51 protein-coding genes and 1 pseudogene (1 of these 52 running past the window's edge) are annotated in these 57,671 nt (G+C 43.5%); 33 read left to right on the top strand and 19 right to left on the bottom strand.

Annotated features, from left to right (window positions below; translation table 11 throughout):
- From KUG37_RS04920 to KUG37_RS04890, 7 genes are all read left to right on the top strand, one after another.
- Positions 1-63, top strand: the 3' end of a protein-coding gene (locus KUG37_RS04920) for an SRPBCC family protein (RefSeq protein ID WP_216934934.1). It extends 369 nt beyond the left edge of the window; 63 of the gene's 432 nt are visible here — the last part of the coding sequence; its start codon lies beyond the left edge, outside the window; its stop codon occupies positions 61-63.
- A 17-nt stretch (positions 64-80) separates the two neighbouring features.
- Positions 81-764, top strand: coding sequence for a (d)CMP kinase (cmk, locus tag KUG37_RS04915; RefSeq protein WP_216934933.1), 684 nt, complete (start codon positions 81-83; stop codon positions 762-764).
- A gap of 110 nt (positions 765-874) precedes the next feature.
- Positions 875-2,554, top strand: a complete 1,680-nt coding sequence (gene rpsA / locus KUG37_RS04910; protein WP_216934932.1) for a 30S ribosomal protein S1 — start codon at positions 875-877, stop codon at positions 2,552-2,554.
- A gap of 163 nt (positions 2,555-2,717) precedes the next feature.
- Positions 2,718-3,023, top strand: coding sequence for an integration host factor subunit beta (locus KUG37_RS04905; RefSeq protein ID WP_064096560.1), 306 nt, complete (start codon positions 2,718-2,720; stop codon positions 3,021-3,023).
- Between the two features lie 24 nt (positions 3,024-3,047).
- A complete protein-coding gene (locus KUG37_RS04900; RefSeq protein ID WP_004278852.1) occupies positions 3,048-3,407 on the top strand; it encodes a lipopolysaccharide assembly protein LapA domain-containing protein in 360 nt (119 codons plus the stop codon).
- Between the two features lie 36 nt (positions 3,408-3,443).
- A complete protein-coding gene (gene pyrF, locus KUG37_RS04895; protein WP_216934931.1) occupies positions 3,444-4,124 on the top strand; it encodes an orotidine-5'-phosphate decarboxylase in 681 nt (226 codons plus the stop codon).
- An 89-nt stretch (positions 4,125-4,213) separates the two neighbouring features.
- On the top strand, positions 4,214-4,432 hold the full coding sequence (locus tag KUG37_RS04890) for a hypothetical protein (RefSeq protein ID WP_216934930.1): 219 nt from the start codon (positions 4,214-4,216) through the stop codon (positions 4,430-4,432).
- Positions 4,433-4,551: 119 nt separating this feature from the next.
- Here KUG37_RS04890 and KUG37_RS04885 read toward each other — a convergent pair whose 3' ends face one another.
- Both KUG37_RS04885 and KUG37_RS04880 read right to left on the bottom strand, forming a co-directional pair.
- Positions 4,552-5,460, bottom strand: coding sequence for a lysine exporter LysO family protein (locus KUG37_RS04885; RefSeq protein ID WP_216934928.1), 909 nt, complete (start codon positions 5,458-5,460; stop codon positions 4,552-4,554).
- A gap of 67 nt (positions 5,461-5,527) precedes the next feature.
- A complete protein-coding gene (locus KUG37_RS04880; RefSeq protein ID WP_216934926.1) occupies positions 5,528-7,024 on the bottom strand; it encodes an NAD(P)/FAD-dependent oxidoreductase in 1,497 nt (498 codons plus the stop codon).
- A gap of 144 nt (positions 7,025-7,168) precedes the next feature.
- On the opposite strand from KUG37_RS04880, the gene KUG37_RS04875 reads away from it, so the two are divergent.
- The 5 genes from KUG37_RS04875 to KUG37_RS04855 all read left to right on the top strand — a co-directional run bounded on the left by KUG37_RS04875 (position 7,169) and on the right by KUG37_RS04855 (position 14,280).
- The gene (locus KUG37_RS04875; RefSeq protein ID WP_216934924.1) at positions 7,169-8,176 is read left to right on the top strand and encodes an AraC family transcriptional regulator; all 1,008 of its coding nucleotides are present in this window, start codon (positions 7,169-7,171) and stop codon (positions 8,174-8,176) included.
- A gap of 84 nt (positions 8,177-8,260) precedes the next feature.
- Positions 8,261-9,412: a cell division protein ZapE gene (gene zapE, locus KUG37_RS04870; RefSeq protein ID WP_216934923.1), complete on the top strand. Its 1,152-nt coding sequence runs from the start codon at positions 8,261-8,263 to the stop codon at positions 9,410-9,412.
- A gap of 366 nt (positions 9,413-9,778) precedes the next feature.
- Entirely contained in the window at positions 9,779-11,944 is a 2,166-nt protein-coding gene (locus tag KUG37_RS04865) for a malate synthase G (RefSeq protein WP_216934921.1), read from the top strand.
- A 133-nt stretch (positions 11,945-12,077) separates the two neighbouring features.
- Positions 12,078-13,526: an aldehyde dehydrogenase family protein gene (locus KUG37_RS04860; protein ID WP_216934919.1), complete on the top strand. Its 1,449-nt coding sequence runs from the start codon at positions 12,078-12,080 to the stop codon at positions 13,524-13,526.
- A 91-nt stretch (positions 13,527-13,617) separates the two neighbouring features.
- On the top strand, positions 13,618-14,280 hold the full coding sequence (locus tag KUG37_RS04855) for an SOS response-associated peptidase family protein (protein ID WP_216934917.1): 663 nt from the start codon (positions 13,618-13,620) through the stop codon (positions 14,278-14,280).
- Between the two features lie 76 nt (positions 14,281-14,356).
- On the opposite strand, the gene KUG37_RS04850 is transcribed toward KUG37_RS04855, so the two are convergent.
- A complete protein-coding gene (locus tag KUG37_RS04850; protein WP_216934915.1) occupies positions 14,357-14,821 on the bottom strand; it encodes a MarR family winged helix-turn-helix transcriptional regulator in 465 nt (154 codons plus the stop codon).
- 744 nt (positions 14,822-15,565) lie between these two features.
- Between KUG37_RS04850 and KUG37_RS04845 the strand changes: the two genes are divergently transcribed.
- Entirely contained in the window at positions 15,566-17,089 is a 1,524-nt protein-coding gene (locus KUG37_RS04845) for a transporter associated domain-containing protein (RefSeq protein WP_216934911.1), read from the top strand.
- Positions 17,090-17,672: 583 nt separating this feature from the next.
- On the opposite strand, the gene thiM is transcribed toward KUG37_RS04845, so the two are convergent.
- The 3 genes from thiM to KUG37_RS04830 form a co-directional block, all read right to left on the bottom strand.
- A complete protein-coding gene (gene thiM, locus KUG37_RS04840; protein ID WP_216935006.1) occupies positions 17,673-18,521 on the bottom strand; it encodes a hydroxyethylthiazole kinase in 849 nt (282 codons plus the stop codon).
- 31 nt (positions 18,522-18,552) lie between these two features.
- Positions 18,553-19,713: a hypothetical protein gene (locus KUG37_RS04835; protein ID WP_216934909.1), complete on the bottom strand. Its 1,161-nt coding sequence runs from the start codon at positions 19,711-19,713 to the stop codon at positions 18,553-18,555.
- Between the two features lie 160 nt (positions 19,714-19,873).
- Positions 19,874-20,131: a hypothetical protein gene (locus KUG37_RS04830; RefSeq protein ID WP_216940244.1), complete on the bottom strand. Its 258-nt coding sequence runs from the start codon at positions 20,129-20,131 to the stop codon at positions 19,874-19,876.
- A 358-nt stretch (positions 20,132-20,489) separates the two neighbouring features.
- Between KUG37_RS04830 and pepN the strand changes: the two genes are divergently transcribed.
- Both pepN and KUG37_RS04820 read left to right on the top strand, forming a co-directional pair.
- Complete coding sequence (gene pepN / locus KUG37_RS04825) at positions 20,490-23,096, top strand: aminopeptidase N (protein ID WP_216935005.1); 2,607 nt, start codon at positions 20,490-20,492, stop codon at positions 23,094-23,096.
- A gap of 220 nt (positions 23,097-23,316) precedes the next feature.
- Entirely contained in the window at positions 23,317-23,526 is a 210-nt protein-coding gene (locus tag KUG37_RS04820) for a hypothetical protein (RefSeq protein ID WP_216934905.1), read from the top strand.
- 39 nt (positions 23,527-23,565) lie between these two features.
- Here KUG37_RS04820 and KUG37_RS04815 read toward each other — a convergent pair whose 3' ends face one another.
- Positions 23,566-24,012, bottom strand: coding sequence for a universal stress protein (locus KUG37_RS04815; RefSeq protein WP_216934903.1), 447 nt, complete (start codon positions 24,010-24,012; stop codon positions 23,566-23,568).
- A gap of 134 nt (positions 24,013-24,146) precedes the next feature.
- The gene (locus tag KUG37_RS04810) at positions 24,147-24,590 is read right to left on the bottom strand and encodes a universal stress protein (protein ID WP_216934902.1); all 444 of its coding nucleotides are present in this window, start codon (positions 24,588-24,590) and stop codon (positions 24,147-24,149) included.
- Between the two features lie 265 nt (positions 24,591-24,855).
- Here KUG37_RS04810 and KUG37_RS04805 point away from each other — a divergent pair, with 265 nt between their 5' ends.
- Both KUG37_RS04805 and KUG37_RS04800 read left to right on the top strand, forming a co-directional pair.
- The gene (locus KUG37_RS04805) at positions 24,856-25,842 is read left to right on the top strand and encodes an alpha/beta hydrolase (RefSeq protein WP_216934901.1); all 987 of its coding nucleotides are present in this window, start codon (positions 24,856-24,858) and stop codon (positions 25,840-25,842) included.
- Between the two features lie 114 nt (positions 25,843-25,956).
- Entirely contained in the window at positions 25,957-26,277 is a 321-nt protein-coding gene (locus KUG37_RS04800) for an SMR family transporter (RefSeq protein WP_216934900.1), read from the top strand.
- Positions 26,278-26,342: 65 nt separating this feature from the next.
- Here KUG37_RS04800 and KUG37_RS04795 read toward each other — a convergent pair.
- From KUG37_RS04795 to KUG37_RS04780, 4 genes and pseudogenes are all read right to left on the bottom strand, one after another.
- Positions 26,343-27,504 (bottom strand): annotated as a pseudogene (locus KUG37_RS04795) (benzoate/H(+) symporter BenE family transporter).
- Between the two features lie 111 nt (positions 27,505-27,615).
- Entirely contained in the window at positions 27,616-28,275 is a 660-nt protein-coding gene (gene leuE / locus KUG37_RS04790) for a leucine efflux protein LeuE (RefSeq protein ID WP_216934899.1), read from the bottom strand.
- Positions 28,276-28,352: 77 nt separating this feature from the next.
- Positions 28,353-29,330, bottom strand: a complete 978-nt coding sequence (gene tal, locus KUG37_RS04785; protein WP_216934898.1) for a transaldolase — start codon at positions 29,328-29,330, stop codon at positions 28,353-28,355.
- Positions 29,331-29,419: 89 nt separating this feature from the next.
- Positions 29,420-30,310, bottom strand: coding sequence for a LysR family transcriptional regulator (locus KUG37_RS04780; protein WP_216934897.1), 891 nt, complete (start codon positions 30,308-30,310; stop codon positions 29,420-29,422).
- 98 nt (positions 30,311-30,408) lie between these two features.
- Between KUG37_RS04780 and aceI the strand changes: the two genes are divergently transcribed.
- Positions 30,409-30,846, top strand: a complete 438-nt coding sequence (aceI, locus tag KUG37_RS04775; RefSeq protein ID WP_216940241.1) for a chlorhexidine efflux PACE transporter AceI — start codon at positions 30,409-30,411, stop codon at positions 30,844-30,846.
- A 176-nt stretch (positions 30,847-31,022) separates the two neighbouring features.
- A complete protein-coding gene (locus tag KUG37_RS04770) occupies positions 31,023-33,206 on the top strand; it encodes a beta-propeller fold lactonase family protein (RefSeq protein ID WP_216940239.1) in 2,184 nt (727 codons plus the stop codon).
- Between the two features lie 59 nt (positions 33,207-33,265).
- On the opposite strand, the gene KUG37_RS04765 is transcribed toward KUG37_RS04770, so the two are convergent.
- Positions 33,266-34,783 (bottom strand): acetyl-CoA C-acetyltransferase, encoded by a 1,518-nt coding sequence (locus KUG37_RS04765; protein WP_216940237.1) that lies wholly within the window; start codon positions 34,781-34,783, stop codon positions 33,266-33,268.
- A gap of 240 nt (positions 34,784-35,023) precedes the next feature.
- On the opposite strand from KUG37_RS04765, the gene KUG37_RS04760 reads away from it, so the two are divergent.
- From KUG37_RS04760 to dnaX, 5 genes are all read left to right on the top strand, one after another.
- Positions 35,024-36,415, top strand: a complete 1,392-nt coding sequence (locus KUG37_RS04760) for a 3-oxoacyl-ACP reductase (RefSeq protein ID WP_216936409.1) — start codon at positions 35,024-35,026, stop codon at positions 36,413-36,415.
- Between the two features lie 157 nt (positions 36,416-36,572).
- Positions 36,573-37,427, top strand: coding sequence for a MaoC/PaaZ C-terminal domain-containing protein (locus KUG37_RS04755; protein ID WP_216936406.1), 855 nt, complete (start codon positions 36,573-36,575; stop codon positions 37,425-37,427).
- 71 nt (positions 37,428-37,498) lie between these two features.
- On the top strand, positions 37,499-38,752 hold the full coding sequence (locus tag KUG37_RS04750; protein ID WP_254202611.1) for a serine hydrolase: 1,254 nt from the start codon (positions 37,499-37,501) through the stop codon (positions 38,750-38,752).
- A gap of 79 nt (positions 38,753-38,831) precedes the next feature.
- Positions 38,832-39,275 (top strand): copper resistance protein NlpE N-terminal domain-containing protein, encoded by a 444-nt coding sequence (locus KUG37_RS04745; RefSeq protein ID WP_216936396.1) that lies wholly within the window; start codon positions 38,832-38,834, stop codon positions 39,273-39,275.
- Positions 39,276-39,408: 133 nt separating this feature from the next.
- Positions 39,409-41,547 (top strand): DNA polymerase III subunit gamma/tau, encoded by a 2,139-nt coding sequence (dnaX, locus tag KUG37_RS04740; protein WP_216940235.1) that lies wholly within the window; start codon positions 39,409-39,411, stop codon positions 41,545-41,547.
- An 8-nt stretch (positions 41,548-41,555) separates the two neighbouring features.
- On the opposite strand, the gene KUG37_RS04735 is transcribed toward dnaX, so the two are convergent.
- Both KUG37_RS04735 and KUG37_RS04730 read right to left on the bottom strand, forming a co-directional pair.
- Positions 41,556-41,990, bottom strand: a complete 435-nt coding sequence (locus KUG37_RS04735) for a thioesterase family protein (protein ID WP_216936392.1) — start codon at positions 41,988-41,990, stop codon at positions 41,556-41,558.
- Positions 41,991-42,034: 44 nt separating this feature from the next.
- A complete protein-coding gene (locus KUG37_RS04730; protein ID WP_216936390.1) occupies positions 42,035-43,195 on the bottom strand; it encodes an iron-containing alcohol dehydrogenase in 1,161 nt (386 codons plus the stop codon).
- A gap of 121 nt (positions 43,196-43,316) precedes the next feature.
- Between KUG37_RS04730 and KUG37_RS04725 the strand changes: the two genes are divergently transcribed.
- The 4 genes from KUG37_RS04725 to KUG37_RS04710 are packed head-to-tail and all read left to right on the top strand — an operon-like array spanning position 43,317 to position 47,051.
- Entirely contained in the window at positions 43,317-43,823 is a 507-nt protein-coding gene (locus tag KUG37_RS04725; protein ID WP_216936388.1) for a low molecular weight protein-tyrosine-phosphatase, read from the top strand.
- Positions 43,824-43,826: 3 nt separating this feature from the next.
- On the top strand, positions 43,827-44,867 hold the full coding sequence (murB, locus tag KUG37_RS04720) for a UDP-N-acetylmuramate dehydrogenase (RefSeq protein ID WP_216936379.1): 1,041 nt from the start codon (positions 43,827-43,829) through the stop codon (positions 44,865-44,867).
- Position 44,868: 1 nt separating this feature from the next.
- Positions 44,869-46,008 (top strand): YdcF family protein, encoded by a 1,140-nt coding sequence (locus KUG37_RS04715; protein ID WP_216936377.1) that lies wholly within the window; start codon positions 44,869-44,871, stop codon positions 46,006-46,008.
- A complete protein-coding gene (locus tag KUG37_RS04710) occupies positions 46,008-47,051 on the top strand; it encodes an alpha/beta hydrolase (protein WP_216936375.1) in 1,044 nt (347 codons plus the stop codon). The genes KUG37_RS04715 and KUG37_RS04710 overlap by 1 nt, the downstream gene beginning before the upstream one ends.
- A 68-nt stretch (positions 47,052-47,119) precedes the next feature.
- Here KUG37_RS04710 and KUG37_RS04705 read toward each other — a convergent pair whose 3' ends face one another.
- Both KUG37_RS04705 and KUG37_RS04700 read right to left on the bottom strand, forming a co-directional pair.
- Complete coding sequence (locus KUG37_RS04705; protein ID WP_216936373.1) at positions 47,120-48,790, bottom strand: FMN-binding glutamate synthase family protein; 1,671 nt, start codon at positions 48,788-48,790, stop codon at positions 47,120-47,122.
- A 501-nt stretch (positions 48,791-49,291) separates the two neighbouring features.
- Positions 49,292-50,299, bottom strand: coding sequence for a YafY family protein (locus tag KUG37_RS04700; protein WP_216936371.1), 1,008 nt, complete (start codon positions 50,297-50,299; stop codon positions 49,292-49,294).
- A gap of 240 nt (positions 50,300-50,539) precedes the next feature.
- Between KUG37_RS04700 and KUG37_RS04695 the strand changes: the two genes are divergently transcribed.
- From KUG37_RS04695 to KUG37_RS04675, 5 genes are all read left to right on the top strand, one after another.
- A complete protein-coding gene (locus KUG37_RS04695) occupies positions 50,540-52,099 on the top strand; it encodes a circularly permuted type 2 ATP-grasp protein (protein ID WP_216936361.1) in 1,560 nt (519 codons plus the stop codon).
- Between the two features lie 22 nt (positions 52,100-52,121).
- Positions 52,122-52,724, top strand: coding sequence for an alpha-E domain-containing protein (locus KUG37_RS04690; protein WP_216936352.1), 603 nt, complete (start codon positions 52,122-52,124; stop codon positions 52,722-52,724).
- Entirely contained in the window at positions 52,721-53,500 is a 780-nt protein-coding gene (locus KUG37_RS04685) for a transglutaminase family protein (protein ID WP_216936350.1), read from the top strand. The genes KUG37_RS04690 and KUG37_RS04685 overlap by 4 nt, the downstream gene beginning before the upstream one ends.
- Positions 53,501-53,514: 14 nt before the next feature.
- Positions 53,515-54,249 (top strand): peptidase, encoded by a 735-nt coding sequence (locus KUG37_RS04680; RefSeq protein WP_216936347.1) that lies wholly within the window; start codon positions 53,515-53,517, stop codon positions 54,247-54,249.
- A gap of 80 nt (positions 54,250-54,329) precedes the next feature.
- Positions 54,330-54,761, top strand: a complete 432-nt coding sequence (locus KUG37_RS04675) for a BLUF domain-containing protein (RefSeq protein ID WP_216936345.1) — start codon at positions 54,330-54,332, stop codon at positions 54,759-54,761.
- A gap of 48 nt (positions 54,762-54,809) precedes the next feature.
- Here KUG37_RS04675 and alr read toward each other — a convergent pair whose 3' ends face one another.
- A complete protein-coding gene (gene alr / locus KUG37_RS04670; protein WP_216936343.1) occupies positions 54,810-55,880 on the bottom strand; it encodes an alanine racemase in 1,071 nt (356 codons plus the stop codon).
- Positions 55,881-55,930: 50 nt separating this feature from the next.
- Positions 55,931-57,373 carry a replicative DNA helicase gene (dnaB, locus tag KUG37_RS04665; protein WP_216936341.1) on the bottom strand — a complete coding sequence of 481 codons (1,443 nt, stop codon included), beginning with the start codon at positions 57,371-57,373 and terminating at the stop codon, positions 55,931-55,933.
- Positions 57,374-57,671: the final 298 nt, after the last annotated feature.

Here is a 57,671-nt window from a genome sequence, read left to right as displayed (position 1 = left end):
ATCCTTGCACAGTTACAGGTAGCGATTAAACTAGGCCTGACAAAACTCGCAAAATCTGTTTAAACAACAACGGGAAAGCAATGACAGTTCAAATTATTACCATTGATGGTCCAAGTGGGTCTGGCAAAGGCACGTTGGCAGCGAAACTGGCTGCCCATTATCAGTTTCACTTATTAGATTCTGGTGCTTTATACCGCCTTTTGGGTTTGTCATTGCATCAACATGATTTGCTGGATTCATTGGACACAAAATTGCCGGAATGCGTACAAATTGCAACAAATTTGGATATCCAGTTTGTCAGTACCGAAACCGGGGTGCAGGTGTGGCTGGATGGCGAAGATGTGTCCCAAACCATTCGCACTGAGCGGGTGGGGGAATTTGCTTCAAAAGTCGCAGCAATTCCTGAGCTTAGAATGGCGATGGTTTCACGTCAGCATGCTTTTGCACAGGCGCCGGGTCTGGTGGCAGACGGGCGCGATATGGCCACAAGTATCTTTCCAAACGCCCAGGCAAAAATATATTTGACCGCCTCGGCTGAATCGCGCGCGCAAAGACGTGTAAAGCAGTTGCAGGGTATGGGGCTGGATGTTAAAATAAACGACATTTTAGCTAATATCATCGCACGCGATAAACGAGATATGGAACGCACTGTCGCTCCACTCAAGCCTGCCGATGATGCTTACGTTATCGATAGTTCAACTTTGAACATCGATGAAGTATTCCAACTGATGACCGCTTATGTGGATCAGCAGTTAGCAAATTAACCTAATTTTATCAGCAAACGCATAGCTTGATCAGTTTTATATGGACTATGTAGATGCTTAATTAAACCGGCCTTGTCTGATCCAAGACCGCTGACTTTATCGGAAATATCATGACCGAATCTTTTGCAGCCCTCTTTGAAGCAAGCGAATTAAACCTCAACGTTGAAAAGGGTGCAGTAATCCAGGGCGTTGTAGTAAGCATTGACTCTGATTGGGTAACTGTTGACACTGGCCTTAAATCTGAAGGCATTGTTGACCGTGCTGAGTTCTTAAATGAACAGCGCGAACTTGAAGTTCAAGTTGGCGACACTGTAGACGTAGTTGTTGAAGCACTTGACAATGGTATGGGTCAAACAGTTCTTTCTCGCGAAAAAGCTAAACGCGCAGAAACTTGGACTAAACTTGAAAAAATCTTTGAAGACGGCGAAATCGTTACTGGTGTTATCTCTGGTAAAGTTAAAGGTGGTTTCACTGTTGACATCGGTCCAGTACGTGCGTTCCTTCCAGGTTCTTTAGTTGATACTCGTCCTATTCGTGATACTACTCACCTAGAAGGTAAAGAGTTAGAATTTAAAGTAATCAAACTTGACGCTAAACGTAACAACGTTGTTGTTTCACGTCGTGCTGTTATGGAAGCTGAATCTTCAGCTGACCGTGAAGCTCTTCTTGCTCAGCTTGAAGAAGGTCAAACAGTTACTGGTACTATCAAAAATCTTACTGACTACGGCGCATTCGTTGACCTTGGCGGTATTGATGGTCTTCTTCACATCACTGATATGGCTTGGAAACGCATCAAGCACCCTTCAGAAGTTGTTGAAGTGGGTCAAGAAGTTACTGTTAAAGTCCTTAAGTTCGACCGCGAACGTAACCGTGTTTCTCTAGGTCTTAAACAACTTGGCGAAGATCCATGGTTAGCGATCATGAACCGTTACCCTAAAGGTTCAATCGTTAAAGCGCGCGTAACTAACCTGACTGACTATGGTTGTTTCGCTGAAATCGCTGAAGGCGTTGAAGGTTTAGTACACGTTTCAGAAATGGATCACACTAACAAAAACATCCACCCATCTAAAGTTGTTCAGATTGGTGACGAAGTTGATGTTATGGTTCTTGAAGTTGATGAAGAGCGTCGTCGTATTTCTCTTGGTATCAAACAAACTCGTGCTAACCCATGGGAAGAGTTTGCTAAAGACCACGACAAAGGCGAGAAAGTTTCTGGTACGATCAAATCTATCACTGACTTCGGTATCTTCATCGGTTTACCAGGCGGTATCGACGGTCTAGTTCACCTGTCTGATATTTCTTGGAACGAACAAGGCGAAGAAGCGATTCGTCGTTACAAGAAAGGCGACACTGTTGAAGCGGTTATCCTTTCTGTAGACGCTGAAGGCAACCGTATCAGCCTTGGCATCAAGCAAATGAACAACGATCCGTTCAATGATTTCCTTGCTGCTAACGAACGCGGTGCGTTGGTTAAAGGTACTGTAACTGCAGTTGATGCTAAAGGCGCAACTGTTAAGTTAGCTGACGAAGTTGAAGCGACTCTGAAAGCATCTGAAATCAACCGCGATCGCGTTGAAGATGCAACTAAGTTCCTTGAAGTTGGTCAAGAAGTTGAAGCGAAGATCATCAACGTTGATCGTAAATCTCGCGCAATCAACTTGTCTATCAAAGCGAAAGACGAAGCTGAAGAGAAAGAAGCAGTTGCTAACTTGAAAACAGCTCCAGCAGCTGGTCAAGAAAATGGTCCTAAGACTATTGGTGATCTGATCAAAGCGCAAATGAGCAACTAAGTAAGCGTTTGAATTGTATTGTTAATGTAAGTTAACTAATACTTTTTATACAAATACTGTAAACGGTAGCGTAGTATTTAATTATTGCGCTACCGTTTTGTATTTAAACAGGTTATTATCTGGGAATAGATCCCAAGTAGCTTGATAATTAAAGAGGTCGCAGATGACTACTGAAGCACTTAATAAGTCTGACTTAATAGAGCGTATTGCGTTAAAAAATCCACATTTGGCTGAGCCTCTGGTAGAAGAGGCAGTTAAAATTATGATTGATCAAATGATAGAAGCTTTATCATCTGATAATCGTATCGAGATTCGTGGATTTGGTAGTTTTGCATTGCATCACCGTGAACCGCGCGTAGGTCGTAACCCGAAAACTGGTAAATCTGTAGAGGTGGCTGCAAAGGCAGTGCCGCACTTTAAACCAGGCAAGGCATTACGTGACGCTGTAAACGAGTCTGCGCAAAAATAATTGTAAATATTTTACGGGGTGTTCATGCGCTACGTTCTGGTCATTTTATTATTAGTACTGTTTGGTTATTCATTAGCATTAGTTTTGCAAAATGGTACCGAATTGTCAGTGGACTTGTTATTTACTCAAGTTCCCGCAATGCGCCTGGGATTATTGCTTCTCCTCACTTTATCTTTAGGTGTAGTTTTGGGCCTGTTATTGGGCGTTCAGATCTTCCGGGTTTTTCAGACAAATTGGGAAATTAAAAGACTGCGTAAAGACATTGAACATCTACGTAAGGAACAGTTGAATACAGCCAAGTTAATGGCCGCTGAAGCAGCAGCCCATACCCGGCATGAAAAAACTGTATTAGATATTACCAATGAAAATCAAAGCCCATTATAATGGGCTTATTTTTTGCCTATATGAAGGGGTAATCTCTTGAGTATCATTGTTGCACTAGATGCTAAAAGCCAATTTGATGCCTTATCCATTGCAGAACAGCTAGATCCTGCTTTGTGTCGACTAAAAGTTGGTAAAGAGTTATTTACCCATGAAGGTCCAATCATTGTCAAAGTACTTCAAGATAAAGGTTTTGATGTGTTTCTGGATCTGAAATTCCATGATATTCCAAATACAACGGCACAGGCAGTCTGCGCGGCAGCTGATTTGGGCGTGTGGATGGTAAATGTGCATGCCTCTGGTGGTCGTAAGATGATGGAAACCTGTGCAGAGCGTTTAAAAGCGGGTAATTATCAGACTCAGTTGATTGCGGTAACTGTTCTTACTTCAATGGGCGGTGAAGACCTGAAAGATATTGGCCTGGACATTGAACCCAATGAGCATGTGAAACGTCTGGCACAGCTGACAAAAGATAGTGGCCTGGATGGAGTGGTATGTTCAGCTCAGGAAGCCAAAATGTTGCGCGAAACATTAGGTCAATACTTTGCCTTGGTGACACCAGGTATTCGTCCTGAAGGTTCAAATGCTGATGATCAGAAGCGTATTGTCACACCAAAACAGGCAATGCTGGATGGCTCTACTCATCTGGTGATTGGTCGTCCGATTACCCAGTCTAAAAATATGCGTCAGACCTTAAAAGATATTTTGGCAACGCTTTAATCTTATATAAATGATAAAAAGCCTTTCAGTTGAAAGGCTTTTTTAGATATTCAGAAAATATAAATAATAATTAAAGTAAATGAATTTCTATGAATGCATCTGAACTACCTTCAGAAAAAGAACAGGACGATCTGATTCAAAATGTTCAACAGGCGGAACAACTCAAACGACAAGAACAGCAGGCAAGCTCAGTAGATTGGACAGCGGGGATCGATGTTGTCAGTTTGACATCTGATGCCATTAGCCTTGCTTCGGATGTTATTGAAACAGTAGGCGATGCCTTAGGTAATATTGACTTAAGTTTTTAGTCAACCCTCCCGGCCCCTTTCTTGTGCTTCGTTTTAAAATCCTGCTTTAAAACTTGGTCAGGGAGGAGAGTCCTTCTTTATAAAAGATATTTAGGAAGATTGAGACAGCGATAAAGCTATTAAATCGCTGCCAATATACTCACCATAATTGGCGCAAGCACAGAAAGTATAAATCCACTCACCATAGCATGCGGGATAAAATCATGCCCGCAGGCCTGTTTAACCATTGGCAAAGTTACATCCATTGCGGTTGCACCTGCTGCTGAAATGGCCGATCTTGGATATCTCCAGCCCATACAATACATCAGTAATATGGCGAAAATTTCTCTAAACAGGTCATTCATCAGCGCGATACTGCCGAGTTCAGCATTGCGAAGTTCCGTGACGACAACGCCTGACATCGAATAAAATCCATAACCTTGTGACAGCATGATCAAATCTTTCATACCAATTTCGGTGTTCCAGAATGAATAGGCTATGACCGCAAATAGGGAACCAAAAATACAACCAATGGGAACCAGTAGAATTTTAAAATTTAACCAGGAACGGTCTAAGGGTGAATAAGCCAGATCCAGGCCAATCATGAGCATAAATACCAATAACAAATGCCAGGTGCTAATTTGCAAGGACACATCAAACAGACTCAAGCCTGCATGTAAAAAGTATCCGCCTGCGAGAGCCAAAAATGCATAACTCATATTTAGCAAGGATTTGAGCACCAGATCGACGGAGACCCGGCCTGAACTGGGAAGAAAACCTGCCCATTTAAATAGCAGATAGCAAAATGCAAAAGCACCGAGTGAGGTCAGAAAGGCAATACTGATCGATGTACTCAAAATCTGTAGGGGATGCTGTAACTCATCTACGAGCTGTGAAAACTCAAAGGCAATTGCAATCAATAAAACATAGCTAAAATAGGGTAATAGCTTGAAACAGATTTTAATAATCGAAAGCGGAATTCGTTTTGCCATAGCAAAACCGAGTGCTAAACAGAATAGAAGCTGGAAGATGAGCCAGAGCGATTGCATAAGTTTAATGGATTGAAAAAATTACCTTTAAATTATGCCACCGCTTAATGCTATATGGTAAAAGCTTTTAGGTGACTTTATTGAATAATCGATAATCTGCGGCATTGGTTTTTTTTGTCTTAAGCCAGTATTTCCAAGTATAAGTCGGCCATAAGGCAAAGTTCTTACCCCCTTCCTGCTGATACCAGCTGACACAGCCAGACTGCCAAACAGTCTTTTCAAACATATGTTGCACCTGCTGATTAAATGCATCCTGTGCCTGATCTTTGACCATAATAGCGTTGCTGTGGGATTGATCGACCAGTTGCATCAATTGCAAGATAAATTCAACTTGTGCCTCAATCATGAAAATCACAGAGTTGTGCGCCAATAAAGTATTTGGCCCCAGTAACTGAAACAGGTTTGGAAAGTCTTTCACACAAATTCCATAATAGTTTTCAGCACCTTGTTTCCAGACTTCATTCAGCTCTACGCCATTGAGCCCGGTACATTGAAAATTCTTCATATAAATGCGCGGATCAGTAATGAATCCGGTGCCATAAATCAGACAGTCAATCGGCCGTTCTTTGCCATCCTGGGTGATGATGCTATGTTCAGTCAGTTCCTGAATCTTCTCAGTCACAAGTTCTACATTGGTACGGTTAAAAGTCGGGAAGTAGCGATTAGAGACCAGAATACGTTTACAGCCCATGATGTAATCTGGGGTCAGTTTTTTAGCCAATTCAGGATTTTTGACCTCATATTTAATGAATAGTTCTGCCAGTTTCTGGGTGTATTTCATAATGCCCGGTTTGACAATCGGTACGACACGCGATTCATTTGACCAATATAAGCGGGTACGATGTAATTTTCGAAACCAGTCATATTTTTTAAATAGTTTCTTTTCAAGATTCGGATAAGTGCGTTCATCACGGGGAATGACCCAAGCCGCAGTACGTTGCATGACATACAGGTGTTTGCATTGCGGAGCAATTTCCGGAATATATTGAATGGCGCTGCCACCAGTTCCAATCGATGCGACATTTTTGCCAGTCAGATTATAAGAGTGATCCCATTGCGCGGAATGAAATACTTTGCCCTGGAATTTCTCAATACCGGGAATATGCGGGATTTGGGGAATATGCAACGGCCCAGAAGCAAATATAACAAACTGTGCTTCGAGTATGGTTTGATCCTGTAGCTGCAATTGCCACACACAGCGGTCTGCCTGATAATGTGCTGCCAGTACTTCGGTATTTAAACGGCAGAAAGCACGCAGATTATAATCAGTCACCAGATCCTGAATATAAGAAAATATCTCGGGTGCTTCCGCATAACGCTTGGACCAATCACTTTTCGGGGCAAATGACAGGGAATATAAATGTGATTGCACATCACAGGCTGCTCCCGGGTACTGGTTATCCCGCCAGGTTCCACCAAAATCATTACCTTTTTCCAAAATAATAAAGTCATTAATACCCTGTTGTTGTAGACGTATTGCCATGGCAATACCGCCGAAACCGGCTCCAATAATGGCAACTTTGGTATGAGGGTGGGAGCGTGTGGCAGTGGCATGATCTAGCATTAGTACATTCCTTGTTTATTTTAATGTTGGATATTTATCGTAATTTGCTCCTAAACGATTAGACATAAAATTGATCTAAACGGCAATAGCCGGCACATTAATTTTATAGTACAACTAGTTCAAGCACATTGTATTTGTATGGTTATGAAACGTTCTGTTCTCAGTCTGATGTATTTGATTCAAGGGATGCGCAAGGCTGGCATGGAAGTCGATCAGAAACTACAAAACATTGGGCTGCGTGTAGATGCCTTTGATCCAAGCTCGGTTATTCACCCAAGTCTGGAACATGATGTGCTTAAGGTGGTGGGACAGGAAATCCAGCCTGAACAGGGATTATTGATTGGCCAGCATTATGCCTTGGCAGGTTATGGTCCCTTGTTAATGTTGCTGGTGACCAGTCCTACGGTACGTGATGCACTGAATCAGGTAATCCGTTTTCAGCAGTTGACGCATCTGACAGGCCAATTGTCTTTGCAGCAAAGCGAACATCATAGTGCGCTATGTTATCGAGCGAAGCAGCAAGATGATCCTTTGGGAATGTTGCTGGCACAGGCTGAAATTTCCGGAACTTTTAAGTTTATTCGGGAAATCTACAAAATGATGGGCTTATCCAAACCTGATCTGCGGATCGAGTTACCATTTGCCTATCCGGAAGATCTGAATACCTTAAAGGTCTACCATGATTATTATGGAACACAGGTACAGTTCGGTGCACCTCGGGCTGCATTCTGGTTTGATAAAGCAGTTCTGGATATTAAAATCCCCTCTGCGGATGCGGTGACTTTTGCCATCTATGAAGCCAAATGCCTGGCTGAACTAGAACGTTTGCAGGAGGATGAACAGACACCGACTGTGGTGCAGCGAGTACAGGATTATCTGGAAATCCAAAGCGGCCTGATGCCGAGTATGGCTGAAACTGCGCAGGCGTTGAATATTCCGGAGAGAACCTTGCGGCATCAGTTACAGCAGTGTAATACCAGTTATAAGCAGATTCGCGAAGAGATTATTAAAGATAAAGCTTTGCGACTGATTGAATATAAACAGTATTCGATTGAAATGATTGCAGAATTATTGGGTTATTCCGAGCCGGCCGCTTTTAACCATGCCTTTAAACGCTGGTTTGGGCAAAGTCCTCGGCAATATATAAAATAGCCTAAGTTTGTTTATGCCAAAGTGTTATAGCGTGTTGATTAAACTTCGCTATAATTAAATTGATCCCAAATAGTACGAAATTCTATGTCCGATTTTAATTCACAGCACAGCACCGCTTTTAGTCCGATTTCTCCTGCAGAACGTTATGCACAAGCGATATCTTCAGGACAGTTTATGCCTGATGAAGCACAGGCAATGGCAGTACATGAACTGAATCGTGTCTGGCTGGAATTGATTCAGCGTTTTAAAGCCTCGAAAAAAGCATTTCGCCGCTTTCGCCGTCAGACGTCCCCCAAAGGTGTATATATGTGGGGCGGTGTAGGACGTGGCAAAACCTGGTTGATGGATCAGTTTTATGATTCGATTCCATTTCGCCGTAAAACCCGGATGCATTTTCACCATTTCATGCAGCATGTGCATCGTGAATTAAACAAATTATCCGGACAGCGTAATCCGCTAGATATCGTAGCGGATCGGATTTATAAAGAAGCTGTCGTCATCTGTTTTGATGAATTCTTTGTATCCAACGTGACGGATGCGATGATCCTGAGCGATCTGTTCCAGAAGCTTTTTGAACGCGGCATTACCTTGGTCGCTACTTCAAATATCGCCCCGGACGGTTTATATAAAAACGGCATTCACCGTGACCGTTTCTTGCCAACGATTGAACTGGTCAAGAAAAACTGTGTGGTATTAAATGTCGATGCCGGGGTTGATTACCGTTTACGGGTTTTGAAACAGGCACAACTGTTTAAATTCCCGTTAACGCATGATAATAAAAACTGGATTGCGCAACGTTTTAGTGCGTTGACCCAGACGCAGACCTGCTCTGACGAACCGATTATTATCAATAACCGTATTGTCGAAACCGTATCACATACCGAAGATGTATTGTGGTGCGAGTTTTCTGAGCTGTGTCTAAAACCACGTAGTCCGGCTGATTTTATTGAAATCGCCAATATTTATAATACGGTTTTAGTCAGTAATGTGCCGCATCTGACTGACTTCCTGAGTGATGGTACGCGCCGTTTTATTTATCTGGTGGATGAGTTTTATGACCGCGGCGTCAAGTTGCTCTTAACCTCGGAAGATAATATCGTGGATATTTACCAGGGTGAGAAACTGGCCTTTGAAATTGAACGAACCCGTTCCCGTTTACTGGAAATGCAGTCAGATGAATATCTGAATTCTGAACATCGCCAGATTGAGAAAATCGCCTCCGTGAATGGAGAATAACCATAAAAGCGCTGGTCATTCACCAGTGCTTTTTTTATCAAAATGAGCACTGAAATGATCGACAAGCCGGATCAAACATGGCTTAATCTTGGTCTAAATATGATCGTGTATAACTAGAATGCATAATTTTTACTCGAAAATCTGAACTTAAGTCTAATTTCTACATTTCGAAAACTTTATACACTGTCATTAAGGCATTTAGCAGAATGATATCTAGTTGCAGCTGAGCTATATCAAATATGGTTATGAGGGTATTCATATTGGAAGAAATGCTCGGTATTTAGCAATGTGATAATACTATTCAGCTAGATTTTAATCGGTATACTAGAATCTCTTGTATAAAAAGTAGCAATATCAGGAAAGACAATGACTGCACGTATTCAAAAAGGCAAGTTAGCGATTGCTAAAGAACTTTACGATTTCATCGAAAATGAAGCACTACCAGGTTCTGGCTTAGACAGCGAAACATACTGGAAAAACTTTGAACAAGTCGTTGTTGATCTTAGCCCTAAAAATAAAGCACTTTTGGCTAAGCGTGATGACATTCAGGCGAAAATTGATGAATGGCACCGCAATAACACATTTGAATTACAAGCTTACAAAGCTTTCTTGACTGAAATTGGCTACTTGTTACCAGAAGTAGAAGATTTTCAAATCAGTACTGAAAATGTAGACGAAGAAATTGCCGTATTGGCAGGTCCACAGCTTGTGGTGCCAGTACGTAATGCACGTTACTGCCTGAATGCTGCAAACGCACGCTGGGGTTCTTTATACGATGCGCTTTACGGCTTTGACGTAATCTCTGAAGAAGATGGCGCAGAGAAAGGCAAAGGCTATAACCCGAAACGTGGTGCGAAAGTTATCGCATTTGCGAAAAACTTCCTGGACGAAACCTTTCCATTGGTTGCAGGTTCTCATGCAGATGCAACTCAATATGCCATTGAAGAAAATGCCTTAGTTGTAACGCTAAAAGATGGTTCAACCACAACTGTTGCAGATAGCTCTAAATTTGTAGGTTATAACGGTGAGGCATCTGCGCCGACTGAAGTTGTTCTTAAAAATAATGGTCTGCACGCGATTATCCAGATTGATGCATCAAGCGCAATTGGTCAAACCGATGCTGCGGGCGTAAAAGATGTTGTTCTTGAAGCTGCAGTAACCACCATTCAAGACTTGGAAGACTCTATTGCAGCTGTTGATGCTGAAGAGAAAGTTGAAGGCTACCGTAACTGGTTAGGCCTGATGAAAGGTACTTTAGAAGAGTCTATTGAGAAAAACGGTAAAACTGTTAGCCGTAAACTGAATGAAGACCGTAGCTTTAAAAATCTTGAAGGCGGTAAGACGAAAGTTCATGGTCGTTCCTTGATGCTTCTTCGTAACGTGGGTCATTTAATGACAAACCCTGCCATCCTTGTAGATGGCGAAGAAATCTATGAAGGCATCATGGATGCATTGGTAACACCACTCCTTACGATTGCAGATATCCGTGGTGAAAACACCATCAAGAACTCGCGTCAAGGTTCAATGTATATCGTTAAACCGAAAATGCATGGTCCTGAAGAAGTTGCATTTGCAGTTGAATTGTTCGAGCGTGCTGAACAGGCGCTTGGCTTACCTGCAAAAACTTTAAAAATCGGGATTATGGATGAAGAACGCCGTACATCTGTAAACTTGAAGAACTGTATTGCTCAAGCCAAAGATCGTACCATCTTCATTAACACAGGCTTCATGGACCGTACGGGTGATGAAATCCATACCTTAATGGAAGCAGGTCCATTCGTTCGTAAGGGCGAGATCAAAGGCCAGGTATGGTTCCCAGCATACGAAAACCGTAACGTGATGATTGGTCTGCAAGCAGGTCTACGTGGTAAAGCGCAAATTGGTAAAGGTATGTGGCCAAAACCAGACATGTTGCTTGACATGTACAAGACCAAGACTGAGCATCCTGAAGCGGGCGCAAGCTGTGCATGGGTACCATCTCCAACAGGTGCGGTGATTCACGCGATTCACTATCATCAAATTAATGTTGCAAAACGTCAGCAAGAACTTCTTGAGACTGAAGCGTTGCCACTTGATGACCTGTTAACGCCACCACTTGCAAAAGATACAAACTGGACAGAAGAAGAGAAGCTCAAAGAGCTTGAAAACAACTGTCAAGGTATCCTGGGTTATGTCGTTCGTTGGGTAGATTTAGGTGTGGGTTGTTCTAAAGTGCCAGATATCAATGATGTCGGTTTAATGGAAGACCGCGCGACTCTACGTATTTCTTCACAACACGTTGCCAACTGGTTGCGTCATGGGATTGTAAGCCGTGAGCAAGTAGAAGAAGTCATGCAACGTATGGCGAAAATTGTAGATCAGCAAAATGCCAATGATCCACTTTACACGCCAATGTCTGCTGACTTTGCCAACAATATTGCGTTCCAGGCAGCATCTGACTTGATCTTTAAAGGTGGCGAGCAGCCATCAGGTTATACCGAGCCGCTTTTACACGCAGCACGTTTAAAGTTGAAAGGTTATACAGGTGACTAATCCAATCCTATCTAGCTGAAAAAAGCCTCTTCGGAGGCTTTTTTATTGTCTAATGGTAAGTCGTTGTCGTTCTGACTGGAAATTTTCTAGCTGAACTCTTAAAGTGAGGCAAAGCATGTGAGGAAATAATAAAATGATGACGGTATATCAGAATTTAGACCAGCAGTTTATTCATGGTCAGTGGCAAGCCGGTACTTCAACCAGAATAATAAAAAATATCAATCCTTATACCCAGAGCGAAATTTTTAGTATGGCAGCTGCCAGTTCTGTCGAGGTGGACAGTGCTTATAGCGCAGCAGAGCAGGCTTTCCAGCAGGGTGTCTTGAATCCCATTGAAGTACGTAAAACAGTGCTGCAAAATTTAATCACCATCATTCAGCAACGTCAGGCCGAAATCATTGACTGGCTCATTATTGAATCAGGCAGTACGCGTTTTAAAGCCGGTCTTGAGCTAAAGGCTGCTTTGGGCATTATTCAGGAAAGTCTGGCATTTCCAGATCAGCTCAAAACTGACCAGCTCGAAAGTAAAGATCCAACGCGCAAGAGTTTGGTTTTGCGTAAGCCTTTAGGGGTAATTGCGGTCATTAGTCCATGGAACTTTCCATTTCATTTGTCTTTACGCTCGGTGGCAACTGCAATTGCCTGCGGCAATACCGTTGTACTGAAGCCAGCCAGTGATACGCCGGTGACTGGTGGCACCTTAATTGGCAAGCTATTTGAAGAGGCCGGTTTGCCTGCCGGTGCACTGAATATTGTTGCTGGTGCTGGAAGTGAAATCGGGGATTATTTTGTCGAGCATCCGGTACCAAAAATGATTTCATTCACTGGTTCCACAGAAGTTGGGCAGGGAGTTGGCAGCAAAGCCTTGGCCAGTTCCCGAATCAAGCGTCTCGCGCTTGAACTGGGGGGGAATGCACCCTTGGTTATTCTGGATGATGCCGACCTTGATCTAGCTGTTGATCTCACCCTGAAGGGACGGTTTATACATCAGGGACAAATTTGTATGAGTACCAACCGGGTGATTGTCGATGCCTCCATTCATGATGTTTACGTGGATAAACTCTTGGATCGGGTGAAAATGATTCCAGTGGGTGATCCAAACCTGGAAGATACAATCATCGGGCCAATCATTAATCAGAGTCAGGTCAAAAAGCATCAGCAGATCATTCAGACAGGCAGTGAGCAGGGTGCAAAGCTGGTCTATGAAGGTGGAATTGAGGGGAATCTGGTCTATCCTCATATCTTCACTGAGGTGACAGCAGATTCTGATTTGGCACAGCAAGAAAGTTTCGGTCCGATTTTACCCATCTTGAAGGCGAATGACGAAGCCCATGCCTTAAACTTGGCCAATGATACGGACTTTGGGCTGTCCAGCGCCGTATGTACCTCAAATATTGAGCGAGGGCGTACTTTTGCTGCACAATTGGATGCCGGTATGACGCATATTAATGGGATCAGTGTTGCTGATCAGCCTAATGCGCCATTTGGTGGCGAGAAAAATTCAGGTCTGGGTCGTTTTAACGGGCGCTGGATTTTTGAGGAGTTTACCCGGACACACTGGTTGACCGTGCCGAATTCTTAACAATCAAGATGTTTAGAACTATAGAAATACTACAGGCTAAAACTTGGTAGCACGTATAATCTCATAGATGAATGATTTACATGTATGAGCCATGTGTGCCAACTTTAAACCTTTAACCCAAGAACAGTTGCATAATCTGGGATTGCCAGAAATTTCTTTTGAATATCCAGAAGAGGTCTATCCCAATTACGCCACACCGCTTTTATTCCACTCAGTCCAGGGACTGGAATGGCGGTCCGTGAATTTTGGCCTTATTCCGAAATGGGCAGAAGATAAAAGTATTGGTACTAAGACCTATAACGCCAGAAATGAGACTTTACTTCAAAAGCCTAGCTTTGCTGAGGCCACGGCCAAATGCCATTTTGGTGTTATTCCGGTATCCGAATTTTATGAGTCCAAATATTTTGACAATAAATCACAGCGCTGGGGTGTAAGGCGTAAAGATGGGCAAGCGACTTTTATTGCAGCCGTATATGAGATTGCACGGGTACGAGGAGAAATTGTACGATCTGCCAGCATGATTACCATGGACGCAATTGACCATCCCATGATGAAAGAATTTCATGAGCCGGGTAATATCAAACGTTCGGTAATTATAATTCCTCAGGAGCAACTGCAAGAATGGTTGACGCTGAGTCATCCGGATATTCGCAGCTTTGTAGAGGGCTTTCCGGTAGAAGAGTTTGAATGTTCACATGTACCTAAAGAAAAAATCAAAAAAGTCAGTCCGCAACTGAACTTTTTTGATTCTTAGAAAGCTCTGGCGAATTATTTATTATTAAGTATGTATCAATTCGCCAGCATCTATTTAAACTAAAAAAATAAGACTCTTAACGAGCTAAATTTTTAAAAATATGACGTAAACTTTCCATGGTTTTTTCAATTTGCAAAGGCGTCAGGCCGTCAAATGACTGTTCCAGTACGATATTGGTCAGATCATTGATCTTATGTGTCATTTGCGTACCTTTTTCGGTCAAAATTACCCGGGTAATCCGTGCATCATCCTCACATGAATAAGTTTCAACCAGACCTTCATCTTTTAAGCGGTAAACAATTTTAGTCGTGGTCGACATTTTAGAGACAACCATCTCTGATAAGTCAGAAACACTGGCATGCGGTTTGGTTCTTAAGGCAAGAAGGATGCGGCGACGGGAATTGTCGACACCATACTTTTTTAGTGCATGATCGACATTAAGGACGTATTGAGCATGAACCTGAGTCACCCAATAATATGGGAAGTTTTCTAAATTAAATTCTTCCGTACACGGCAAAAATTTTGCATATTTCTTAGTCATGAAATGTTCCTTGTATTTATTTTTCTAGGGCCCGTTCATTTTATGAAAAAGTTTATGCATGTTTCAACCTTTATTTTGAAAATGTTAGGGGTTTGACACTTTTTAGTTTTGCTTAACAGCCTCAAATATTGATCAGCTCTGCCTGCGAGCCCTTATCAGGCGCGGCGATTGCTTTTTTAAATCAGATGAAAGGCGATAACATTTTGTATAAATTTAATTCTTCATGCTGTATGAGCGAGTAGAAACGCTTCACAAGACACTTTTTTATTCTTAATTCACACTGTTTAAGTATTATTTAATAAAAATCATTGTATTTTAATAAATTAAGTTATTTAGGCTCTATGCGGCTATGGAGTGGTTTTTTATGAATATAGTAAGTTAACATTCGAAGCTATATTTTTAAGTGATTGTTCTTTCAATAAAAAATATTTTATCCTTTCATTTTTAAGTGACCTTAAAAATATAGGGACAATTGAAAGCGAACTGCTGCTTATTCTTAATTAAATTAGACAGTTTATATAGGAAAAATTGGATCTAATCAGTTTCAGCATCAACTTGGTCATTTGTAAAAGCCTTAACGAAATCATGATCATGTAATTTTTTTGTAAATTAATACATTACAAAATACTCAGTTTATGCATAATGGAATGGTCTTAAGTTACACAGGTTAAATTTAATGGATCCCTCGCCGTGCGTTGATCTTCCATCTCTATTTCTAGCTTACTCGAACGGGGTAATTCTCTAATGGAATTTTTATTAGATCCCGGAATCTGGGTAAGTTTAATTACTCTTATTATTCTTGAAATTGTTTTAGGTATTGATAACCTAGTCTTTATTGCCATTCTGGCTGAAAAACTTCCTCCTGAACAACGTGATAAAGCCCGTGTCATCGGTCTTTCACTTGCATTATTCATGCGTCTGGGACTGTTATTTGCTATTGCCTGGCTAGTCACCTTGACTCAACCCTTGATTACCCTATTTGACTGGACCTTCTCCGGTCGGGACCTGATCCTGTTATTTGGTGGCTTGTTCCTGGTGTATAAGGCTGTTACTGAGTTGCATGAAAAGATAGAAGGTAAGCCTGAAGTCAAACTGACTACCAAGGTGGTTTATGCAAGCTTCACTGCTGTTGTTGCTCAAATTGTTGTTTTAGATGCTGTTTTCTCTTTAGATTCAGTGATTACCGCAATTGGTATGGTCGACAATATTTACGTCATGATGGTTGCAATGATTGTTGCGATGGGCGTAATGCTACTGGCGTCGAAATCATTGACCAGCTTTGTGAACCGCCATCCAACCGTGGTCATTCTGTGTTTGAGCTTCCTGCTTTTGATTGGTATCAGTCTGATTGCAGAAGGTTTTGGTTTCCATATTCCAAAAGGCTATATCTACTCGGGTATTGGTGTCGCGATCTTGATCGAAGCATTCAACCAGTTCGGTCAGCGTAATGCAGCAAAACATGAATCCAAGATTCCTTTGCGTCATCGTACGGCTGACTCCATCCTGAAATTAATGGGTGGCAAGCTGGAGACGACTGATATTCAAAATAATGAAGCACAAGAAGCCTTTGCAGATGAAGAGCGCTATATGATTGGGGGGGTTCTTACCCTTGCAGAGCGTTCAGTCGCTTCGATCATGACGCCGCGTGGTCAGATTTCATGGGTCGATCTGGAAGATAGCCCAGAACAGATCCGGGAAAAAATTCTTTCCGTTCCACACAGCCTGTTCCCGGTATGTCGCGGTAGCCTGGATAAGGTGATTAGCATAGTACGTGCCAAGGAATTACTGGATGTGCTGGAAGAGCCGGAAGAGTTAAAAGCGCTGATCAAACGTCATCGTCCGATTTATATCTTTGAAAAAATGAAAGTTATTGATGCAATCAATACCTTGCGTACCTCTAAAGGTTCTTTGGTTTTGGTCAGTGACGAGTTTGGTAATGTGCAGGGTCTGATTTCACCGCTAGACGTGTTTGAAGCGATTGCTGGTGAATTCCCTGATGCAGATGAACAGCTGGATCTGATGAGAGTCGATGATACGCACTGGATCGCATCGGGCATGTTAGACCTGTATCAGCTTGAGCTTGAGCTTGGCATGATTGATCTGATTGATGAAGATGCGGGTTATATCAGTGTTGCAGGTTTGATTCTGGACAAGACTAACAGTACGGTTGAAGTAGGTACCGAGTTAAATTATCAAGGCGTGCAGTTCAAAGTCACTGAAGTCGAAAGCAATCGTATCAAGTCGGTGAGTATTCATTACGCGGCTTAAACTATTGTTTTAAATATTTTCTTTGTTCAAATTTTAAAAGTCAGTTGCTCTAGTGGTAGCTGGCTTTTTTAATGCATGTCTGTTGAATCTGGTTCATTAAAAAACTTAGGAAAATAAAGTTAGCGCATTGTTTGAACTGATTTTTATTGGTCTATTCATACTATCATTCATGTTCTAGATTGGGCGGAATATCTTGGTAATACACTGAGATTTTGAAGTCAAAACAGCCAAATCATCTATGAAATAGGCTAGATCAGGCGCTAGATATCGATCTATATGGCCTGTTAATCAAAACTTAAAAGTAGCATTTAGATGTTGGCAGATAATTAAATTACAATTCACATGAACTGAATTGGTCGTATGCAAAAATATTTCAATTGAAGCGGAAATAGTTTCTATGGAAATCACTAGATAAATTGCATGAAGCTGAAACAATCTGGCAGAGTGCTTTTCAAAATGATTCTGGAGAGGATTCAGAGAGAAACATCTATAGACACCTCCACCCAACAAGTGAGCAGGACAAATCTAAATAGGGGTGTTTACCTATTGAAGTGAACAAACACCCCGTGAAGCAAACAGTAAACTAAATGGAATCCGGCAGAATTTTAAAGTTGGCGTACTGTCGAATTGTTTCAGTATTGAGCTGATGTATTTCATCCAGAAAAGCGACATTAAAACTGCCTAACTGTTGTGCACGCTCAAATGCCAATTGACCGGCAATTGCAAAATGTACATGTGCGGTTAATGCAGCAAGGGCGGGGGAAGTCACCGCACTATAGGCAGCAATCAGCGCACCAAGCGCACATCCCATCGCCGTGATACGTGGTTGTAAAGCAGAGCCTCCCGATACCTGTATCACAGGATATTCTTTTGAAATTATGTAATCGGATTCGCCGGAGATTGCGATGCATTCACAATGATCCAGCAAACTTTGAGCCTGTAGATACACATCCGCACTGTCTACCGTGCTGTCCACACCTTTTGATTCGATCTGCTTGCCGGCCAAAGCTCCAATTTCAGAGGCATTGCCCCGTAAAATCGCAGGATGGGAATGCATGAGTTGATCTACGGCACCAGAACGCCAGTGCAGAACTGTGCCATAACCCACCGGATCAAGCACCCAGGGTTTTTGCAGCTGATGTGCAGTTTCCGCAGCAATCTGCATCGCCTGTACCTGCTCTGCCGTCGGTGTCCCCAGATTCAGACTGATTGCTGCTGCAATCTTGGCAAAACTTTCAGCTTCAAACGGATTGTCGATCATGGCCGGAGACGCATGGGCGGCCAGTACAATATTGGCCACATAATTGCTGGCCACAGTATTGGTCATGATATGCACCAATGGCTGCTGTTGCTGGAGTTTTAACCAGGCCTCACAGATCTGGTCCAGAAGCGTTTGCTGTAATGCTTGCATCGAAGTCGTCATCATGGTTATTTAGAATAAGAGAAAGATTCGTTATATTCGGTCAGCGGGTAAAATAATGATCTTGATGCTTGCAGCTACGACAGAACAGGCTGACATAGTCACTGGCATCATAATCTACCGAAAGTTCTTGTGAACCGCAGTGCATGCAGCGCTTCTGGGAATAAAATTTCAGACGAGGTTCGATCTTATGCCACGAACGCCAGACCGGCTGAAAGAAGATATTTTCATCATAGCCCAGAAAACGGTAAAACAGGATTTCGCTCATCTTGCTAAATGCCAGTTGAGGTGGGCGCGGCAGAGTAGAGGTTTCCCATTTCTCGGTGACGGAACGTTCCCGGTACTGCTGCAAGGTTTTTTTCAGCAGATTGGTATTAATGAAATTTTCATTGCGTGGCTTAAGAGCTTTTTGTTTGTACAGATATTCCAGTCCGGTCTGCACCAGATAATAAATCTGTCCCACGGCCAATACATCTAAAAGACGATAACAAAAAGTCTGAAAACTCTGATTTCCGGCAATCTGCACATTCCAGCTACGGCAATAGAATTGAGCAAACTGAATGATTTCTTCATACAACAGGCAGTAGAGTGCATCTTTGACTTCATCTGCACTTTTAAAGGGCACACCTTGACTCAGGTTTTGATAAAACCAATGCCGCAGCTGCTGGGTAATACTGAACAGGGTCGGTTCAGAATAGCCATCCAGACGCACATTAATATAATAGTGCTGGTTTTCCTGCTGGACATCTTTGGGAATTAGCACCTGATCCCGGATCAGGCTTTTCACCAGACCATGTTGGAACAGATAATTTGGACTGATGGAATAATATCGAATTTGATGCCAGTCAATATATTCGCGGTGCTGGCTATATTCCTGAACTTGTTCATCCAGAACCGAAAGTAAAAACAGTTTATTGATAAAACTGAGCTGGTTCAGCTCAAGAACTGGTCGATCCTGTTTTTTATGATATTGACGGTTTTCCTGTAAACGGACTTCCTTGAGCATGCGTTTACGCTGTGCCAGACATTGTTCGCAATAACAGTTATGTTTTTGATCTGAATAAAGCTGATGCTGGCAATGGCTACATTCATGATAGCTCACGTCCTGATCATATTGTTCTGCCTCAATCCAATACATCGATGCTTTACACAGCGGGCAGTGGGTGCTTTCGTCAAGCTGTTTTTGCAGAACACTGAATACCATGGTCGCGAGCAACTCTAGAATGGACGGGCATTTGATTATACACGGCTGATGCGAGGCAAACGTAGTGGATGGGTGCAATTTTTCTAAATCAAAAACAGCCCCACAAACAGGAAAGAGCTACCGAAGTAGCTCTGATTTTAAAAACATGAACTGGCGATTTTTAAACCGGGCAGGGTAATGTGTCGTCTGCCTCTCCACGGTGTTTGGCGTGAATTAAGGCCTGAACCTTTTTAGATGGGACCTTTTTGGTACCCAGTGCATCGTAGGTGTTGAGAATGGCAGTCACTTCATGGGCCTGAAGCGGAATACCTTCACAGCTCATTAAGAGCGCAATCACTTTATGGTCAATATTGGCCTGGTCCAAGATCTGCAAAGTTTTGATATTTTCGATCCGTACAATATGCTGTTTTAGATACATGGCTCACCTCATCGTTATCATTATTTTTTCATTGGAAGTGTGGAAAACACAGTTTAACTGTAGCAAGAAGCATGCTCGTTTTTTAATCTAGATTTATGCAGTAGTCAGAAAATAAAATTATATGTTTTTGAATCAGTAGTTTATAAAAAATGTAAGAAATGATGATCCCGATGGTTTTTATGGCATAGATATTTCTTATATAGAGCGGAATGCTGCTCAATTAGGCAAAATGCATTGAAAGTGGTGCACGCAATGCCCATATTAGATCTAACAATACAAATGCACAGACAGCGTTTCAAACTTGGCGTATGATTTTGACATGAACAATGTCGAACACGATAAAAGATTAGGACAGGACATGAATATTGCGGCAAACCCGGTGATCGAAGCGGATCAAACCATTTATTTAAAAGACTATCAAAAGCCTTCCTTTGTTGTCGATTCTATCGACCTGAATATTCAAGTCTACAGTGACCACAGTCTAGTCAGCAGCAAACTGCAAATGCAGCGTCAAACTGCTGGCGATCTGGTCTTGCTTGGCCGGGATCTGGAGCTGCAATCGATTCAGTTAAATGGTCAAATACTGACTACGAATGACTACAGTCTGGACGCTGAACAACTGGTTATTGCCAATGCACCTGATCAAGTCTCGCTTGAAATTGTGGTTAAAATTCATCCGGAAAGCAATACCATGCTGGAAGGTCTGTATCAGGCCAGTTCAGATCTGTTTGTGACCCAAAATGAACCAGAAGGCTTCCGTAAAATTACTTTTTATCCGGACCGCCCTGACGTGCTGTCGGTCTTTACGACTCGGGTAGAAGCAGACAAGAAATATCCTGTCCTGCTTGCGAATGGTAACCTGCTGGAAACCGGTGAAGTAGATGCCAATCGTCACTATGCCGTGTGGCAGGATCCAACCAAAAAACCGAGCTATTTGTTTGCCTGTGTGATTGGTGATCTGGCGGTGATGAAGGACTCGTATGTCACGTCAGAAGGCCGCAATGTGGCCCTTGAAATCTATGCAGAAGAAAAAGATATTCCAAAATGCAAAATTGCCATGGAGGCCCTCAAACATTCCATGCGTTGGGATGAAGATCATTATGGTCTACCCTATGATCTGGACAATTACATGATCGTGGCGACCAGTGCATTCAATATGGGTGCCATGGAAAATAAAGGTTTGAATATCTTTAATACTTCATGTGTGCTTGCCGATGAAGAATACACCACAGATGCCGCAATCATGCGGGTACAGTCGGTGATTGCGCATGAATACTTCCATAACTGGACCGGTAACCGGATTACCTGCCGTGACTGGTTCCAGCTTTGTTTGAAAGAAGGCTTAACGGTGTTCCGTGACCAGTCTTTCTCGGAAGATTTACAGTCTGCGGCGGTACAGCGTATTGATGATGTGGCGGTTCTGAAAGCGCATCAGTTCCCTGAAGATTCAGGACCATTGTCGCATCCACCACGCCCGGATCATTTTGTGGAAATTAACAACTTCTATACTGCCACCGTGTATGAAAAAGGCGCGGAAATTAACCGCATGATGGCGACCTTGCTGGGTAAGGAAAAATTCCGCCAGGGTACCGATGAGTATTTCCGCCGTCATGATGGTCAGGCGGTCACTGTTGAAGACTGGGTAACTGCACTCACAGCAGGTTCAGGTGTAGATCTGTCTAATTTCCTGACCTGGTATAACCAGCCGGGTACGCCTAGACTTGAAGCAAAAGCTGAATATGATATAGAGACACAAATCTATCGTCTCAGCTTCAAGCAAAGCCTGAAAAATCATGTTAAATATCCGAATCTAAAAGCGGTACCCATTCCAGTGGCTTTGGCGCTGTTTGATGCCAAAACCGGTGAGCAGCTGAAGCTGAATTCTGATGCCTTGTTTGAAAATGGCGTCAAAGATGGGGTGTATCTGTTTGATCAGTCTGAAGCGACAATCGAGTTTAGCGGTGTTACAGCAAGGCCGGTGGTGTCCTTACTGCGTAATTTCTCTGCACCGGTGAATCTGGATTTTGACTATTCTGAACAGGAACTGGCTTTCCTGTTGCAATACGAGACCAATGGTTTTAACCAGTGGCAGGCGACCCAGACCTTACTTGAACGTATCCTGCTGGATGATCAGCCCGCAGAGATTTATATCCAGGCCATGCTTAATACCTTGCCGGATGTGATTGAAAAAGATCCGCTGCTGGCATCACGTCTGTTCGATGTGCCGTCTGAAGGTTATTTGGGCAGCCGTATTGATCAGGATTATAATCCGGCCATGATTCAGGAAAAGCGTGAGGCTTTGCTGCATACCTTGGCTCGTGCCTTTGGAGAGACAGCGAAAGAAACTTATCTGAGTCTGGATCCAGACCTGCAATCTGATTTCTCGCAAGCGATGGGTGTGCGTGCCTTAAGAAACATCATGCTCACGATGATTGCCCGTCAGGGCGATGCAGCTGCCTTTGATTTAGCATTTGAGCAGTATCATTCGGGTAATATGTCTGAACGTTTGGGTGCACTGAAAGTGCTGGTCTGGAATGATGCACCACAAGCGCAAGAAGCTTTGGCAGATTTCTATAGCCGCTTTGAAGACGAAGCCTTGTCTTTAGATCAATGGTTTATGGTGCAGGCAGCGCATCCAAAAGCAACGGATGCAACCATTGCGTATCTGACGCAGCATCCGGATTATGATCTGGCAGTACCCAACCGTATCCGTGCAGTCAGTGGTGGTCTGAATGCTAACCCAGTCAATACCTGGAGCTTTGGTGTACAGCATTTTATTGGTCTGGCGAAATATCTGGATGAGAAAAATCCGATTGTGGGCTCACGTTTGCTGCAGGTGTTGTCGCGCTGGTATACCCTGGCAGAACCGCAGCGAGGTGTAGTGAAAGCTCAGTTGGAGGCATTGAAACCATTGGTTAAATCTAAAAATGTATCTGAGACATTAAACAGTATGCTTAGCGTATAACCTCAAATATCCTTAAAAAAACTGGATCGATATGATCCGGTTTTTTTATCTATTTTTATGTCAAATGCTGGCTTTAAATACATTTGAAATATCTGTATGGCCGATGTGACTGCTAAAGGTTGTATACAGTATGACTATATGGAAAAGGGTACTTGTTTATTAAGCTGTAAGCTGGATAAAGGGATCAAAGAGCCGCTTACTAGTCGAGGTTGTCCAAGAGATGTTAGTGAAAATTGAAGACGGTTTTTATTTAAATAGCCAGCATATTATTGCCGTACATGTCAGCAAGAATCCTGAAAATGGCTTACTTGAAATCTCTATTCAATATATGCCACATTCCGTTCAGCAGATCGGAGAGTACAAAAAAGTATTTAAAAACAAGCTTAATGCTGAAATTTTCTTGCGTGAGTTAAATCAAAAGCTCTGTTAAAAGCCTGCATAACACAGGCTCTGCTTTGATCAGGCGTTTTTATTGTCTGACGATGAGTACAGGAATGGGCGAAATTGCCAGAACATTCTGAGCTACACTGCCGAGCATCAGTTTTTGTAGGCCTTTACGGCCATGTGAGCCCATAATGATGAGATCGCTCGACAATTCATCTGCAGCCTGCATAATGCCTTCTGATGGTGGCATATCATGCAGGATTTTTGTCGTCACTTGTATGCCATCACGAACAAAATTCAGTTTCAGTTCATTTAAACGATCAAGTGCATTTTGTTCTGCATGCATGAAGTAGTCCGTGACTGCCGGAGCAACTTTGTAAAAATCTACGCCCCTAAAGGGATCTACTGCAATCACACTGAGCAAAGTGACATGGCTATGAAATACTTTGGCCAGTTCTAGCGCATGTTCTGCGGCAGCATAGGAAATCGGGGACTCATCGACTGCTACGAGAATATGATCATAGTTATTCATGGTGCTTCCTGATATTTATTATGGCGCTAAGGGAGAGTATGGTTTGAGTGAATTAATCTCCCCTGCAGGTCTTGTTTGAATTTCAAAGATAAATTAGTAAGAGCTGCGCATCCTGAAGATACGCAGCATCTGGATTATTTTTTCACGATCAAGACAGGGATTTCACTGGCACCCAAAACATCCTGTGCAAAGCTGCCCAGAATCATTTTCTGGAAGCCTTTGCGGCCATGAGAACCCATGACAATCAGGTCTGCTTTCACTTCATTGGCGGTTTCAGCAATATGTTCTGCATTGACTAAACCTGTGACAATGCGGGAGTCCGCTTCAATACCTTCAGCGGCTGCGATGGCAGTAGCTTCTTTCAAGGCCTTTTTAGCATTGGCATGTGCCTCGATAAAATATTCTTTCATGATGGATGAGCTGTAATAAAAATCAGCCTCAGTGAAAGGATCTTCTGCAATCAGGCTGATCAGAGAAAGCTGGCTACCAAATGCCTTGGCAATTTTGGCAGCATGTCGTACTGCAGAAAAGGAAATTTCTGAACCGTCCACTGGGACTAGAATATGTTGATAGGTCATGGCTTTTCTCCGCAGGTCGTTTAATTTTTTGTCTTGGTTTATTGATAGCATAGTGCTGTATCAGGTGCAATTGCAAAAAGCAGTAAAATAGGAAAAACTCATTAAATTACAAATATTTTTAATGTAAAAGTAATGAAAAAAACAGAGTAAAAAAATCGGAATTTGAATATGAATGCTAAAAAATAAAGGGATGCATAGTACGGGTTTGCACAAGGATAGTTTAAAATGCAGTAGCCTGTTTTTAGATCATGTAGAGGGGACGATTTTGAGGTTTTTTGCCATTCATCTGTTGCTGCTCGGATCAGTTATCCTCTCTGGCTGTCAGACTGTACAGAACAGTAAAGTCATTGCCGGTGCTTTTAACCTGACCACGAGCATGCAGCAAAAATTGATGGATCGTTATGCGCCTGATGCTGTCATCGTGCAGCAAAATATTGCCTATGCGCCGCAGCAGAAATTATCTCTGGATCTGTATCAACCGCAGAATATTGCCCGTATTGGCCCACGGCCAACCATTGTCTGGATTCATGGGGGAGGCTGGATCTCAGGTTCCAAAGAACATGCACGGGGGTATTTCAAACTTCTGGCTGCACAGGGCTATAATGTGGTATCCGTGCAATATCAGTTTGCACCAAAAGCGACCTATCCAAGCCAGTTACATCAGATCAATCAGGCACTGAAATTCCTAGATACCTATGCTGAAACCTACTACATTGATGCCCGAAATTTATATCTGGCCGGAGATTCTGCAGGGGCAAATATGGCCAGCCATTATGCCGCTCTTTTGACCAACCCTGAATTTGCCGAACAATCTGGTATTAAGCCTAATTTACAAGCTGAGCAGCTGAAAGGTCTGATTCTGCACTGTGGTATTTATGATCTGGAAGCCTTTGCCCGGACTGCACCTGACGAAATGAAAATTATTGAATGGGGAGTATTCAATCTGATTCAGGCCTATACCGGTGAGCGTAAAAATGATGCTGAGTTTTTAAAGCAGATTTCTCCAATTCAACATATTACGCCGTCTTATCCGCCCGTCCTGATTAGTGGCGGCAATAAAGACTTTCTCACCGATACCCAGTCACTCCCATTTGTAAAAGCCTTGAAGGCGCAGCAGGTTCCTGTGACTGAAATATTTTATCCAGAGTCCAAAGCCTGGCTCATTCACGAATATCAGTTTTTTATGGGTAAAAAGGAAAGTCAGCAAACTTTTGTCAAAACCCTGGATTTTTTACATCAGCTTTCCCCCTAGAGAGAAAGCGGCGTAAAATGAATCTCTCATGACTTATTTTGTTGGATCTTCCCAATAGTGATCATTGAAAAATGTTGTGGAGTTTAAAACATAAATCCGGTTTCATGAGCGTATGTGTTATTGACTCTGGCTATTATTGCCGAGGTGACTGGATCTACATTTTTGGTGAAGTCTGAAGGTTTTACCCGATTATGGCCATCTTTGGCAGTGGTGTTTTTATTCTGTATTGCGTTTTATTTACTCTCTCTGGTAATCAAGGTGATTCCTTTGGGCATTGCCTATGCGCTCTGGGCGGGTGCTGGCATCATTCTAACGGCAATTGCAGGCTATGTAATCTTCAAGCAGGCACTTGACCTGCCAGCTTTTATCGGGATTGCACTAATCATTTCTGGGGTATTGGTCATTAACCTGTTTTCCCAGACTGCAGGTCATTAAAAACAGGTGGCTCATAAAATGGCCTGAATCCGGGATATTCCTTTGCTGGTTATTCACACATGAGTTTAAGCCGGCTGAGGTCTAAGCTTGAACATGAAATAAACCATCAGCCCAAGTAACAGCCCTAAAACGCGGAACCAATACCGAAAAACTGGATATTAGATGCACTAAACAGGAATGTCATCAGCGCCGCATCACGATTATGAATGTCCTGAAAGGCGAGCGCGATATTGTGGCCAATCGTGCCGAACAGGGCAATTCCCGGCCAAGACGGTAATCAGAATGCCGGGAAAGGCCATCAGTACGCTGGTGAGGGTCGCTGCAAAGAAACCCATCAGGATATAAAAAAGGCCACAGCTCATACCGGCAATATAGCGCTTGGCCGGATCAGGGTGCACTTGGGCATCTAGACTGACCGCAGCACTGATTGCGGCAAGATTGACACTGAAACAGCCAAAAGGCGCCAGTACAGCCTGAGTGATGCCGGTCCAGCCTAGAATAGAATTTACTTTTGGCGGATAGCCATAACTTTTGATGACGGCGAGCCCAGGCAGGTACTGTGAAGCAAGATTAAGGACCACTAAGGGTAAGGCCAATCCTAAAACAGCCTGCAGGCTAAATTCAGGTGTAATCCATACCGGCTGGGCAATATTCCAGTTCAGCTGAGGAATGTTGAAATAAATAAAGAACGGACACAGTGCAATTGCCATCAAGACAGTAATCACGATGCTATAGCGCGTACTTAGTTTTTTAGAAACCAGATAAATCGCCAGTACGCAGAGCACGAATTCCCAGGACTGTTGCAGGCTGCCAAAGACTGTGATACCAAATTTTAATAACATACCTGCCAGCATGGCACTGGTGAGACTTTGTGGAATAAACTGGAAAATTCGCTCGAAAATTCCAAAAAAACCCAGACCAGCAATCAGAATTCCGGAAATCACCGATTGCTTCGCCCAGGCTGTAATGGCCAGCAGAAGCGATGACCAGCGCCAGACCGGCAGTCGACCAGGCGGTAGAAATCGGATAGCGATATTTCCAGGACAGTAAAAAACCAGAAACCCCAATGCCGAGCACCCATAACCAGGAGCTAATCTGTGCTGCGTTGGCACCCAGGCTTTGTGCAGCTTCAATCACGAGCACGGCAGAAACACTGATCCCAATCATGCAGGTAATAAAACCGGCCATAATCGCCGGAAAGGAGAGATCTTGTAAAAGTTTTGGCATCATCCATGACACTATTTTTAAATGCGTTTAAATCATACGTTTTTCACATATCAACACAATGCTTTTAACAATTTTTAAGAGAAGCAGCGGTGCTCTTGAAGACTGTGAATTCTATAGGGTAGAGGTCGCCAGTTTAAGGCCAAAACCGCAAAACAGGAGCCCGACTGCTGCGACACAGCTGGCAGTCACTTTATACTTCTGGTTGAAATAGGAGGCGAGTTTTACACCAGAAAAAATCAGGATCGAAAGATAGGTCATACTGATTAATTGCAGGATCACAGCCAGTAGCGTAAAGGTCAGGGCCGGATAAGGATAGACAGGATCGACAAACTGCACAAAAAAAGACAGATAAAACAGAATCGCTTTAGGATTTAAAATACTAATCGTGAGCGCGGTACGAAAGGGCTGAATTGATTCAGTAGTGTCTGAAGCTGGTTTTTTAATCTGTATACGTTGTGAAGACTTTGCCGGAAAGAAAGTCTGATAGGCTGCGATGATCAGTTTGATACCCAAGTAACTGAGATAGATCGCTCCAATAATTTTCAGGGCAATAAAGAGCCCCGGAAAGGTATGTAACAGCGAAGCTGCGCCCAGAGCCGTACACAAGATCAGGATCAGATCACCGGTATAAACGCCCAAAGCACCCATATAACCTGTCTTGATCCCGAAACGGGAGGCAATCGACATGACATACAGGAAGTTCGGTCCAGGCAGCAACACAATCAACGTGGTTCCAATAATAAAGGTCGTTAGATCTGTAATACCAAACACGAACAACTCGCAAGAACAAAAAAAAGCCGATGCGGCATTATAGCAACATCGGCTTGGAGAAATTTGCTAAATTATCTTTAAACTTCAGTAGTACTCAGGAAAGTTTCACGTAATAAAGCAGCCAGTTGTTCACGGGCTTTGATGAAACCATCAATGCCGCCTTGCAGTAATTCACTGGCCATCGGATCCTGTTTCAGTTGCGCCTCAAAATCAGCATGGCTAATAGGACTGAGTTCGCCTTGAACTTGAATATCTTTGGCTGAGAGTTGAGCCTGAACTTCACGCTGATCATTTTCCAGTTCGGCCAATAAGTTTGGTGCTACCGTGAGCAGGTCACAACCGCTTAAGCCTAGAACCTGATCAATACTGCGGAAACTTGCACCCATGATTTCAGTCTGAATGCCGTGTGCTTTATAGAATTCATAAATGTGCTTAACTGAGAGCACACCCGGATCTTTTTCAATTGGGTAAGACTCTACACCTTCGGCTTTCTTGTACCAGTCCAGAATACGGCCGACAAAAGGCGAAATTAAAGTTACTTTGGCATCGGCGCAGGCATGTGCCTGATGCTGACCAAACAATAGTGTCAGATTGGTATGAATCCCTTCTTCTTCAAGTGCCTTCGCTGCCTGAATCCCTTCCCAGGTAGAAGCAATCTTGATCAGGATGCGATCTGAATCAATCCCATACTGCGCATAAAGTGCCAGCAATTCCTTGGCTTTGGCAATTGTGGCTTCAGTATTAAAGGACAGGGAAGCATCAACTTCAGTTGAAACACGACCTTCAATTAAGTTTAAGATCTCGACACCGAATTTGACCGTTAAAATATCAATGGTACGTTCGATCAGGGCATGATCCACATAGTCTTCTTGCTGCGCCTGCTGAAAAGCAGCTTCAATCAATGCCTGATTTTCAGGTTGTTTCGCTGCTGCAGTAATGAGCGAAGGATTGGTGGTTGCATCAATCGGACGAAACTTTTCAATGGCACTCAAATCACTGCTGTCTGCCACAATGGTCGTCACGTTTTTTAATTGGTTTAATGCAGTTAATGTCATTACGATCTAGTTCTATGGTTATTGCTTATGCTTTCTTATATATCATAAATGACCTGTTTACCAAGTAGACTGTCGTTGAATTTCTGTGATTAATGCCCGGTTTTGCGTTGTTTACGCAAGTGATTAATCAAAAAATGAGCAGCTGTGCCCAATCGGGTTTCCCGGCTCCAGACCAGGTCAACAAAATATTCAAACTTTGGGGTGAAATCGAGCAGATTCAAAATCTGTAGCTGATCTTGCAAATGTGGCTGTTCATTCAGCATTTCGAGTGGAAGTACGCCCCAGCCCAAACCTTGCTGAATCATGTTGCAAGCTGAGTGATGATTGTCGGTACGCCAGTAATTTCGTGAAAAGAGCAGTTCAGGTTTAATGGTACGATCCCGACTGGCTACTACAATCTGCCTGTTTTGCAAAATCTGTTCATAGCTGACTTGAGTAAACTGACTCAAGGGATGCTGTTTGGCGACTACCGCGACCAGCACCTCACGTTTTAATTCCACAAACTGTTCCCGTGTTTCCAGCTGTTCGCGTTCAAACATTAAAGCCAGCTGTGCTGAACCTTCAAACAGCATACGATGTGCATCTTCCTGAGGTGCACTAAAGACATTGATTTGCAGTGCGGGAAATTCCTGTTCCAGCAACACGATATAATCGGTCCAGCGTGTATGCAGCAATTCTGATACCACCACGATATTCAGTTCAGACTCCAAGCCCGAACTTAAGGCTTGTGCATACTGTTTCCATTGGTTCATTTCTACCAGAAGCTGCTGGGTTTTTTCATACAGCACCTGCGCCTGCGTGGTCGGTTTCGGTTCACGGCCTATGCGCTGAAACAGTTCCAGATTCAGATCAATTTCCAGATTGGCAATCGCCATGCTGACTGCGGAAGGTACTTTCCCCAGTTGACGGGCAGCCGCAGAGAAAGACCCGGTTTCCATCACGGTTTTAAACATCAGTAGCTGTTCCTGATTAACATTCATAACTTTATCTTTCATTTTTGTTGATAGATTCTAACTCGAATAATCAGATTTAAAGAAATAAACTCCCTAAATCTCCTGATAAATTGTGCTGATTCGATATGTTGATTTCCAAAAGAAGGCTGATACATGCGCTAAGCTATGAAGTCATCCTGTTGGTGATTATTGCGATAGCTTTGAGTTTTATTTTTAATCTACCGATGCAGATTACGGGTGTGCTCGGCATTGCTATGGCCATCACATCCGTGATCTGGAATATGCTCTTTAACCATTACTTCGAAAAATTTGAAGCCAGACATGGCTTGAAAAGAACCGTTAAAGTACGGATTGCCCATGCTATTGGCTTTGAAGGTGGTTTGATGCTGGCGACCATTCCCATGGTGGCTTATGCCTTACACATGAGTCTGGCTCAGGCGTTTTTGCTGGATTTGGTTTTAACGCTCTGTATTCTGGTGTACACCTTTATTTTCCAGTGGGCTTATGACCATATTGAAGCCAAGCTGGGGCTACAACCGGATTATCGGAAAATCTCATCATAAAATAAGTCAGAAAAAATACCACACAGTTCAGACTCTCTTGGCCAGAATGCGAAAGGAGAAAGGTTCAGCGATGAGGACTTGATCAGGTCCTCATTTTTTATGCTCGAACCAGACTGGAAATTAAGCTATAAGACTTTGATTTTTTAATTTAACTTTTAAATTTATGGGGGGATTTAATGTTATTTAGACACGCTGTCTTGTCAGTATGTATAGTGCTAATGATGTCTGGCTGTGGGGGGGGAGGGAATGATAGTCATGCACCGCAGCAGCCGGTCCAGGAGCCGGAGATAGTACCAGGTACGGATGAGCAATTAAGCAAAATTTCGGAATTTAGGGTGCTGGATGCAGGCTCGGAATTAACAGCAGGGAATTTTGGTCTGCAAACTTGGAATCCCACTGCCATGGTGGTGGATGGTGATGTCCTTTATATTGCCAATAGTCAGGCCGAATCGAATATTTTACGGTATGACTTAAAACAAAAACGTCCTTTAAGTTCTATAGATCCCGTGAAAATTGCGGGTCTGGCCAAGACATGGGACAGTCTTAACGATCTGGAAATTCATGCAGGGCGTTTGTATGTGGCTAACTATGGTTCAAACCGAATTGATATTCTAGATATTAGCAGCGAACAGCCGAGCTTCATTATGGCACTCGGTACAGGAGTATGGTGGGGAGATGCACTTAATTATGCGCTGGTACATAGTAATGCAGTGACTGCTGACGACCGCTATGTTTATGTACCTGACATCGAAGGTCGGATCAATGTCTGGCGTCAAAGTGATGTGACGGCGCAAAACCATTTAAAAGCCAGAAAGTTTGCACGGCTCAGCTTGCCGGGCTGTGCACGTAACTGTAATGCCCGTATGCAAGTCATGGGGAGTTATCTGTATACCAGCTTGCCGAATGGCACGACCTATATTCACGATATCAATCAGATTAAAGAAAATGATAATAATATCGCGGCTGTTTTAACAGAAACGAATTTATCGAGTGTGATCCATCGCCATGACGATGGCTTGGTTTATGTTTCACGAAATGATGGAAAGGTGGAAAGTTATAAGGAAAAATCTTTCAACTTAAATAAAATCTTACCCAGAGAGAGTGTTGATACCTTCCGCGATTATACTGTAACGGGTCAGAAGCAGGCTAGCCAGTTGGACAAGGCCAGCGATCTGTATATCTATGGTCAGAATCTGCTACATATGGCCAATCAGAAAATTCATATTCTGCCGATGCTGACCTTGCAGCAAAATAAATCCACCCAGCTAGGCCAGCCTGTGATATTAACCGAATCTAAGGCACGCGAGAGAAGCCGTGTCTTGCAAGATGGGGAGCCGTGGGAAACCTTGACCAATAGCAGTCAGCGCCATGTCTATATGGACCAGATTTTATCGGCAACACTGAATGGTAATCGCCTGCAGTTGCAAAGTTACAGCGCCGTACCCGTGCGTGATTTGCAGATTCGTGCCAAAATTAAAAACTCGGAAGACTGGGTGATTCTGGCAGAGCTGGATCAGTTGACGCCATTTTCGAACGCAAGCTTTGATTTCAAGCTGACCGATCAATCCCGCTTTCCTTTGGTAGATGGTACGGGATCGATCCAGCTGGCAGGCCTGAACCAGACCAAACAAAATCCAAGCAGTATTTTTGATCTGAAAATGAGTTCTGAAACTGATGAGCACGTCAAAAAGCTGAACCAGATTAAAGCCAAATGGAAAATTTATTTCGGCACCTACGATGAACCGAATAAATGGTGTCGTATTACGCCGGTCTATGCCCGGGAATGGGTCATGATGATGACCAATCTGGCCTATATGCTCAGCACTCCAGAATTTGAACGCTTGTGGTTTAATCATAAGCAGGTCATGGGACACGACTTTTTTGGCAATGCCGGTCAGATAGAAGGACCAAATGGTTTTTATCAGCCGGAAGATTATGTCCGGGTCTATCGGGAAATTCTTAACCGCAATGAAATTAATCTTGGTATTACCAATATGGGCGGCGGTCTGGGAGGCGGAGCGGTACTGGGAGTAGATACCTGGATCTTCTATGGCCACTACAGATTATCTGGCTATCGTATTATTGCGCATGAATTCGGACATCATTGGGGAGGCCATAATAGCGCATGGGCCATGTCGAATTATGGCTTTGAACCAATGGTAGACTGGCTGAATTTCTATTTCCAGCGCCGTCCAGGCTCGTTACCGTATATGGATCCAAACGTCAATGCGTTTCACTTAACACCAGACGTTCAGTTGTGTCAGGGTGTTAACCAGAATATCGCGCGAGGCGTAGCGTCTACTGCACCTTGGAACAAGGTGGATGAGTACTTTAAAAATAATCCGATCCAACCAAACTAAATAGGATAAATAAAAAAGCACCTCAATATGAGGTGCTTTTTTATGCTTAGACTAAACTATTATTTTTCAATAATTGCAGTTACGCCTTGACCACCAGCAGCACAGATCGACACTAATACGCGACCTGAACCTTTCTGATTAATCAGTTTTGCTGCAGTTGCAATAATACGACCGCCAGTCGCTGCAAACGGGTGACCAGCAGCAAGTGATGAACCTTTCACGTTCAGTTTTGCACGGTCAATTGAACCAAGTGGTGCATCCAGACCTAAACGCTCTTTACAGAATTTCGGATCTTCCCAAGCTTTCAAAGTACACAGCACTTGAGATGCAAAGGCTTCATGGATTTCATAATAGTCAAAGTCTTGCAGTTTAAGACCTGCACGTTCCAGCATGCGTGGTACAGCATAAGCTGGTGCCATCAACAGGCCTTCTTTCTTCTCGACAAAATCAACAGCAGCAGTTTCCTGAAAGGTCAGATAAGCCAGCACTTCATGACCATTTGCCTTGGCCCATTCTTCAGAAGCCAATAGCACACAAGAAGCACCATCAGTCAGCGGAGTAGAGTTACCTGCAGTCATGGTACGAGCATCGCCCTTACCAAAGGCAGGTTTTAATTTTGCCAGTTTTTCAACTGAAGAATCTGGACGCAAGTTATTGTCACGTTCAAGACCCAGGAATGGTGTCATCAGATCATCAAAGAAGCCTTCTTCATAAGCTGCTGCCATTTTCTGGTGTGACGATGCTGCTAGCTCATCTTGCGCTTCACGGGAAATACCCCATTCCAGTGTAGTAATCGCCTGATGATCACCCATAGACAGACCTGTGCGTGGCTCGCCATTTTTCGGGGCATCCATCAGGTCTTTCACATTGATCTTGGTGAGTGCTTTCAGACGGTCTTTTGCAGTTTTAGCAATGTTCAGCTCAAGCAATGCCTTACGTAAGCCGTCACCAAATGCAATCGGCGCATCAGAAGTTGTATCGACCCCACCTGCAATTCCCACTTCGATTTGACCTAAAGCAATCTTGTTGGTAACCAGGAATGCAGCCTGCAAACCGGTACCACATGCTTGCTGGATGTCATAAGCAGGAGTTTCCGGTGCAAGGGCAGTATTTAGTACACATTCACGGGTCATATTGAAGTCACGGCTGTGTTTCAGTACTGCACCGGCGACCACTTCACCTAAGCGTTGACCTTGAAGATTAAAGCGTTCAATCAGGCCGTTCAGGGTTGCTGTGAACATGTCAGTATTGGATGCCGTAAAGTAAGCACCATTCGAACGTGCAAATGGAATGCGGTTACCACCAATAATCGCAACGCGGCGAACTGTATTTTGGCTCATGTTTGGTTCCTGTAGGGCAGAAGTCTGTTTTGTGGAAATTGAATCTTTTTCGGATGAAGTCGCACTTTTGACACGAGCAGGTGTGCTGCGTGTACGCGTGGTTTTAGTCGGACTTTTTTCTGTCCTAGTGGCTGTATCAGTATTTTTAGTGCTACGCTTAGCGCGCGTTGATGGTTTTAACACAGTTTCTGTCGCAGAGTTCTCGACTGCTGGATTTTCTTGAGTTGTTTTGCTCATAAGGCTTTACTAGGCAAATAGATCATCTTCTTGGCGCTTACATTAGCATAGAAGACTATAGGCTGTATTGACTACAATGACATTACAGACTGCGCTCAGGTCAAGTCATCTGCCTATTATCTCAAGTATGATTAGGCAGAATCTGGTAGATCTGTTGAAATATATGTGTCTGGCATCATATTGAAGTTTAAGAATAACTTTGGATCAACCAAAAATTAATTTGTATGAGAGATAATAAACATGACTGATCAGTACCAAACTTTTGCAAAATCTCCTATTGGTAAATTTGTCATTAAAAATCTGGGTCTGCCATCCCCAATTTCTTTAGACCGTTTTGAGTCTGCTACGCCTGTAGTAAAAGGCGCAGTATTATTGGGCGCAGCACCAGCAAGTCCATTGACGGGTGACATTGCCCAGGTTCTGGCAAATATCCATGCCAATAGCTATGCAGGGAACAATGCTGAACTGCAACAGGCTGCTGCAAAGTCTGGGCTGAATCTGGGTGCGTTTAACCCGGGCGATAAAGAGTCCAAGTTTAAAGTAGTGATTTTTGATGCTTCAGGGATCGAAAATTCAGAACAGTTAAAATCACTTTATGATTTCTTTAACCCGATTGCACGTCAGATCCAGAGTTCTGGTCGCGTCGTGATTGTCGGTACAACACCTGAAACAGCAAAATCGGTGAGCCAGGCGATTGCTCAACGTGCACTCGAAGGTTTTGTAAAATCGATCGCCAAAGAGTTCAAAAAAGGGATTGCGGCAAATCTGATTTATGTAGATGCCGGCGCTGGGGCAAATCTTGAGTCTGTGCTGCGTTTCGCAATTTCTCCACGTTCGGCTTATGTTTCAGGTCAGGTGATTCGTGTTTCACAAGCAGAAAAAGTAGATGTGGACTGGACCAAACCACTAGCGGGTAAAACAGCAGTCGTGACTGGCGCAAGCCGGGGTATTGGTGAAGCCATAGCTCATGTATTGGCACGTGATGGTGCACATGTGATTTGTCTGGATGTTCCGCAACAGCAGGCAGATCTTGACCGGGTCGCTGGGGAAATCGGTGGTTCTACCTTGGCAATCGATATCACTGCAGCAGATGCGGGTGAGCAGATTAAAGCGGCAGCAGCGGCACAAGGCGGTTTAGATATTATTGTGCACAATGCCGGAATTACCCGTGACAAGACACTGGCAAATATGAAGCCTGAACTATGGGATCTGGTGATTAACATCAACCTGTCTGCAATTGAACGCGTGAATGATTACTTGATCTCCAACGATGGTCTAAATGCCAATGGCCGTATTATCTGTGTATCCTCAATTTCAGGGATTGCTGGTAACCTGGGTCAAACCAACTATGCAGCCTCTAAAGCTGGCGTTATTGGTCTCGTGAAATTCACAGCACCGACCTTAAAAAATGGTATAACCATTAATGCGGTTGCACCGGGCTTTATCGAAACACAGATGACTGCTGCAATTCCATTTGCAATCCGTGAAGCGGGTCGCCGTATGAACTCTATGAGTCAGGGTGGGCTACCTGTAGATGTTGCAGAAACAATTGCAATGTTTGCTTCTACTGCTTCAACCGGTTTAAATGGTAATGTGGTTCGTGTGTGTGGTCAAAGTCTGTTAGGGGCTTAAAGCACTCAAGTCCTTTCTTGCGGTTTAATAAAAGCTCAGGGAGAGGATTTAGGAGAGGGAGATTAGGGGCATTTTTTAGCCCTCTCTCTAACTCTCTCCCAAAGGGAGAGAGAACTCCACTCATATATAAATGAAAAGAATATTTTAAAGGTTCAGTATGAATACGCGCCATTTTAGTCAACTTCCAAAACCTTATTTAGCCTATCCAAAAGTGATTCAGGGCTTGATTTTTAAAAAGCCGAAAGCTGAAAAAACTCTACCGCAAGTTGAATATGTGGTGGATTCATTCAAGGTCGATCCGAAACATCTGAAAGCTTATAATGAAGTCTGTGGTCTTAAAAATAATGGTTATATTCCAGCAATTTATTTGACGGTTCTTTCACAAAGCCTGCAAATGCACATGATGACATCAGAAGCATTTCCATTTCCGATCCTCGGCTTGGTGCATATCCGTAATCAGGTCAAGCAATACCGTAAAGTGGGCGTCAATGAAACCTTGACCCTGTCATGTAAATTTGGCGAATTGCAGCCGCATGATAAAGGTGTGCAATTTGATTTCATTACTACAGTCAAAGTAGGTAATGAAGTGGTGGTTGAAGGATTAACGACTTATCTGTCACGTCAAAAGACTAATGGTAAAGCTGCTGCTAAACCTGTAGAAAGTAAAGTTCCAGAATATCAACTGAATAATGAATGGAGCATTTCGGAGAATACGGGTCGCCGTTATGCCATGACTTCAGGTGATTTTAACCTGATTCATATTCATGCAGTTACAGCGAAAGCCTTTGGCTTTAAACAGGCAATTGCACATGGAATGTGGAGCAAGGCCAAAGCACTGGCGAATCTGTCATTGCCAGATGCCTATGAAGCTGATGTCTGGTTTAAGTTGCCGGTGTACTTGCCATCGAAAGTCGAGTTTCTGACAGCACAGGCCGCCAATGATACAGATTTCCTGATTCGAAATAGTAAAAATCAAAAACCGCATGTAACCGGACATATCAAAGCAATTTAAATCTGAATCAAAAACCTAAATCTGATTTAGGTTTTTTTATTTTAAGGGATCAATATTCTATGGATAGAATGATGCAGCCAATTAAAGACTATCTGTTTGCTGACCAGCACAATTATCAGGGCAAGGTAGATGAACGTTTTAGCGATCTTGCCCGTCAGTTTAGCCGTTTGCAGGATGCGCGTACCGAACAGGGTGGTGCAGCACTGGTGGTATATTTTGAGGGACAGAAGGTCGTCGATATTTATACCGGTAAAAAGTCTTTAACTGAAAACTGGCAACCCGATACCATGTCGCTGTGCTATTCCACAGGCAAAGGTGTACTGGCGACATTAGCGCACATTCTGGTGAGTCAGGGATTCCTGGATTATGACCAGCCGGTTGCAGAATATTGGCCTGAGTTTGCGCAAAAGGGTAAAGAAAATATTACTCTGGCACATATGCTGAGTCATCAAAGTGGCCTGTTTGATATCCGTAATATGATTGATGATGCCACCGAGATGGCTGACTGGTCGCATATGCTAGACCGGATTGCGGCAGCTGAACCACGTTTTCGAGTTGCAACCGATGCAGCTTATCAACCGCTGACCTTTGGCTGGCAGGTGGGCGGTGCATTGGAAAAAGCGACCGGTAAGAAACTGGGTGAACTAATGCAGGAATATCTGGTACAGCCACTACAGTTAAATGGGGCTTATTTTAGTGTGCCGACGAATGAGTTAGCTCGGGTAGCTTTACCCATTTCAAAGCCTAAAATAGCCAACCTTCAAACACAGCCTGTGAAAAAAACTGCGTCAAGAAAGCCGAACCTGATGGAGCGAGCCTTGGTCTTTAGTGGGCAGAGCCCACAGGATTTTCAGGATGCTATGATTCCAAAGGGTATGAAGAACTTTAGTTTCTTTAGTGATGCAGGTCTACAGGCCATTATTCCATCTGCCAATGGAGTATTTACCGCAGAGAGTCTGGCAAAAATTTATGCCATGCTGGCCAGTCGTGGTGAATGGCAAGATCAACAATTCATTTCGCCTGAGGTGTTCCAGCGACTTAGTCAGGTGCAATACAAAACACGAGATCGGGTCATGCCTTTACCGATGCACTGGCGTTTAGGCTATCATTGTGTTCTCACTTTAGGTAAATCTTCGAAAGGCTTTGGCCATATGGGCTTTAATGGTTCTGGTGCCTGGTGTGATCCTGATCGGGATTTGAGTTTTGCCTATACGCATAATTTCCCGACTGGCTCATTGACCGGAGATTATCGACTTTGGGGTTTGACTCAGGAAACATTACGCTGTGCTGATGCGGTACTGACAGGACGTAAAGGCTGGCGTTAAATATCATTGGTGAGGAAGTTTAGCAAAGCACTTAAAATATGCTATTTTGTCGCGGAATTTATGTCTGTGATGTGAAGTGATGAAAAAAGTGCTCATGATTCCTCTGGTCGCAAGCAGTGCATTGTTTGGCTGTCAGGATCATAATCAATCGACTGCAAACACTACGCTTGAGGCTAAAGCTCAGATTCCTGCCTGGGTCGGGAGCTATCAGGGCACGACACCCTGTATGGGATGTCTTTCAAGTTGTGAGGATTGTCCGGGTATGGCCGTTGCCTTGAACTTGCATGAAGATCAGACTTTTACTTTATCACGTGAGAGCTTGAGTGGGCATAATCAGGTTGAAACCATTAGCGGGCAGATTCGTTTTCAGGATGACTCACAGCAAAAGATTGAACTGCTGAATGTCGACACGCGAAACCTGGTCTATGTGGATCTGAAAAAGCATGTTCTGGAAATTCGTGAAGATCAAACGGGCAAACGCTACCAGATGCAAAGTGACTTTATCTTGTTTGAATCAGTCTGATTTTAAGAAAATATATGTTTTATATCCCTTTTTTAATAATTTTGATTAAGGGATTTTTATTATTTATAAACCGGCATTCATTTCACTATTTTATAAAAAAACAGTATGCTTAGACCTGTAAAAAGGAGCATACATGTATCAAGTACTTGCGCGAAAATACCGTCCTCGTAATTTTAATGAATTGGTGGGGCAAAACCATGTTTCACGTGCTTTAACCAGCGCGCTCGAACGTGGCCGTTTGCACCATGCCTATTTGTTTACAGGAACGCGTGGTGTCGGAAAAACCACGATTGCACGTATTTTGGCGAAGTGCTTGAACTGTGAAACTGGTATTACCTCGACCCCATGTGAAGTCTGTGCGACCTGTACCGCAGTCAATGAAGGACGCTTTATTGATTTGATCGAAATCGATGCGGCATCACGCACTAAGGTCGAAGATACCCGTGAGCTGCTCGACAATGTTCCTTATGCACCGACTCAAGGTCGCTTTAAGGTCTACTTGATCGATGAAGTGCACATGCTGTCTACGCATTCTTTCAATGCCTTATTAAAGACGCTGGAAGAACCACCTGCACACGTCAAGTTTCTGTTTGCCACGACAGATCCACAAAAGCTGCCAATTACCGTGATTTCACGCTGTTTGCAGTTTACTTTGCGTCCTCTGGCAGTCGATGAAATTACCGAGCATCTGGGCCAGATTTTAAGCAAAGAAAGCATTCAGTCCGATCAGGATGCGATCTGGCAGATTGCCGAATCTGCACAAGGCTCTTTACGTGATGCCTTGTCGCTGACCGATCAGGCGATTGCTTATGGTCAGGGTGCGATTCAGCATCAGGATGTCAAAGACATGCTCGGTCTGATTGACCGAACCATTATTTATGACCTGATTCTGGCGATTCACCAGAACCAGAAAGCACAGGTCAGTCAGTTATTGCTGCAGTTCCGTCAGCAGGCGTTGGATGTGTCACTGGTTTTAGATCAGCTGATTTCGACGCTGCATGAACTGGCTTTATTGCAATATTTGCCAGATTTAAGTCTGAAATATAGTGCTGAAATCAATAAAAAGATCATGCAATTATCTGGGATGATTTCTGCTCAGGACTTGCAACTGTATTATCAAGTTGCATGTAAAGGACGTGCTGATTTGCAACTCGCGGTCACCCAAGAGCAAGGCTTTGAGATGACGGTGCTACGTTTGCTGGCATTCCGTCCCTTACAGCCCAGCGAAATTCCGGTGATGCAGGAGACTGCACCGCAACAGGCAACAGCCCAAACAACACGCCTACAGCAGCCCGTTCAGACACAATTTCAATCTGAAAAAGTCGAAACGAAAGCTGAGGTTTTTGAAGCAGAACCGGTATTCGATGATTTCTCTCTGGACGATGAGACGGATGAGGAGATTTATACGGCATCAACATCTGAGCCTTCTTCGGATGATTTCCTGGATGAAAAAGAGCCAATCAGCATCAAAGCATCTGAGCCTGTTCAGCCCGTAGCAACTCAGACAGTTATTGAAGAGATTCAGTCTACGGATCAGATTGTTTTTGATCCAAATGACGACAAAGGCCTGTTTGGTTTTGATGAGATCGAGAGCCCTGCAGAAGCACCGGCTACAAGCAGTAGCTCGGATGATTTCCTGCTTGAAGAATTTATTCCTGTAGATGCTGTCACTCATATTCAGTCAGCCCCAGACATCAAGTCTGCTGATGAGGAATTTAGTCTTGCCTCACCGGAATTGGAACTGTCACAGGAAACGATTGCTCAGCCTGTTACTGAAGATAAAGCTCCGGCTCAAACGGCGGCACAGGGAATTGTCCCTGAAGTTACTTCCCAGGAAGTAAATACGCAGAATCTGATGCCACAGGATATTTTGAAAATACCTGAGCAAATCTTAGAGGGTGAGTGGAGCGTTGAAAAATGGGAATACTGGTTCCGTCACAGCCAGCTTTCTCCGGCAGTTCAGGAACTGGCGCAGTATGGCATCATGACCGGCCAGATTAATGGTGAATCCGTTTTTCATATTCCTGAACAGTACCAGCAGCTGTTGACCCAATTGCAACATAATCTGGAAGCTGCCTTACAACAGCAATGGCCGCAAACTAATTTTCACGTGAAATTTGAAAATGTGGATCAGCTAACGCCGTATACCATGCAGCATCAACGTAAGGAACGTGCTTTTAAACGCGCCGAGGTGCTGTTACGTACAGAACCGGCAGTACGTGACCTGTTACAGCAGTTCGATGGCGAGCTGCAAAACATTCAGCTGAAATAGGCTGGATTTTAAGGCGTAACAAATCGAGACAAAGCATCCCGCATTTCAACTGGAATCGGGGTGCTTTTTCGTGTTTCACGATCCACAAAAACATGGACAAAATTGCCTTGCGCAGCGGCCGTATCTGAGTTGCGTTTAAAAATGGCCAGATCATAGCTAAGCGATGAATTTCCCATGCTTTCAATGGCCACGCCAACTTCAATTATTTCCGGATAAGACAGTTCTTTATTGAACTGACAGTTGGAGCTGACCACCAGTCCAATCATCGGGGAATATTTCGGATCAAATGCTGCTTCCTGAATCAGCAGGGCATTGGCTGCAGTATCAAAATAACTGTAATAAGTCACATTGTTGACATGCCCATACAGGTCATTGTCTGCCCAGCGGGTCTGAATGGGCAAGAAAAAGGTATAGTGTTCGCGTTGCTTAATGGTCGCTTTCATCAAGATTAGGTCCTCAGCTAGACAAGGCTTGGGTGGAAATTGATCTAGGCATAGATCGCCTGATAAATCTGATAAGCGTCATCCACTTTAAGTTCACGTGGATTATTCTGCAACAGCCGACCTTGTTGCATGGCGTCTTCTGCCATGACCTGCAGCATATGTTCCGGTACATTCAGCTGGTTTAACTTTAAGGTTAAACCACTCTGCATCAGGTGATTATTAAAATGATCAATAAACAGGTCGGTCAGGCCATCATGACAACCTTTACTGTAAGGATCCAACCAGGTCATCAATTCCGCATAGAGTTGTTTGGCCGCCGGTGCATTAAACTTTAACACTTCAGTCAGCACTAAAGCATTGCTATGCCCATGCGACAGATGAAAATGTCCACCGAGAGGATAAGCCAGCGCATGTACGGCAGCAACCGGTGCATTGGCAAAGGCTTGCCCGGCCAGCATGGAACCGACCAGCATATTTTGACGGGCGTCTAAATCCTGACCGTCTTGGAGCACACGTTGCAGGTTGGCATTCAATAATTTTAAGGCCTGTTTGGCCAGCATATCAGAATAGGGGTTTTTCTTGTGTTTTGAGGTATAGGCTTCGATGGCATGTACCATGGCATCAATTCCGGTGGCGGCGGTGATCTGTGCTGGTAAATTTTGGGTAAATGTCGCATCCAGAATGGCAATATCGGCATAGAGAATAGGAGCGACAATACCACTTTTGGTAGTTTCACCTGTGGTGACAATCGAAATCGGCGTTACTTCGGAGCCTGTTCCAGCAGTGGTAGGTACCAAAATTAAAGATAAACGTGGCCCGGTGGCATTATCGACGCCATACAGATCGGAAAGGGTTTGATGCTGCTCGGGATGCGCCAAAACCGCAATCAGTTTGGCCACATCCATCGAGCTGCCACCACCAAAGCCCAGTACGACATCAATCTTTTCCTGTTTTGCAAAAGCTGCTGCTTCAAGCACTACAGTATCGGGGGGATCGGCCTGAACATCCGAGTAAATCACGTAATCCAGTCCTGCAGATTCAATAATATCCAGAATTGGAAGATGTAATTGCTGCTTCAGCATACCCGGGTCAGTCACCAGTAGCAGACGTTGATAGTGGCCATTTTTAAGAATTTTAAATAATTCCTGAATCGTGCCTAACCCGGCAATGATATTGGGGACGGTTTGAAACTGAAAACGATTCATGGCGATATCCTTGATTTTTTTTATTGCAAATACGAGATTATTCTATGGTTGTGAGATAGGAATCAGTCTATAAATAACTTAACATAAGAATCCTTAAAATAAAGTAGCTCTGAGGTTGTTTATGTCATCCAGAACGCCATACAAGGTGTTATGTGTTTGTTTGGGAAATATTTGCCGCTCTCCCACGGCAGAAGTTGTACTCAGACATTATTGTGATGAACAGCAACTGAACATTGTGGTCGATTCTGCCGGAACCAGTAATTATCATCCGGGCAAGGCACCGGACCTGCGTAGCCAGCAGCATGCGCTGAAACGTGGCTATGATCTTTCAATGCTTCGTGCACGCCAGCTGACCACTCATGATTTCATTGATTATGATCTGATTCTGGCGATGGATCTGGAAAATTTATCCAATATCGAAAGCATACAGCGTCTGGCAGAAACCGACTTTGGTCATATACGTGCACGTGTGGCATTGATGAGTGAACACGATCAGATCTATCCAAAACAGGCCTTGCCAGATCCTTATTATGGTGAAACTGATGGTTTTGAGCGGGTACTCGATCAGTGTGAGTCCAGCAGCCGGGCATGGATAGAGATTTTTAAACAGAATTTACACAAGGTTTAAGCAATGCAGATTCAAACTCAGGTTCAACTTAAACCGTTTAATACCTTAAATTTAGAAGCCATTGCTTCACACTATGCCCCTATTCAATCGACCGATGATATGCTGGCTGCACTTGATTTTGCTGAACAGCAACAGTTAAATGTGCTGATCTTGTCAGGTGGCAGCAATATGTTGTTGCCTGAACAGATTGATGCGCTGGTTCTGCATATAGATATTCAAGGTATCGAAATGCTGGAGGCTGATGATCAGTCACAATGTTTACGTGTAGGCGGCGGTCAGGGCTGGCATGACTTCGTGCTCTGGACTACAGCACAAGGTCTGTACGGTTTACAAAATCTGGCCCTGATTCCGGGACGTGTCGGTGCTTCGCCAGTACAGAATATTGGTGCTTATGGGGTGGAAGTTGGCGAGTTTATCGATTCTGTCGAAGTCTATGACCGTCAGCTGAAACAGCTTGCTTCGATTAAGGCTGCAGATTGCCAGTTTGCCTATCGCCATAGTATTTTTAAAGATGATCCGAACCGTTATGTGATTACACATGTGACTTTTAGGTTACTTAAACAGCCAGATTTAAAGCTGAATTATGGTGATCTTAAAACTGCAGTTGGTAACCAGCTCACAGCAGAAAACCTGCAACAACAGGTCATCCAGATCCGTCAGAGCAAATTGCCTGATCCGCAAGAATTTCCTAACGTGGGCAGCTTTTTCAAAAATCCGCTGGTGGATCAGGCAGTCTTTGACCAAATTGCTGCATCTTTCCCGAATTTACCTCATTACCAGCAAGCCAATGCTCAAGTTAAACTGGCAGCAGGCTGGCTGATTGATCAGGCTGGCTGGAAGGGCAAACAATTGGGGCCTGTGGGCATGTTTCATACACAGGCACTGGTTCTGGTAAATTATGGTCAAGCCTCCCTCACCGATGTACGTAAAACCTATCGTGCGGTACAGCAGTCGGTTTGGGAGAAATTCAAGCTGATGTTGGAACCTGAACCTGTATTATTCGATAAAAATGGATTGATCCGTTCTCATCAGGAAGAGGAATAACATGAAAAACACCCATTGGATGGTACGTTTGCTACAAATTGTCGCTGGACTGTTTGTGCTATGCGCCTGTCTACTGGTGTGGGTTTATACACCTTTTTATTCACAAATGATCGTCAAGGGCTTAAACCAGTTTGTTTCCTTAGAGCTAAATGAAGTCGCGGCCCAAAGCCAGAAAATGGCAGCACTGAGCGAGCATGAAAATCTGGAACCCGGGTCTGATTTGTGGATTGCCCGGCAAGCTTATTTAAAGGTCATGGAACAGGATATCCAGCAAAATAATTCAGCCAACCTGATTTTGATTCAGGCACGTTATAAAGCGTTGCAGCAGGTGATTGAAGAATATCAACGCGAGCAGCAAGATCAAAAAGCCGAGCAAAGCCCGCCTGCTCAGGTGCCCTTACTGTCCTCGCAGGAAGATGTGGAACCAGTCGATCCAACAGCAAATGTCCGCGAATTGCTGGAGTGGAACAGTAGTAAAAACAAGGAGCGCATTGAGCAATATATTGAGTTTCTGACTACGCATCCGCTAGAACAGGGTGAAGCCAGTTCAGTACAGGAAACCAATGGAGCGGAAATTCAGCAGGACTTGGCGCTATTGCAAGATCAACAGCAGGTTAAACCGGTGAATAACTCCCAGCCTTATGCCATTGTGGTATTGGGTGGCGGTTTAACTCAGGATGATCAAAGCAAAGAGATTGTCGTCAATAATTATACACGACTACGTCTGGAAACCACGCTGGCAGTAGAGAGACATTACCAGTTACCGATTGTACTGAGTGGGGTCGAAGCACCGTATATGCAGCGCTGGTTAAAAAACCATGGTGTTGATGCAAAATTACTTGAAGACCGCAGTATGAATACCTGCGAAAACACCCGTTTCAGTTCATTATTATTACAAAAGAAAGGTGGAGCGCCTACAGTGATTCTGATTACGGATCGTTATCATATGCCGCGTACCCGCCGTTTATTTGCTTTAAATGGCATACAAACTATTCCGGTGGAAGCACCGATGCCTAAGCCTTTGACCCGGTGGCGGCCAAGTGCACAAAATTATGATCATAGTCGTCGTGCCAATTATGAAATGTTGGCGACCATGCGCGATATGTGGTTTGGATCCAGTGACTGTCGGGAGGTGCCATAATGTCTGATATCCCATTTTTAAATCCCAACATACTGAAACAGCTGGATTTACCCATTCCTAGTCGAGATATTACGCCACTACTTTTACCACCCTTGAACCTGAATCGTAGTGATGAGCCGCCAATTGCCCTACAGTCCTATCGCAAACTGTATGGTTTTGATTTACTGGATTGTAAACACTGGCAGGGTTATGTACAGATGCCATTATTCAGGCTGCATGTACAGGTGTTTGAGCCGAATCTGGAAAATACCCGCTTTGACAAGATTCAGGGAACCGCTTTTTTGCTGCATGGATATCTGGAACATAGCGGCATTTATCAGCCTATTGTAAAAGAGCTTCTGGAGCAGGGCTTTAGTGTATTGACCTATGATCTGCCTGGACATGGTCTGAGTGATGGTTCATCTGCCAGCATTCAGAATTTTGATCATTATCAGCAGGTTTTGCATGCAGTACATCGTTATGTACAGCATGCCTCACAACTACCTAAACCATGGGTTGGAATCGGACAAAGTACCGGCGGTGCGATCTGGATGCATCACTTACTGGAGTTTGCGCAGCGTCGCGAAAATCCTTTTGTTGAACGGGTCTTGCTGTTATCACCATTGATTCGCCCTGCCAAAACTGCCTGGTGGCATAATTCGATCGGGCTTGGCATTATTAGCCGCATCAAACGTGAAGTTCCCCGGCATTTCAGACGCAATAATCATAATCCCGAGTTTCTGCGTTTTATCCGTCTTAAAGATCCATTACAGCCGCGGATGATGGGAATGGACTGGATTCTGGCAATGTCACGCTGGATGCTGGAAATGGAAGCGCGTCCGGCTTGTCGTATTCCGGTCTGGCTGGCACAGGGTGCACAGGATCAGACCGTAGACTGGCGTTATAATATTGAATTTATCCGGCGTAAATTCCGGCTTCAAACCCTGTTGATGCTGGAAGAAGGTTCACATCAATTAATCAATGAGCGTGCTGATATTCGTGCTGCACTTACGGGCTTGATTCCAGCTTTTTTGCATGCACATGGCAACAAAATTTATTATTAAGACATTTAGAATTGAGTATTAAAAAAGGCGTTTGAATAAAATGCCTTTTTGTTTTTAACTGCACCGATTTAAAATTTTTCTAGTTTAGCCAAGTTCCACATCCGGAAATAAAAGTTCTCCTCGTCCTTATTTTCACAGGATAATAATTCTCCCTCTTTCAACCAAAAGTGTATCTGTGCAAAGTTCTTAATTTCGTGATTATTCACGCGTTGTGCTAGATGATGAGCCTTAATGGCTGAAGGATGTTCTAGCCCTGCGGCGGCGATCAGTTCGGAGAGGGCATGCAAGGTGTTTTTATGAAAATGAAAGACCCGTTCTGCCTTGGTTGGTACATGTAATGCTTTTTGGCGATCTTTATCTTGGGTGGTAACCCCGACAGGGCATTGATTGGTATGACAGCTTTGTGCCTGAATACAGCCAACTGCAAACATAAAACCACGTGCAGAATTCACCCAATCTGCACCAATGGCAAGCGTGCTGGCAATATCGAATGCACTAATAATTTTCCCACTTGCACCAATTTTGATCTTATTTCTCAAACCTGCACCAACAAGGGTATTATGTACAAACAGCAAACCTTCTCTTAAAGGTGCACCGACATAGTCAATTAATTCAATAGGGGCAGCTCCAGTTCCACCCTCAGAGCCATCCACCACGATAAAATCCGGATAAATCTGGGTATGTAACATGGCTTTGACTATACTCATAAACTGCCACGGCTGACCCAGACATAGTTTAAATCCGACCGGTTTTCCGCTGGAAAGTTCACGTAATTGTTGTATGAAATGCATCATTTCAATCGGTGTACTAAAAGCCGGATGGCTGGAAGGTGAAACGCAATCATGATCTCGGCTGATGCCACGAATTTGGGCAATTTCTTCCGAAATTTTACTTTTAGGCAAAATGCCGCCATGTCCGGGTTTTGCACCTTGTGAAAGTTTGATTTCAATCATCTTCACTTGAGGTAATTTGGCTTGTGTAGCAAAACGTTCCGGGTCGAACTGTCCGTCTAAAGTACGGCAGCCAAAGTAGCCACTACCAATTTCCCAGACCAGATCGCCTCCATATTCCAGATGATAGGGGCTGATACTGCCTTCTCCCGTATCATGAAAAAAATCACCTTTTAGAGCGCCGAGATTGAGTGCACGTATCGCATTGGCACTCATGCTGCCAAAGCTCATGGCTGAAATGTTTAAAATAGAAGCAGAGAAGGGCTGCGTACATTGTTCATTACCGATCAGGATGCGAAAAGTGTTCGGATCGGCTACTTTGCAGGGGGTGAGGGAGTGACTGACAAAGCGGTAATTATCTTCATAAACATTCAGGATCGAGCCGAAAGGTTTATCTGAGTTTTCGTTTTTCGCCCGCTGGTACACCAGACTACGCTGCATACGGGAAAAAGGCAGTGCATCCCGGTCGGCTTCAATAAAATACTGACGAATCTCTGGACGAAATTCTTCAAATATAAAGCGGAAATGTCCCATGATTGGGTAATTTTTCAGAATAGAATGCTTATTTTGGAGTACATCATACAAACCTAACAGGCTCAGGAGAATACTCAGAACCCACAGGGTATTCACCAAAGTTTGCGGCATGAAATAATAGATATAACGCGGCGAATAACCGATATGGAATGTGGTAAAAATCACTGCAATCAGAATGCAGGCAAACCAGACCGAATGGCGGGAAAAGAAAGTATTGAGCAGCTTGTGACGTACTAATTGAGCAGGGTTAGCCATTGTAAAATTAAGTCCCTATTTCTACTTCTAGAGGGCTTTATGATGTGCAGAGCTAGGGATCTTATACAAGCAGAGAATTGTTATTCGGTTTTATAAGCTGGCCAAAAATTATACTCAGACAGGCACTGAATCAGTAGCGATTGCAGATAAATTTTGCGGAAAAACACTCCTATAGAAAAAAATCTGCAAAAGACATGCATTCTATTTATTTCACAAACTGAATAGATGCTTTTATAGTCAGTTTATCTAGTAAACCTATAGGAGTTATAAACCATGACAAAAAAATCCATTCGTTTTAATAATGCTGAACTGGCTTGCTTATGTCTCAGTTCTCTTTAAATATTGAGATTTCATCCAACCTGCATTTCGGGGTATTAGAGGAAAGCAGGTTGGCACAGCAGCAGATCACCAAAACAATCATAAAATATAAGCATAAATCTCCAGTCCCCGATTTGGGGATTTTTTTATTCTGGTTCTTGAATCTGAATGAAACCCGTTTGGCTAAGGGTTTTCTTCATCTAGTTGGCTAACTGCATTGGCTACCATACTGGGTTCAATATGTTTAATCTTTTTACCAAAGCTGCGTAACCACCACACCAGTTGTGAGGTAAATGGCACGGTAGCAGTGATCAGCGACATACCATCGTCCATTTTTTCAATTTTTTGGTCTTTGCTGAGCTGGCTTTCTTCAAAATAATGCGCATCCGATTCTGACATGCTGAGTTTTAACGTGACATTTTCAGTAGGATGATTGAAGTCCACCCGGAAGCCCAATGCACCAGAATCAATGTACTCATCAATATCAAAATTGACCGGATGCAAGGCGCGTGAATTCAGCACGACGGCTGATTTAAAGCGGTGCAGGGCAAAGGTCTGAATGTCAGATTTGTCATGACGGGTACACACCAGATAGATGATCGAACCCTTTTGTACCAGGGCCAGCGGATTGAGAATATAGGTTTTTTCTTCACTGTTATGACCGCGACCCTGATATACACATTCCAGCTGCTTGTCCTGCAACAGACCCTCGTACACAGCTTGCTGCGCGGCCTTATCTACCACAGGTGGAATCAGGGGCTGGGTGGCTGGAACAATGCGCACGCGGTTAATCCATTGCCGAACATTGTTCTGGGAGGAAAGACTGCGTCGTGCCAGATCAAACCAGGGGTTCATTTCCTCGATCAGGCTGGGTGGTAACAGGTGTTTCAAATGTTCTTCCACCATCATAAAGGTGACGGCTTGTGAGCTGGTCATATGTGGCAAACTTTGCAGCGGTGCATCCGAACGCCAACGCCAGCCTTGCGGCGTGGTTTTACTGCTTTCAATCGGGAAGCGTTGTGCAATCTGATTCAGGTCGCGCTGAATGGTGCGCAGGCTGATATCAATTCCCTCGCGATTCAGGATTTCCTGTAATTCACGTGTTCCCATCCATTTGCCGGTAGAAAGCCGCGACAAGATTTGCCATTGGCGATACAGGCTATTCGAAGTTTCTTTTTCTTGTGCTGACATAATTTATTTTGCTGGCAATCGAGTAGGTGGAATTTGAAATCAGATTAACACAATAAGAAAACTCTCATTCTTTCGCAAGTCTTTCCGCGCAACAATTGTCCTACAAACTCAAAACAACTTGGTAAGAAATGGCATTGAGTTCATAACTCATTTAATAGATTAATGGTAGGCGGAATATGCATGCACTGGCATAGATATTGCTTGGATTTAATTATAATAGATGAAAAGACGAGGGTTTGTATGCTCAAAGGAAATCAGGATACAAATGTGATTGAAACAATTGATAATTTTATTTCCCCGGAGCTTGGGAAAAATTTTATAGACCCTAAACCTCTAACGGTATCGACAACAACGAATCCACAACTTTTAATGCAGCAGTTGTCTTCGCAGTTCTTTAATGAAATGCAGGATGAACATGTGATGTCCAGTCAGGCAGGTCAAAGACTGGAAGAATGGTTATCTCAACATACTTTGGATGAACTCAATGCGCTAAATCAGGTGGCGAAAGAGCATTTTTTACATCATGGCATTACATTTACCGTTTATGGCGAGGAGGACGGAGCAGAACGCACCATACCTTTTGATATTATTCCGCGAATCATTGATCGAAAACAGTGGAATATGGTGGCTTTGGGCTCGGCACAACGGGTACGGGCGCTGAATTTATTCTTGCATGATATTTATCATCAACAGGACATTTTAAAAGCCAATATTGTTCCTGAGTTACAGATCTTGACTCATGAGGCCTATCAGCCGCATATGTATCAACACAGCTTGAAAGGCGGGATTTATAGCCAGATTAGCGGTATTGATGTCATTCGCGATTCCAAGGGTGAGTTTTATGTCCTGGAAGACAATCTCAGAACGCCGTCTGGGGTGTCTTATATGCTGGAATGCCGCAAAATCAGTGAAAAACTGATGCCGAAAGTATTTGAGCAGGCCAAGATTGCCGGGATTGAGCAGTATCCACAATTATTGAAAGAAATCCTGATAGAAAATGCCTACGTCGACAAGCCTTTTGTTGTAGTGCTGACACCAGGACGTTTTAATAGCGCATACTATGAGCACGCATCCCTTGCAAGAGAGATGGATGTGCCATTGGTAACATCACGTGATATTTTTGTTGATGACTCGAAGGTTTATGTAAAAACTATACGTGGTCGCCAACGAGTCGATGTTATTTATAGACGGGTCGATGATGCTTTTCTCGATCCATTATGCTTTAAACCGGATAGTACCTTGGGTGTAGCTGGCTTGATGTCAGCTTATTTGCAAAACAACGTTGTGATTGCAAATGCTCCGGGAACCGGTGTGGCAGATGACAAATCGGTTTATCCATATGTCGATAAAATGATTCATTTTTATTTGGGTGAACAGCCAATTTTAAAAAATGTTCCGACTTATCAGTGTCGTAATTCGGAAGATTTAGATTATGTCATGGCTCATCTGGATCAGCTGGTGGTGAAAGAAGCGCAGGGTTCGGGCGGTTATGGCATGCTCATTGGGCCACAAGCATCTAGCCAGCAAATTGAAACTTTCAGGGAGAAAATTTTAGCTGCGCCGCATTTATATATTGCGCAGCCAACTTTGGACTTATCGGTTAGTCCGACTTTGACTAATTTTGGTATTGCTGAACGTCATATCGACTTACGCCCCTTTGTATTGAGTTCGCCTTATCGTACGGAAATCGTACAGGGTGGCTTGACACGTGTGGCAATGCAGCCCGGCTCACTGGTGGTGAATTCATCACAGGGTGGCGGTATTAAAGATACCTGGGTAGTCGACAATTTACATTCATAAGATTCCAAAGAAGGAAAATGTCATGGTTTTGCTGAATAGCAATGCACAACATATTTTTTGGTTAGGGCGTTATTTATCACGTACTCATTTTTTATGTGCGCGCTTTCCATTTTTAGAAGACGAAGCAGCTGTGGCTTATGCCCATGCTTTTTGTTTACCTGCCTTTGATGCTAGTTCCTTAAATGAGCTGGTACTCGATCCTACACAAATGGCATCTTTTAGCCAGCAGTTTAAACTCGCGACAGATAATATTCAGGAATTACGGGGGGTATTGTCTGCATCTGGCTATGCAGAACTGATGAAACTGATCAAAACTGCAGACAAAAATGCCGGTTATATCTGCGAAGTAGTGACGGAATGTGAAGACATTCTGGAAGCTGAATCCTCGGATATCTTTCTATTTTTTAGTTTAGGTCAGTGTGTAGAACAGCTCGATCACCAGTTACGACTTGGTGAAGAAACAAGTACTACCCTGTGCAAGATTGATTACGTGGTAAAAACCCTGGTAGAAATGGGCTGGGGCGATCTGGAACAATACTGGGAACAGTTGCGTACAGAACCCAATCGGATTCAGTTCTATCAGTTTAGTGACCATATCCATCAACTGTTCGAGGCAGATGTATGAAATTGATGGTGAATCATCAGACGCATTATATGTACACTGCCGAGGTGAGGAACAGTATTCAGTACATCAAAATGATGCCTTCGAGTAATGTACATCAGCGGGTGCATTCCTGGGATATCAGTGTGCCGGGTAACAAAGAAATCCGCAAAGATGCCTTTCATAATCTGTGGATGAGCTGTAACCAGCGCAAACCCTATTATTCTCTGACTATTATGGCACAAGGGATTGTCGAGCTGAATCCTGCGCATCAGAGTGGACTGAATGATTCGATCAATCCCAATCTATTTTTACAACCGACCCAATCGACACAATGTAATGCAGCAATGAAAGACTTTGCACAACGTCATATCCCTGCATTAACCCGTCAATATCTGATTGGGCTGGCGCAGGCATTGCTGGAGCATGTTCCTTATATTTCGAACAGTACCTCGGTACAAGGCTCTGCAATAGATGCCTTTGAAGCACGACAAGGCGTCTGTCAGGACCATAGTCATATTTTTATTGCTATGTGCAAATATCTGGGCTTACCTGCCCGTTATGTTTCTGGTTATTTATATGCACAAAATGCTTCGCATCTGGCCAGTCACGCTTGGGCAGAGGTGTTCGTAGACCAGACATGGTATTGTTTTGATGTGAGTAATCTGTTGTTTAGTCCAAGTTCGCATGTTTATGTAGCGATTGGGCGGGATTATTGGGATGTAGCACCGGTACGCGGTGTAAGAGAAAAGGGCGGTGTGGAATCCATGCATTCCATTGTTCAAGTGCTAGGATGTTAATCAAGGACAAAATCATGACGTATTGTTGTGCGCTACGTTTAGAACAGGGTATGCTTTTTATCAGTGATACCCGAACCAATGCCGGGGTGGATCACATTTCTGTATTTCGTAAAGTGTATACTTTTGGTATCCCAGGCGAGCGTATGATCGTGATACAGGCATCCGGCAATCTGGCCACAACACAAGCCGTAATTGGGCATATCAAGAATCATCTTGAACTGAGACAGGAACCAAATATCCTCAGTTTGCACACCATGTTTGATGTTGCTGAACTGGTTGGAAGTACGCTGAAAAAAGTGATTGCCAATGTCACCAGCGATATTTCGGAACAAAGCAATTATTATTGTAACTTGCTGGTCGGTGGGCAACTTAAAGATCAGGATATGCAGCTCTATCATGTTTATCCGCAAGGCAATTTTATTTGTGCCACGCGTGATACACCTTATTTCCAGATTGGTGAAAGTAAATATGGCAAGCCGATACTGGATCGTGCGCTGACTTATGATATGCCGCTGGATGAGGCTTTGCGCTGTTCCCTGATTTCATTTGCATCGACTTTACGTTCCAATGTGTCGGTTGGCATGCCACTGGATGTGCTGGTGTATAAAAAAAACAGTCTGATCACGCCGAGAGGCAAGCGTATTGCTGAAGATGATGAGTATTTCACGTCAATTAGCCGGCAATGGTCAGAAACCTTGAAAAAAGGACTGGCAGAACTTCCGGTTCCATCGAATGAGTATTTCCTGTAAAAAGTATCTTGATTCAGCTTTTTCGCGTACAGTGTTAACTTCTATGCAGCTAAGCATAATAAAAATAGAGAATTTAGTGCATGTACCAATTTTGTTATGCCAGTAAAAGTACCTCTCCCAAAACTGACTTACTCGAAGATTTGGCGAATATCCTGAAAGAAGCTCGTGATTTTAATTACCGGCATCAAGTCACAGGTGTACTGTATTTTGCCGATGGGCATTTTTTTCAATGTCTGGAAGGCGAATGTCTCACTTTAAAAAGTCTGCTGGTAGAGAAACTCAATAAAGATCCTCGCCATCAGGACATTAAATTATTTGAGACCAAGGAAATTGAATATCCGAGTTTCCCGGACTGGTCGATGAAATATATTTCTAAACGCAGTCAAATCCAGCAATTCTGTCAGGACAGGGGATTTAATGACTTTAATCCTTTTGCCTTTCAGCAAAACCATGTGGATGCCTTATTGTTAGAATTAAGCCTGATGCAGGCTGAAGAACAAAAGTCAGCCTAAATAAAAAAGCCCTACGTACGTTGGGCTTTTTTCGCTTCCAAGATTAAATCAGATCACTTTACGTCGTGCACGGTTGCTCAGTCGGCATAATAGTTCATAACCAATGGTACCATTGGCTGTAGCCACCTCATCAACCAGACGGGTTTTGCCCCAGAGTTCGACTTCAGTACCGGCTTTCACCTGCATCCCCGTTACATCAATTGCAATCATATCCATCGCCACACGGCCGATCACACGAGTTTGCTGGCCATTAATCGCCACATAGTTCTGTTTGGGAAAGGCGCGAGGGTAGCCATCACCATAGCCAATCGAAACAATGGCTAAAGTCATGTCTTGATCGGCTGTGAATGTCGAACCATAACCTACATGCTCACCCGCTTTAATATCATTCAGTGCAATGGCTTCGGCAGTGAAGGTCATTACCGGTTTGATGTCTAAGTCATGCACGGTTTTATCCGCAAAAGGGGTTGCACCGTAGAGCATGATCCCCGGACGGACAAAGTCAAAATGCAATTCTGGATATTTATAAATAGCTGCCGAGTTACAGCAAGAGGCTAAAATTGGCGCACAGTCAGTTTTAATTTCTAAGAATTGACGGATTTGTTCATCATTCAGCGGGTGATCAGCATCAGCATTGGCAAAATGCATTGCTAAAACACAAGTAAAGCCTTCGGCTTTCAGCTGATTGATCACATCTTTAATCACATCAATTTTAAAGCCAAGACGGTTCATGCCGCTATTCAGTTTGACCCAGACTTTGAGTTCTTTGGCAATATAAGCTTCTTTATGTGCAATTAACCAGTCGACTTGTGCCTGTTGATGCACAATCACTTCAATATTCTGTTCGATTACAATTGGCATTTCAGCTGCGGCAAAAACCCCTTCGATGAGTGTGATCGGCTGTTGATAACCTAATTCACGAATTTCTAAGGCTTCTTGCAGGCAGGCGACACCAAAGGCATCGGTTTCGCTTAAGGCTGCTAGGCAGTCTTTAACTCCGTGTCCATAAGCATTGGCTTTCACCATGCTGACGATTTTCGCGGTTGGGGCAAGTTGTTTGACACGGTTTAAATTATATTGCAGCGCAGCGCTGTCAATATAAACTGTAGCTTGGCGCACCCTAAATTACTCCTAGAGAGACGATGGAAATGTGAGGACGGAGAGCCTGATTAGTCTTCGTCATCATACTGAGCATAGAACTCAGGCGAGAGATTGCTAAAGCGGGTATATTGACCTTCAAATGCCAGACGTACGGTACCAATCGGGCCGTTACGCTGTTTGCCGATAATAATTTCAGCGGTACCGGCTTCTTTAGATTCCTTGTTATAAACCTCATCACGGTAAATAAACATGATCAAGTCGGCATCCTGCTCAATTGCACCAGATTCACGTAAATCCGACATCACTGGGCGTTTGTTGGGGCGGTTTTCCAGCGCACGGTTCAGCTGTGACAGAGCAATCACAGGGCATTGCATTTCTTTGGCGAGGGCTTTTAAGCTTCGTGAAATTTCTGAGATCTCGCCCACACGGTTATCGCCCATGCCGGGTACTTTCATCAATTGAAGATAATCGACCATGATACAGCCGAGTTTACCGCCATGCATTTTGGCAATACGACGCGCACGCGAACGCAACTCTGTCGGTGGTAGGGCAGAAGAATCATCGATATACAGATTTTTTTCCTGTAAATGTACGATGGTACTGGTGACTTTTGACCATTCATCACTGTCCATTTTACCGGAACGTAAATGCCCCTGATGCACACGACCAAAGGATGAAATCATACGCATCGCGATCGAATCAGCTGGCATCTCCATCGAATACACCAGTGCGGGCAGGTTGTTATTAAATAAAACACTTTCGACCAGATTCATGGCAAAAGTAGTCTTACCCATGGATGGACGCGCCGCGACAATAATCAGGTCACCGGATTGCATGCCGGAGGTTTTGTTATCCAGTTCCACGAAACCTGTGGTTAAACCGGTAATGCTGCCTTCCATTTGTGACAATTCATTTAATTTGTCAAATACATCTGCAACAACCGAGTTAATAGGCTTAGGTCCTTGAGCCTTGGCATTATTATTATGTTGTTCGGCAATCGAGAAAATATTGGTTTCGGCCAGATCCAGAATTTCACTGACGCTACGGCCTTTGGTGTCATAGGCATTTTGTAAAATTTCAGAGCTGACTTTAATCATGCTACGCAGGGTAGCAAACTCTTTGATTTTCCCGGCATAAGTTTCCAGGTTGTAGAAACTCGATGGAGAATCTGCCATCAGCTGCATCAGGTATTCTTCGCCACCAATGGCATCGAGTAAATTCTGTTTGATCAGCCAGTCGTGCACCAGAACCGCATCATAAGGCGAGTTTTCTCTAGAGAGCTGCTCAATGGCACGGAAGATATATTTATGTCGGGTGGCATAAAAATCATTTTCGGTCAGTACATCACCGACCTGTTCAAAAGATTCAGCCACAGTCATAAGGGCAGCAAGTACAGCCTGTTCAATTGCTAAATTGTGTGGCGGAGTGCGGAACTCCTTGAGATTGCTATTTTCAGTAACAATTTCTGGTTTAGCATTCGGTACCTTTTTGCTGGCATTCGCCTGTGACATATAAATCCCTGATTTTAAATACAATAGTTAAATATCGTCGGAGATGAATAGTATTTATTCACTACGAGATGAAATGATACGCGCTCTGATCAAAAATGCGAAGTGCAATTTTTTGTAAACACGAATAATAAAATGAATTTGATAGTACTGGCTAGATTATATTTTTTAGAGACTTAGATTAGCATTTGAAGTGCAACACCATGTTGTTGCCATAATACCTGACTCGGACTTTTAAAGCCGAGTCTTTTTCTTGGACGATGATTTATACGGTCAGTGATTTCTGAAATGTATTCATCTG

The sequence above is a fragment of the Acinetobacter sp. BY419 genome (assembly GCF_019038395.1).
Lineage (GTDB): Bacteria > Pseudomonadota > Gammaproteobacteria > Pseudomonadales > Moraxellaceae > Acinetobacter.
This window is presented reverse-complemented; position numbering and strand designations above follow the sequence as displayed.

What these genes read in the sequence shown, in the direction of transcription:
- KUG37_RS04815 (WP_216934903.1), bottom strand. Translation starts at nt 24,012, where the DNA reads ATGAATAACTATGATCATATTCTCGTAGCAGTCGATGAGTCCCCGATT.
- KUG37_RS04865 (WP_216934921.1), top strand. Translation starts at nt 9,779, where the DNA reads ATGACTGCACGTATTCAAAAAGGCAAGTTAGCGATTGCTAAAGAACTT.
- KUG37_RS04835 (WP_216934909.1), bottom strand. Translation starts at nt 19,713, where the DNA reads ATGGTATTCAGTGTTCTGCAAAAACAGCTTGACGAAAGCACCCACTGC.
- KUG37_RS04890 (WP_216934930.1), top strand. Translation starts at nt 4,214, where the DNA reads ATGAATGCATCTGAACTACCTTCAGAAAAAGAACAGGACGATCTGATT.
- KUG37_RS04765 (WP_216940237.1), bottom strand. Translation starts at nt 34,783, where the DNA reads ATGAGCAAAACAACTCAAGAAAATCCAGCAGTCGAGAACTCTGCGACA.
- pepN (WP_216935005.1), top strand. Translation starts at nt 20,490, where the DNA reads ATGAATATTGCGGCAAACCCGGTGATCGAAGCGGATCAAACCATTTAT.
- zapE (WP_216934923.1), top strand. Translation starts at nt 8,261, where the DNA reads ATGTCCGATTTTAATTCACAGCACAGCACCGCTTTTAGTCCGATTTCT.
- KUG37_RS04680 (WP_216936347.1), top strand. Translation starts at nt 53,515, where the DNA reads ATGACGTATTGTTGTGCGCTACGTTTAGAACAGGGTATGCTTTTTATC.
- KUG37_RS04705 (WP_216936373.1), bottom strand. Translation starts at nt 48,790, where the DNA reads ATGGCTAACCCTGCTCAATTAGTACGTCACAAGCTGCTCAATACTTTC.
- tal (WP_216934898.1), bottom strand. Translation starts at nt 29,330, where the DNA reads ATGACATTAACTGCATTAAACCAATTAAAAAACGTGACGACCATTGTG.
- KUG37_RS04820 (WP_216934905.1), top strand. Translation starts at nt 23,317, where the DNA reads ATGTTAGTGAAAATTGAAGACGGTTTTTATTTAAATAGCCAGCATATT.
- KUG37_RS04830 (WP_216940244.1), bottom strand. Translation starts at nt 20,131, where the DNA reads ATGTATCTAAAACAGCATATTGTACGGATCGAAAATATCAAAACTTTG.
- KUG37_RS04860 (WP_216934919.1), top strand. Translation starts at nt 12,078, where the DNA reads ATGATGACGGTATATCAGAATTTAGACCAGCAGTTTATTCATGGTCAG.
- rpsA (WP_216934932.1), top strand. Translation starts at nt 875, where the DNA reads ATGACCGAATCTTTTGCAGCCCTCTTTGAAGCAAGCGAATTAAACCTC.
- KUG37_RS04755 (WP_216936406.1), top strand. Translation starts at nt 36,573, where the DNA reads ATGAATACGCGCCATTTTAGTCAACTTCCAAAACCTTATTTAGCCTAT.
- KUG37_RS04780 (WP_216934897.1), bottom strand. Translation starts at nt 30,310, where the DNA reads ATGAATGTTAATCAGGAACAGCTACTGATGTTTAAAACCGTGATGGAA.
- KUG37_RS04770 (WP_216940239.1), top strand. Translation starts at nt 31,023, where the DNA reads ATGTTATTTAGACACGCTGTCTTGTCAGTATGTATAGTGCTAATGATG.
- KUG37_RS04845 (WP_216934911.1), top strand. Translation starts at nt 15,566, where the DNA reads ATGGAATTTTTATTAGATCCCGGAATCTGGGTAAGTTTAATTACTCTT.
- cmk (WP_216934933.1), top strand. Translation starts at nt 81, where the DNA reads ATGACAGTTCAAATTATTACCATTGATGGTCCAAGTGGGTCTGGCAAA.
- KUG37_RS04885 (WP_216934928.1), bottom strand. Translation starts at nt 5,460, where the DNA reads ATGCAATCGCTCTGGCTCATCTTCCAGCTTCTATTCTGTTTAGCACTC.
- dnaB (WP_216936341.1), bottom strand. Translation starts at nt 57,373, where the DNA reads ATGTCACAGGCGAATGCCAGCAAAAAGGTACCGAATGCTAAACCAGAA.
- KUG37_RS04710 (WP_216936375.1), top strand. Translation starts at nt 46,008, where the DNA reads ATGTCTGATATCCCATTTTTAAATCCCAACATACTGAAACAGCTGGAT.
- KUG37_RS04685 (WP_216936350.1), top strand. Translation starts at nt 52,721, where the DNA reads ATGAAATTGATGGTGAATCATCAGACGCATTATATGTACACTGCCGAG.
- KUG37_RS04750 (WP_254202611.1), top strand. Translation starts at nt 37,499, where the DNA reads ATGCAGCCAATTAAAGACTATCTGTTTGCTGACCAGCACAATTATCAG.
- KUG37_RS04735 (WP_216936392.1), bottom strand. Translation starts at nt 41,990, where the DNA reads ATGAAAGCGACCATTAAGCAACGCGAACACTATACCTTTTTCTTGCCC.
- aceI (WP_216940241.1), top strand. Translation starts at nt 30,409, where the DNA reads ATGTTGATTTCCAAAAGAAGGCTGATACATGCGCTAAGCTATGAAGTC.
- KUG37_RS04855 (WP_216934917.1), top strand. Translation starts at nt 13,618, where the DNA reads ATGTGTGCCAACTTTAAACCTTTAACCCAAGAACAGTTGCATAATCTG.
- KUG37_RS04700 (WP_216936371.1), bottom strand. Translation starts at nt 50,299, where the DNA reads ATGTCAGCACAAGAAAAAGAAACTTCGAATAGCCTGTATCGCCAATGG.
- KUG37_RS04810 (WP_216934902.1), bottom strand. Translation starts at nt 24,590, where the DNA reads ATGACCTATCAACATATTCTAGTCCCAGTGGACGGTTCAGAAATTTCC.
- KUG37_RS04745 (WP_216936396.1), top strand. Translation starts at nt 38,832, where the DNA reads ATGAAAAAAGTGCTCATGATTCCTCTGGTCGCAAGCAGTGCATTGTTT.
- KUG37_RS04760 (WP_216936409.1), top strand. Translation starts at nt 35,024, where the DNA reads ATGACTGATCAGTACCAAACTTTTGCAAAATCTCCTATTGGTAAATTT.
- KUG37_RS04690 (WP_216936352.1), top strand. Translation starts at nt 52,122, where the DNA reads ATGGTTTTGCTGAATAGCAATGCACAACATATTTTTTGGTTAGGGCGT.
- KUG37_RS04905 (WP_064096560.1), top strand. Translation starts at nt 2,718, where the DNA reads ATGACTACTGAAGCACTTAATAAGTCTGACTTAATAGAGCGTATTGCG.
- dnaX (WP_216940235.1), top strand. Translation starts at nt 39,409, where the DNA reads ATGTATCAAGTACTTGCGCGAAAATACCGTCCTCGTAATTTTAATGAA.
- KUG37_RS04880 (WP_216934926.1), bottom strand. Translation starts at nt 7,024, where the DNA reads ATGCTAGATCATGCCACTGCCACACGCTCCCACCCTCATACCAAAGTT.
- KUG37_RS04875 (WP_216934924.1), top strand. Translation starts at nt 7,169, where the DNA reads ATGAAACGTTCTGTTCTCAGTCTGATGTATTTGATTCAAGGGATGCGC.
- KUG37_RS04675 (WP_216936345.1), top strand. Translation starts at nt 54,330, where the DNA reads ATGTACCAATTTTGTTATGCCAGTAAAAGTACCTCTCCCAAAACTGAC.
- KUG37_RS04850 (WP_216934915.1), bottom strand. Translation starts at nt 14,821, where the DNA reads ATGACTAAGAAATATGCAAAATTTTTGCCGTGTACGGAAGAATTTAAT.
- KUG37_RS04695 (WP_216936361.1), top strand. Translation starts at nt 50,540, where the DNA reads ATGCTCAAAGGAAATCAGGATACAAATGTGATTGAAACAATTGATAAT.
- KUG37_RS04725 (WP_216936388.1), top strand. Translation starts at nt 43,317, where the DNA reads ATGTCATCCAGAACGCCATACAAGGTGTTATGTGTTTGTTTGGGAAAT.
- KUG37_RS04900 (WP_004278852.1), top strand. Translation starts at nt 3,048, where the DNA reads ATGCGCTACGTTCTGGTCATTTTATTATTAGTACTGTTTGGTTATTCA.
- KUG37_RS04715 (WP_216936377.1), top strand. Translation starts at nt 44,869, where the DNA reads ATGAAAAACACCCATTGGATGGTACGTTTGCTACAAATTGTCGCTGGA.
- murB (WP_216936379.1), top strand. Translation starts at nt 43,827, where the DNA reads ATGCAGATTCAAACTCAGGTTCAACTTAAACCGTTTAATACCTTAAAT.
- KUG37_RS04730 (WP_216936390.1), bottom strand. Translation starts at nt 43,195, where the DNA reads ATGAATCGTTTTCAGTTTCAAACCGTCCCCAATATCATTGCCGGGTTA.